This is a genomic window from Pseudomonas sp. GL_103, from assembly GCF_057835175.1.
In genome coordinates this window covers 516,579-574,249 of record NZ_CM174420.1, presented here as the reverse complement: position 1 = coordinate 574,249, position 57,671 = coordinate 516,579, and the positions used below count along the sequence as shown (strand labels likewise).

Below are 57,671 nucleotides of genomic sequence, written 5' to 3'. Positions count from 1 at the left end.
AGAACGCCTGCACCTGGTCGGCACGAAAGCCGTTGCCCTTGAGCCACAGGGCGAGGTTCATCATGTCTTCATCGGTGGTGCCCGGGTGGGCGGCGATGAAGTACGGGATCAGGTACTGCTCCTTGCCCGCTTCCTTGGAGTACTTCTCGAACATGCGCTTGAACTTGTCATAGCTGCCGATGCCCGGTTTCATCATCTGGTTGAGCGGACCTTCCTCAGTGTGTTCCGGGGCGATCTTGAGGTAGCCACCGACGTGGTGGGTCACCAGCTCCTTGACGTACTCCGGCGATTCGACCGCCAGGTCATAGCGCAGACCGGAAGCGATCAGGATTTTCTTCACACCCGGCAACTCACGTGCGCTGCGGTACAGCTGGATCAGCGCCGAGTGGTCGGTGTTCAGGTTCGGGCAGATGCCGGGGAACACGCACGATGGCTTGCGGCATGCGGATTCGATTTCCGGGCTCTTGCAGGCGATGCGGTACATGTTCGCGGTCGGGCCGCCGAGGTCGGAGATCACGCCGGTAAAGCCCGGGACCTTGTCGCGAATCTCTTCGATTTCGCGAATGATCGACTCGTGGGAACGGTTCTGGATGATCCGGCCTTCGTGCTCGGTGATCGAGCAGAAGGTGCAGCCGCCGAAGCAGCCACGCATGATGTTCACCGAGAAGCGGATCATGTCGTAGGCCGGGATCTTCTCCTTGCCGTACGCCGGGTGCGGAATGCGCGCATAAGGCATGCCGAACACGTAGTCCATTTCTTCGGTGGTCATCGGAATCGGTGGCGGGTTGAACCAGACATCGACTTCGCCGTGCTTCTGCACCAGCGCACGGGCGTTACCCGGGTTGGTTTCCAGGTGCAATACGCGGTTGGCGTGAGCGTAGAGCACCGCATCGCCACGGACTTTTTCAACCGATGGCAAGCGGATCACGGTCTTGTCGCGGGTCATGCGCGGGCTGGCCAGAATCTGTACGACCTTGGCTTCCTGCGGATCCTCGACCGGCCCCTTTTCCTGCTCGATGGCACAGGCCTGGGTGTCCTGGGTGTTGACGTACGGGTTGATGATCTTGTCGATCTTGCCCGGACGGTCGATGCGCGTGGAATCGACTTCGTACCAGCCTTGCGGCGTGTCACGACGGATGAACGCGGTGCCGCGCACATCGGTGATGTCTTCGATCTTGTGACCGTAGGACAGACGCTGAGCGACTTCGACAATCGCACGCTCGGCGTTGCCGTAGAGCAGAATGTCGGCGCTGGCGTCGATCAGGATCGAGTTGCGCACACGATCCTGCCAGTAGTCGTAGTGGGCGATGCGGCGCAGGGACGCTTCGATGCCGCCGAGCACGATCGGCACGTGCTTGTAGGCTTCCTTGCAGCGCTGGCTGTAGACCAGGCTGGCGCGGTCCGGACGCTTGCCGGCCAGGCCACCCGGCGTGTACGCGTCGTCGGAACGGATTTTCTTGTCCGCGGTGTAGCGGTTGATCATCGAGTCCATGTTGCCGGCCGCGACACCGAAGAACAGGTTCGGCTCGCCGAGCTTCATGAAATCGTCTTTGGACTGCCAGTTCGGCTGGGCAATGATCCCGACGCGGAAGCCCTGGGACTCCAGCAGCCGGCCGATGATCGCCATGCCGAACGACGGGTGATCGACGTAGGCATCACCGGTGACGATGATGATGTCGCAGGAATCCCAGCCGAGCTGATCCATCTCCTCCCTGCTCATGGGCAGGAACGGCGCTGGCCCGAAACATTCGGCCCAGTACTTGGGATAGTCAAATAACGGCTTGGCTGCTTGCATGTCGATAACCGGTGTTGGCTTTCATTGAATTTCGCGGGCGCGGAATATAGCACAAATTTTGACCAATTCCGACGGCTATGGTCGGAAATTGGTGGAACCCCATTCGCGAGCAGGCTCGCTCCCACAGGGGAACGCATTCCAGAGTGGGAGCGAGCCTGCTCGCGAAGGGGCCGGTTCAGACGATGAAGGAATTACTCGTCATCATCAAAATTGTAGCTACCCGGCGCCAGGTTCTCGAATCGGGTGTACTTACCGATAAAGGCCAGGCGGATAAAGCCGATCGGCCCGTTCCGCTGCTTGCCGATGATGATTTCGGCGATGCCTTTGTGCTCGGTTTCAGGGTGATACACCTCGTCGCGGTAAACGAACATGATCACGTCGGCGTCCTGCTCGATTGCTCCGGATTCCCGCAAGTCGGAGTTCACCGGGCGCTTGTTCGGCCGCTGTTCCAGGGAACGGTTGAGCTGGGACAACGCCACCACCGGGCATTGGAATTCTTTCGCCAGGGCTTTCAGGGACCGGGAGATTTCGGAAATCTCGTTGGTCCGGTTATCGCCACTGGAACCCGGGATCTGCATCAGTTGCAGGTAGTCGATCATGATCAGGCCGACTTCGCCGTGTTCACGCACCAGGCGCCGGGTCCGGGCACGCATTTCCGACGGGCTGATGCCGGCGGTATCGTCGATGAACAGCTTGCGGTCGTTGAGCAGGTTGACCGCCGAGGTCAGGCGCGGCCAGTCGTCGTCTTCAAGCTGACCGGAACGGACCTTGGTCTGGTCGATACGCCCCAGGGAAGACAGCATACGCATGATCAGCGATTCGCCTGGCATCTCCAGCGAGTAAACCAGAACGGCCTTCTCGCTGCGCAACACGGCGTTTTCCACCAGGTTCATCGCAAAGGTGGTTTTACCCATCGATGGACGGCCGGCGACGATGATCAGGTCGGACGGTTGCAGGCCGCTGGTTTTCTCGTCGAGGTCGGTGTAGCCGGTGGACAGGCCAGTGATGGCGTTGTCGGTGTTGAACAAAGTGTCGATACGGTCGATGGCCTTGGTCAGCAGGTCGTTGACGCTCACCGGGCCACCGGTTTTCGGTCGAGCCTCGGCGATCTGGAAGATCTGCCGTTCAGCTTCGTCGAGAATCTCGGCGGCGGTGCGACCTTCCGGATTGAAAGCGCTGTCGGCGATTTCGGTGCTGATGCCGATCAATTGGCGCAACGTCGCCCGCTCGCGAACGATCTGCGCATAGGCCTTGATGTTGGCGACGGACGGGGTGTTTTTCGCCAGTTCGCCGAGGTAACCGAGACCGCCGACTTGCGAAGTCTGACCTTCCTTGTCCAGTTGTTCGGACAGGGTCACGACGTCGATCGGCATGTTCTGATCGGCCAGCTTGGCGATCGCACGGAAAATCAGGCGGTGGTCATGTCGATAGAAATCGCCGTCGGAGACTTGATCGAGCACACGCTCCCAGGCGTTGTTGTCCAGCATCAGACCACCGAGTACAGCCTGTTCGGCTTCGATGGAATGCGGCGGCACTTTCAGCGCGGCGGTTTGCAGATCGTATTGCTCAGGAGCGGAGATATCGTTCATGGCCACTTGATTCTTGGTGATAAAAAGCAGGGGTTTCAGAAAGACAAAGGGCACGACCTGTAAACAGGATCGTGCCCGATGTTACCGGCAAGCACCCGAGGGTGCCAGCCGACAAGTGCTGCTTAAGCTGCTACCACGACAACGCGTACGGTGGCTTCAACTTCGGCGTGCAGGTGCACGGCTACGTCGAATTCGCCTACGTTGCGGATGGTGCCGTTCGGCAGACGAACTTCGCTCTTCTGCACTTCAACGCCGGAGGCGGTCAGTGCGTCAGCGATGTCGTGAGTACCGATCGAACCGAACAGCTTGCCTTCGTCGCCAGCGGTGGCAGTGATAGTCACTTCCAGCTCGGCCAGTTGGGCAGCGCGGCTTTCAGCCGATGCTTTGCGATCTGCTGCAGCTTTTTCCAGCTCAGCGCGACGCTCTTCGAACGCAGCCAGGTTGGCTGGGGTCGCAGCGGTAGCTTTGCCGTAAGGCAGCAGGTAGTTACGACCGTAACCAGCCTTAACGTTCACTTTGTCACCCAGGTTGCCCAGGTTGGTGACTTTTTCCAGAAGGATCAGTTGCATGTGAAAATCCTCTTAACTTTTAACCTTCACCGTTCGCGTTATCGGCATCTTTCGGTGCCGAACGACCGCGAAAATCAATCAGGCTGTCGACGATGGCCAGGACCACCAGCAACGGATAGATCAGTTGCATGAACAGCAACAGCGTCACGTACAACCCCACCAGCCAGAACCTGGCCAGTCGCTTCTGCGCCACCAGCCCGTGAATCAGGGCCAGCCCGGCGAACACCAGCGGTACGCTGCACAACGGCGTCAACATGGCCATCTGTGAACCGAGATTCGGCCCCAGAAGCATGCACGCCAGCAGCAACATCGCCGGCAACAGCGGGATGCGGATGGCGCGAAACTCGCGACCAAAACCGCCCGGGTTGTACAACAACGCCTGCCAGTAGCGCCCGACAAGCAGGCTCAGCAAGCTGACGATTTGCAACAAAGCCGCAATCAGGCCGGTCAGGACCGGTGCAATCAGGGACGCGAAACGCGCTTGTTCGTCTACCGACAACTTCTGGTAGACATCACCGAGTAGCGACGGCATGACTTTGATCAAAGCCTGCGCCAGCATCTCGATCTGGGGAGCAAAAGCTATCCCCAACACCACTGAAAACACCACTCCCATCGCTATGCTGACCAGCAGCACGCGGTTCCAGGACTCGCTTGCGCGCAAAACCAACGCAAGGCTCGCAGACCCCAGCAGCACCAGAAGTGCCCGTGGGTCGTCGGAGTAAAGCCACCAGGCCAATGCCGGCAGCAGTCCCAGAGCAAGAACGCCCAGGGCGTCCCTCAATCCGCGCCGCAGGAGCACAAGGCATCCGGCGGCAGCACCCAACCAATACAACAACGGCATCGCTGCGCATCCAGCCACTACGAGAGTGGCCTGCATACGGCCGCGCATGATGAACTCAGCTATGGCCCGCATGCATTCAATCCTTTGCTACGTGTCGACTGCCCGGTCTCAGCGGCCGTGGCTGTCGGTGTAGGCCAGCAGGGCCAGGAAGCGGGCGCGCTTGATAGCGGTGGCCAGCTGACGCTGATAACGAGCTTTGGTACCGGTGATGCGGCTTGGAACGATTTTGCCGGTCTCGGATACGTAGGCTTTCAGAGTGTTGAGATCTTTGTAATCGATCTCTTTCACGTCTTCAGCGGTGAAGCGGCAGAATTTACGACGACGGAAGAAACGTGCCATGTAATTGGCTCCTTAAAAGGTCCGTGGATTACTCGTCAGCGTTATCGCTGTTGTCGCTGTCATCACTATCAGCGCTTTCAGCGCCTTCGTGCTCAGGACGGTCGCGACGCTCACGGCGCTCACTGCGGTTTTCTTCAGCCTTGAGCATCTCGGACTGGCCGGTAACGGCTTCGTCGCGACGGATGACCAGGTTACGGATCACTGCATCGTTGTAGCGGAAGTTGTCTTCCAGCTCGGCCAGGGCCTTGCCAGTGCACTCAACGTTCAGCATCACGTAGTGAGCCTTGTGAACATTGTTGATTGCGTAGGCCAGTTGACGACGGCCCCAATCTTCCAGACGGTGGATTTTGCCGCCGTCTTCTTCGATCAGCTTGGTGTAACGCTCAACCATGCCGCCGACTTGCTCGCTTTGATCCGGGTGGACCAAAAAGATGATTTCGTAATGACGCATGAATGCTCCTTACGGGTTGTAGCCTGCCGCTCAAAAGCGGTCAGACAAGGAGTGAATGACACTTATGGACTTGCGGACGCTAGACACGTTGGTGCCTGCCATCACAGCAAGGGGCGCAATTGTAGAGAAGGGGCGAGGGAGGCGCAAGGTAATTGGTGATTATTTGAACAATTACCACAACCCTATACCGAACACCTGTAGGAGCTGCCGAAGGCTGCGATCTTTTGACCCTGAAAAATCAAAGTCAAAAGATCGCAGCCTGCGGCAGCTCCTACGGGGGCCTGCGTGGATCAGGATTTCTTGGCAGCAGCCTTGGTCTTGACACTGCGCTGGCGCTGCGCTTCGAACAGGCAAACGCCGGTCGCCACGGAAACGTTGAGACTGCTGACGCTACCGGCCATCGGCAGGTTCACCAGGTAGTCGCAATGCTCGCGGGTCAGGCGACGCATACCCTTGCCTTCGGCACCCATGATCAGGATGGTCGGACCGGTCAGATCCTGGTCATACAGGCTGACCTCGGCTTCACCGGCCGTACCGACAACCCACAAGCCGCGCTGCTGGAGCTTTTCCAGGGTGCGCGCCAGGTTGGTCACGGCAACCAGCGGAATCACCTCCGCCGCGCCGCAGGCGATTTTTCGTACAACCGGAGTCAGGGTCGCCGACTTGTCCTTCGGCACGATCACCGCCAGCGCACCCGCCGCATCGGCAGAACGCAGGCAGGCACCGAGGTTGTGCGGATCGGTCACGCCGTCGAGCACCAGCAACAACGGCGCGCCGTCGGTGCGATCGAGCAGCTCGTCGAGCATCGCCTCGCCCCAGACCTGGCTCGGACTCACGTCCGCGACCACACCCTGGTGCACGCCTTCAACCCAGGCGTCCATTTCGCGGCGCTCGGCCTGGCCAACCTGGACCCGGTTTTCGTTGGCCAGCTCAATCAGCGTCTGGACCCGAGGGTCATTGCGACCTTCGGCCAACCAGATCTGCTTCACGCGTTTCGGGTGGTGACGCAACAACGCTTCTACAGCATGTACGCCGTAGATCTTTTCCAACTGACTCATGGCTTGGCCTTAGGTTTACGCGCCCCGCCACTCTTGGCTGGAGCCGAGCCCGCTTTTGGCGGGCCTTTACGATGTTTGCTCGGTTTGGCTGGCTTGCCGCCGACGGCCTTGTCAGGCGCCGACCGACTGGTCTTTCCCCCAGACGCCGCTTTACCGCCGTTTTTCGCACCGGCCAGCAACGCCTGTTTCATTTCACGGCTTTTGCGCACTTCAGCGTTTTTCGCCGCCGCATCGCTCGGGCGATAGGCTTCTACAGCCTTTTCCTTGGCAGGACGACGACCGGTTTTCGCCGGGGCCGGTTCTGCGACTGTTTTTGTAGAGAGGGCCGCAGGTGCTGCCGCTTCCGTGCCACGTTTTTTGCGGCCGATCGGCGCGCTGATGGTTTTTTCGGCCATCTCGAAGTCGATCTTGCGTTCGTCGAGGTCGACGCGCATGACCCGCACTTCCACGGTATCGCCCAGGCGGAAGCTGCGACCGGTACGTTCACCGGCCAGGCGGTGGTGCACAGGATCGAAGTGGTAGTAATCGCCCGGCAGCGCGGTGACGTGCACCAGGCCTTCGACGTAGATATCGGTCAGCTCGACGAACAGACCAAAACCGGTCACGGCAGTGATCACACCCGGGAACGATTCGCCCACGCGATCCTTCATGAACTCGCACTTGAGCCAGTTCACGACGTCGCGGGTCGCTTCGTCGGCACGGCGCTCGCTCATCGAGCACTGCTCGCCGAGCTGCTCCAGGGCCGCTTCGTCGTACGGATAGATGCGCGCTTTCGGAATGGTCATCGCACCGGCACGGCGAACGTGCGGGGTGTTCTGCTTCGAATGGATCACGCTGCGAATCGCCCGGTGCGTGAGCAAGTCCGGGTAGCGGCGGATCGGCGAAGTGAAGTGGGTGTACGCCTCGTAATTCAGGCCGAAGTGGCCCTGGTTATCGGCGCTGTACACCGCCTGGCTCAACGAACGCAGCATGACGGTCTGGATCAGATGGAAGTCCGGACGATCCTTGATACCGGCCAACAGTGCCTGGTAATCCTTCGGCGACGGACCATCCTTGCCTTTGTGCAGGGACAGGCCGAGCTCGCCGAGGAAGGCGCGCAGTTTTTCCAGACGCTCCGGTGGCGGACCATCGTGGACGCGATACAGCGCCGGGATTTCGTGCTTCTTCAGGAATTCGGCGGTGGCCACGTTGGCCGCCAGCATGCATTCCTCGATCAGCTTGTGCGCATCGTTGCGCACGGTCGGGCGGATTTCGGCGATTTTGCGCTCGGTACCGAAAATGATCCGGGTTTCCTGAGTTTCGAAATCGATCGCGCCACGCACGTGACGTGCAGCCAGCAACACCTTGTACAGCGAGTACAGCTGCTTGAGGTGCGGCACCACGTCGGTGTATTCGCCGCGCAGCTTGCGCGCCTCGGTGGCTTTCGGCGTTTCCAGCATCGCGCTGACCTTGTTGTAGGTCAGGCGGGCATGGGAGTGGATCACCGCTTCGTAGAAGCAGTAGTCGGTCATTTCGCCGGATTTGGAGATGGTCATCTCGCAAACCATGGCCAGACGATCGACTTGTGGATTCAGCGAGCACAAACCGTTGGACAGCTGCTCAGGCAGCATCGGAATTACGCGCTCAGGGAAGTACACCGAGTTGCCGCGAACCTGCGCTTCGGCATCCAGCGCCGAACCGAGCTTCACGTAGCTGGATACGTCGGCAATCGCCACGTACAGCTTCCAGCCGCCCGAGAACAGGCGCAGCTTGCCCGGACGGGCTTCGCAGAAGACCGCATCGTCGAAGTCGCGGGCATCTTCGCCGTCGATGGTGACGAACGGCAGATGGCGCAGGTCGATGCGCTTCTCTTTGTCTTTCTCTTCGACTTCCGGCTTGAGCTTGCCGGCTTCCTTGAGCACGGCGTCAGGCCAGACGTGAGGAATGTCGTAGGTGCGCAGGGCGACATCGATCTCCATGCCCGGCGCCATGTAGTTGCCCACGACTTCAACCACGTCGCCTTGCGGCTGGAAGCGTGGCGTCGGCCAGTGAGTGATCTTCACTTCGACGAACTGACCGATCTGCGCGTTGGCGTTACGACCTGGCGTCACCAGCACTTCCTGCTGGATCTTCGGGTTGTCGGCAACCACGAAACCGATGCCGCCCTCTTCGAAGTAGCGGCCGACGATGGTTTCGTGAGCGCGGGACACCACTTCGACGATCATGCCTTCGCGGCGACCACGACGATCCAGGCCGGAAACCCGGGCCAGGGCACGGTCACCATCGAACACCAGGCGCATCTGTGCCGGGCTCATGAACAGGTCGTCGCTGCCGTCGTCCGGCACCAGGAAGCCGAAGCCGTCGCGGTGACCACTGATGCGACCCAGGATCAGGTCGAGCTTGTCCACCGGCGCATAAGTGCCGCGACGGGTATAGATGAGTTGAGCATCGCGCTCCATGGCGCGCAGGCGGCGGCGCAGGGCTTCGATCTGGTCTTCTGTGGTCAGACCAAACTCTTCGACCAGTTGCTCGCGGTTAGCAGGCGAACCTCGATCAGCAAGGTGCTGAAGGATCAGTTCGCGGCTAGGAATAGGGTTTTCATATTTTTCCGCTTCACGAGCGGCCTCGGGATCGAGGGACTGCCAATCGGCCATTAGAGAGTTTTCACCTTGTCTATATGCGGGTTAGTTTGGCATAGGCGTAATGAAACGGGAAATTTCAGGCTAAGACGACCCATCTAAAGCCCTGTATCGACACCGCAAAGCTGTTTTGAAGACCGCTGGCGAAATTTTCCAGGTTTTTTTGATGTCGGGGGTTTACAGTTAAAAAGACGCTCCGTATAGTGCGCGCCATCGACGACGGACAACGTTGCCGATACTGCCCAGATGGTGAAATTGGTAGACACGCCAGCTTCAGGTGCTGGTGACCGCAAGGTCGTGGAAGTTCGAGTCTTCTTCTGGGCACCAATTTCGAGCTTGAGATTAGTTCAATTTCAAGGCTCACACAAAAACCCGCGAAAGCGGGTTTTTGCATTTTTGACCACTGGTTTATTATTTTTAGAATCAGGGGTTTACAGATCAAAACGCTCTCCGTATAGTGCGCCACATCAACAGCGGCAACGCTGAAGATGAATGCCCAGATGGTGAAATTGGTAGACACGCCAGCTTCAGGTGCTGGTGACCGCAAGGTCGTGGAAGTTCGAGTCTTCTTCTGGGCACCAATTCAAATTCAAGGTTACGACCTTGGATTTCACAGAAACCCGCGAAAGCGGGTTTTTGCGTTTCTGGCATTTGAAAATATTCCGACACCACTCTTTGTGGCGAGCGCTCCTGGCAAACTTCTACCCACCACACAAGGCGCATTTGAGAAACAATATCGTTTATCATTGTTGCAAGATTTTGCAATGCGACAGTGAGGAACCCTGCGAATGATGTTTCGAAATACCCTGCGCCGCGGCTTGACCATTACACTGCTCGGCCTGGCACTCGCCACTCCCCTCACCCAAGCCGCCGATCCGGTTGCCCTGACCCTCTACAACGGCCAGCACAAAGAAGTCGGCGACGCGGTCGCCAAGGCCTTCGAAGCCAAGACCGGGATCCACGTCAATGTGCGCAAAGGCAGCAGCAACCAGCTCGCCAGCCAGATCGTCGAAGAAGGCGATCGCTCCCCCGCCGACGTGATCTACACCGAAGAATCGCCGCCACTGAACAAACTCGGCGAACAAGGCCTGCTGGCCAAGACGGATGACGCCACGCTGGCCGTTCTGCCCAAGGAATACGTCGCCGGCAACGGCACCTGGATTGGCGTGACTGCCCGGGTGCGCGTCGTTGCGTTCAACCCCAAGCTGATCGATGAAAAAGACCTGCCGGCCTCGGTGATGGAATTCTCCGATCCGAAATGGCAAGGCAAGGTCGGCTTCGTACCCACCAGCGGCGCCTTCCAGGAGCAAGCGGTAGCGATCATCAAGCTGCACGGCATGGACGCCGCCGAAGAGTGGCTGACCGGTCTGCGCGCATTCGGCAAGACCTACAGCAACAACATGGTTGCGCTCAAAGCCGTGGAAAATGGTGAAGTAGCCACTGTGCTGGTGAACAACTACTACTGGTTCGCCTTGCAACGGGAAAAGGGCCTGCTCGATTCAAAGCTGCATTACTTCACTGGCGGCGATGTCGGTGGGCTGATCACCGTTTCCAGCGCTGCCGTCCTGAAATCCAGCAAACATCCAAAAGAAGCCCAGCAATTGCTCGCCTACATGGCCAGCGAGGAAGGCCAGCGCGTGATCACCCAGACCACCGCCGAATATCCGCTGCACAAAGGCATGGAGTCTGATCGCGGGCTCAAGCCATTCAGCGAACTGGAAGCACCAAAAGTCACGCCTGCCGACCTCGGCAACGCCGAAGAAGCGCTGGACCTGGAACGTGACGTTGGCCTGAATTGATGGGGGCCTCACTGTCCGCACATCACGCGTACGCGCCACGGCGCAAGCGTCCGTCTATCTGGCTGATACTGCCCGTGTTGCTGTTGGTGGCGCTCAGCCTCCTGCCTCTGCTGTACGTCGGCCTGAAAGCCTGGCAGGCGGGCTGGGCAGAAGCACTGCATTTGCTATGGCGACCTTATGTGTTCGGCTTGCTGCGCAACACACTCGCATTGATGATCGGGGTCACCGTTGTTTGCGGGGTAATCGGCTTGTCGCTGGCCTGGTTGCTCGAGCGCAGCAATCTGCCGGGCCGACGATTGTGGGGCGTAATCCTCTGCCTGCCGTTCGCCGTTCCGGCCTTTGTCAGCAGCTTCACCTGGGTATCCCTCAGCGCTCATTTCGAGGGACTTGGCGGGGCCATCCTGGTGATGAGCCTGTCCAAATACCCGCTGATTTTCCTGCCCGTGGCGGCAACGCTGCGCAACCTTGACCCGTCCCTCGAAGAGTCCGCGCGCACGCTGGGGCAGAATCGTTGGGGCGTGTTTTTCAAGGTCACCCTGCCCCTGCTCTGGCCTTCGCTGCTCGCAGGCTCATTGCTGATTGCCCTGCACATGCTGGTGGAGTTCGGCGCCTTGTCGATCATCGGCCTGCAAACCTTTACCACGGCGATCTATCAGCAGTTCGAACTGGAGTTCAGCAATGCCAACGCGGCGATGCTCTCCGCCGTACTGCTGATGTTGTGCCTGGCGCTGCTGTGGCTGGAGCTGCGCGTGCGCGGCAAGGGTCGACACGTGCGCACCGGCCAGGGTGCGGCGCGACGCGCGGAACAGGTTCAACTGGGCCCCTGGGCCTTGGCGGGACAGCTTTATTGCCTGCTGCTGGCAATCATTGGCAGCGGGATTCCGTTGGGCATGCTCGCCTACTGGCTGGCGGTGGGATCATCGGCAGCCTTTCCCGTGACGGCAATCGGTGAAGCATTGATGTCCTCCCTCGCACTGTCGCTGGGTGGCGCTGCACTGTGCCTGGTGCTGGCGGTGCCGGTTGGCCTGCTGGTCGTGCGCTACAAAGGTCAACTGGCGATCTGGGCCGAGCGCCTGCCGTATCTGCTGCATGCGCTGCCGGGGTTGGTCATTGCCCTGACCCTGGTGTATTTCGCTCTGCACTACGTGCCGATGCTTTACCAGACTTCGGCATTGCTGCTGATCGCCTACGCCCTGCTGTTTCTGCCGCTGGCCCAGGCGCCGATCCGCACCGCCCTGAACAAGGCGGCGCCGCAGCTTGAGGAGGCGGCACGCACATTGGGCGCCTCGTCATTCAGTGCTTTCTGCCGAGTGACACTGCCGATTATTTTCCCGGCGCTGGGGGCGGCTTTTGCCTTGGTGTTCCTGGATGCGATGAAGGAACTGACGGCGACCTTGCTGTTGAGTCCAACCGGGCTGAACACCCTGGCGACGGAAGTCTGGGCGCATACGGCGAATGTGGAGTTTGCGGCGGCGGCGCCTTATGCGGCGCTGTTGATACTGGTGTCGGGGTTGCCGGTCTATTTGCTGACGACCCGGATGTATCTAAGCCGCTGACAAAGCAAAAGATCGCAGCCTTCGGCAGCTCCTACAGAGAAACGCAAAGCCCCCTGTAGGAGCTGCCGAAGGCTGCGATCTTTTGATCTTTTAAGCCCTGAACTGCCCCAGGCTCGCCTTCAACTGCGCCGCCAGACCATCGAGCACCTTGCCGCTCGCCGTGGTCTCCACAACGGCTTGCGCCGCTTTCTCGGCCTGGGCGTGAATGGTCTGGACCCGCCCCCGCACTGCCTGTGCACCCTGAGCCTGATGCGCCGCAGCCTGGGTGGCCAGACCGATCGCCGCATGCACCTGCTCGACCGAAGCCTGCACCGACTGCTGCAACCGCGCGCTGTCACGCAGCACCAGCAAACCCTCACTGGCCTGGCGCCCGGCCTGACCAATCGCCGCCACCGCCTCACGCGCGCCTTGCTGCAACGCGACGATGTGCGCCTGAATATCGCCGGTGGAGCTCTGCGTCTTGCTCGCCAGCGCTCGCACCTCATCGGCCACCACCGCAAACCCGCGCCCGGTCTCGCCGGCACGCGCCGCTTCAATCGCCGCGTTCAGCGCCAGCAGGTTGGTCTGCTCGGCGATCCCGTGAATCACCGTCAGCACCACCTCAATCTGCTCACTTTGTTGTGCCAGGCGCTCGATGACTTGCGCCCCGGTGTCGACCTGACCGGCCAAAGCCTCGATCAGGCTGCCAACTTTCGCCGAGGTCCGGGTGTTTTCGTCAGTAGCCTGACGAATGTCCACCACCTGTTTCAGCGCCGCCTGCATGGCGTGACTTTCCGACTGGGCTTCATCAGCCATTTGCGACAGCGCACGCAGACTCTCCGCCACCTCATCGCGCTGCATGCCAGCCGCCGCATCCGCACCGGCGTTGCGCAAGGTCATGGCACCGATTTCCACGCCGGTACGCTGGGCTACATCGCCCGCCTCGCGCACGATCGGCTGCAACTTATCCACAAAGCGATTGACCGCCGAGGCCATGTCGCCGATTTCATCCTTGCTGTTGATCTGCACACGCTTGGTCAGATCGCCCTCGCCCGCCGCCAGGTCATCCATGGCAACGATCAGCATTTTCAGGCGATTGACCACCCGGCGACCAAGCACCACCGCCAACAACAGCAGGACACCGAAACCCACCACCGCCAGACACACGCCGATGCGCCAGCGCAATGTCGCAGCGGCTTCCTGCACGGTGCTGGTGGTATTGGCCTTCATTTCAGCCGCGGTGGACTGCGCCGACTGCAGGCGCGAGCGCATGGCCGTTGCGCTGTCGGCGGCCGCGCCCTTGAGGCTGTCGCCCACCAGTTGATCGCTGCTGGCGATCAACGCCGAGAAGCGCTTGTCGAGGGCCGCCAGATCAGTCTCCACCGAAGCAGTCGAGACCCCCATCAGGACCTTGCCGATTTCTACGCCGTTAGGGTTGATCGGGGCCTCGATGTAAAACACCGACGGATCGTTCTTCGCCGCATCCAGCACCTTGTCCAGCGCACGCTCGCCCTGGCCTTTTTCCAGCAGCGCCTTGTTGATCGGGTTTTCCCGGTTGAGGTAGCGCGTCAGGTGCTGGCCGGTGGCGTCGTCGTACACCACGAACAGCACATTGGGATTGCGTTGGGCCCGGCGGGCGAATTCGGAAAGTGTCGGAACGTCGTTGTCCCACATGGCGCGAGGCGCGACAGAGGCCAATAGCTGCGCCATGTCGTTGGCGGAGTCCTTCAGATCTTTTTCCAGCGTTGAGCGCAGCTGCGCCTGCTCGTCCTTCAGCCGCGAGGACAAACCGGCCGTCAGGCGTTGACGCGTGCTGGTGGAGAGGCTGTCGAGGCTCGACGTGACTTCACGCCCCGCCTGCTCAAGCTCAGCGGAAAGCTTTTGACTGTCCGCACCCAGGCGCAGGCCCAGATCGGCTTCCAGCGCGGTCACCGTGCTCCGGGTCAGAGCAACAGCCACCAGCACCTGCACCAAAAGGGCGATACCAAGGGTAACGAACACGGGCCGCAACAAACGGCTTTGTAACAACGAGAGAACGGCCGACATCTGAAATCCCTCTGCTTTGGCGCCATTAAATTGATAGCACGCCGGAAGCAATGCTTTTTTTAATGTTCACAGCAAAGGTCATGCCGTCCGACAGGCATAAACGACAAAGGCCCCAATTAAGGGGCCTTTGTGTTTTACATCAACAACTTATCAAGCAAACGGGTGGCGCAGAACGATGGTTTCGTTGCGGTCCGGGCCCGTCGAAATAATGTCGATCGGCGCGCCGATCAGCTCTTCGACGCGCTTGATGTAAGCACGGGCGTTAGCTGGCAGCTCTTCCAGGGTTTTGGCACCCACGGTCGACTCGGTCCAGCCCGGCACTTCTTCGTACACAGGCTGCAGGCCCACGTAGCTGTCAGCATCAGTCGGGGCAACGCCATTACCTTCCGCATCCTTGTAGCCGACGCAGATGTTGATGGTTTCCAGACCGTCGAGTACGTCCAGCTTGGTCAGGCAGATGCCCGAGATGCTGTTCACATCGATAGCGCGACGCAGGATAACAGCGTCGAACCAGCCACAACGACGAGCACGGCCGGTAGTCGCGCCGAACTCGTGACCTTGCTTAGCCAGGTGCGCACCGACTTCGTCGAACAGCTCCGTCGGGAATGGACCCGAACCTACACGAGTGGTGTAAGCCTTGGTGATGCCCAGGATGTAGTCCAGGAACATAGGGCCAACACCCGAACCGGTAGCAACGCCGCCAGCAGTGGTGTTAGAGCTGGTCACGTACGGGTAGGTACCGTGGTCGATGTCCAGCAGGGAGCCTTGGGCGCCTTCGAACATGATGTCTTTGCCAGCGCGACGCAGGTCGTGCAGCTCGGCAGTCACGTCCAGCATCAGCGGCTTGAGCAGCTCAGCGTATTCTTTGCATTCGGCCAGGGTCTTGTCGAATTCGATGGCTGGCTCTTTGTAGTAACCCACCAGCATGAAGTTGTGGTAATCCACCAGTTCACGCAGCTTGTCTTCAAAGCGCGGCATGTTGAGCAGGTCGCCCACACGCAGGCCACGACGTGCAACCTTGTCTTCGTAGGCCGGGCCGATGCCGCGACCGGTGGTGCCGATCTTCAGCTCGCCACGGGCCTTTTCACGGGCCTGGTCCAGCGCAACGTGGAAGGACAGGATCAGCGGGCAGGACGGGCTGATACGCAGGCGCTCGCGCACCGGTACGCCTTTTTCTTCCAGCTTGGTGATCTCGCGCAGCAGGGCGTCAGGTGCAACCACCACGCCGTTGCCGATCAGGCACTGCACGCCTTCGCGCAGCACGCCCGACGGGATCAGGTGCAAGACGGTTTTTTCGCCATCGATCACCAGAGTGTGACCAGCGTTGTGGCCACCCTGGTAGCGCACTACGGCGGCAGCATGTTCGGTCAGCAGATCAACGATCTTGCCTTTGCCCTCATCACCCCATTGGGTGCCCAGGACTACGACATTCTTACCCATAACACTTGTCCTCATTCGCGCAAACTTGGTGCCGGCGGCAGCCGGCGGGAAAACTCAAGAAGCCAGTGGCGAAACTTGCCAAAGCCCGTTCTGCTGAATCAATTGCCGGTCGCAGTCCGCTTCACGGGCGGCGGCCAAAGGTTGTCCAGGCAAGGCCTGAACGACACGCTGACCCTCACTGCGCAACTGGCAAACCTGCTGCCAGAGTGCCGCATCCGTACTGTCAGGCATCCAGATACCGCCAGACGGTAGCTCGATCTCAGCACGCCCCAGGGTCACCAGGGTTTTCAAATCGGTGGAAAAGCCGGTCGCCGGACGGGCGCGACCGAAGTCGGCGCCGATGTCGTCGTAACGACCGCCCTGGGCAATGGACTGGCCAACGCCCGGCACGAACACGGCGAACACCACACCGGTGTGGTAGTGGTAGCCGCGCAGCTCGCCCAGGTCGAAATACAGCGGCAGCTCAGGGAAACGCACGGACAGCCGCTCGGCAATCGCCAGCAAGTCGTCCAGCGCTGCCAGAACAGGGGCAGGCGCCTTGGCCAGGCGCTCGCGGGCCGCAGCCAGCACTTCACGACCGCCACACAGGTCGACCAACGCACGCAGCATGCCCGACAGATCGGCAGGCAAGCCTTCGGTCAAGGTAATGACCTCGTCGATGGCCTTGCGTTGCAAGGCATCGAACAACTGCTGCTCGACTTCACCGGACAAACCGGCGGCGCGGGCCAGGCCACGGTAGATGCCAACATGGCCGAGGTCCATGTGCACATCCGGCACATCGGCCAGTTGCAGCATGGCCAGCATCAGGCTGATGACTTCGACGTCGCTGCTCGGACTGCCGTCGCCGTACAACTCGGCACCCAGTTGAATCGGGCTGCGCGAGGACGACAAGGCGCGAGGCTGGGCGTGCAGGACACTACCGGCATAGCAAAGACGGCTCGGGCCTTCACGACGCAGGGTATGCGCATCGATGCGCGCCACTTGCGGCGTGATGTCGGCACGGAAACCCATCTGACGGCCCGATTGCGGGTCGATGACCTTGAAGGTGCGCAGATCCAGGTCCTGGCCCGCACCGGTCAGCAGGGATTCCAGGTACTCGATATGGGGAGTCACGACAAACTCGTAACCCCAGCTCTGGAACAGATCCAACACCTGACGACGCGCGACTTCAATACGCGCAGCTTCCGGTGGCAGTACTTCTTCGATGCCATCTGGCAGAAGCCAGCGGTCTACCGTTGCCATTACGCCTTCCCCTATCTCCGGGCGACCAGCCTGTCGGCGAGCCTTGAGTGAAGCAGAAAATGATCGGCTTGCGCACAAACCACGCGCATGAGCGACGGAGCGAAAAGCCCTTCTACCGGCTTCGCCAACCACTTTCCTCGAAAAACTGTCGAGCCAATCGGCCCGGCATCTGCTTGAAAACAGCAATCAAACATGCAGACGCAAAAAAGCCGGGAATTTCCCGGCTGCCGCATCATACACACGTTTTCCCAAAGGATCACCCCGCCAGAGGTTTTAGCCGCCCGGCGGGGGATAAATCAGGTCAACGCCGTATCAAGGCTTGGCTTTTTCCAGGTAGTGGAAGAAGTCGCTGCTTGGGTCGAGGACCAAGACGTCGGATTTGTTCGCGAAGCTTTCACGGTAGGCGCGCAGGCTACGGTAGAACGCGTAAAACTCCTGGTCCTGACCGTAGGCCTTGGAGTAGATCGCAGCAGCCTGGGCATCACCGTCACCGCGAACCTCTTCGGATTCACGATAGGCTTCAGCCAGCAGCACGCGGCGTTGACGATCGGCGTCGGCACGGATGCCTTCGGCCAGCTCGTTACCCTTGGCGCGGTGCTCGCGAGCTTCACGCTCACGCTCGGTGCTCATACGTTCGAACACACTGCGGTTCACTTCTTTCGGCAGGTCGATGGTCTTGACCCGAACATCGACCACTTCGATGCCCAGCTCTTTCTCGGCCATCTTGTTCAGCGAAGCCGTGATATCCGCCATCAGCGCATCACGTTCACCCGACACCACTTCGTGCAGGGTGCGCTTACCGAACTGGTCACGCAGGCCCGATTCCAGACGACGGGACAGACGCTCGTCGGCGATCTGCTTGAGGCCGGACGTCGCGGTGTAGTAACGCTCTGCGTCCTTCACGCGCCACTTGGCGTAGGCATCGACCATCACGGCTTTCTTTTCCAGCGTCAGGAAGCGTTGTGTCGGCGCATCCAGCGTCATCAGGCGTGCGTCGAATCTACGCACCTGGTTAACGTAAGGCACTTTCACATGCAGGCCTGGCTGAACATCGGTCTGGACCACGCGACCGAACTGCAGCAACACCGCACGCTCGGTCTGAGCCACGATGTAGAAGCAGTTCCAGGCAGCGATCGCCACGACGACGCCGACAATAAGGGCGATCAGCGATTTATTGCTCATCAGCGACTCTCCCTGGTACGTGCTTGCTGTTGCTGCAGATCACCTGCCGCACGCGCATTCGCTTCATTGCTGGTGGCTGCCGCACTGGTCACCGGAGTGCTGGTGTTGCGACCACTTTCGACCATCTTGTCCAGCGGCAGGTACAACAGGTTGTTCTGGCCGTTCTTGTTGCCGGTCACGAGAACCTTGCTGGTGTTGCTGAAGACTTCCTGCATGGTGTCCAGGTACAGACGCTGGCGGGTGACTTCAGGGGCCTTGCGGTACTCGGCGACCAGCTTGGTGAAGCGATCGGCCTCACCCTTGGCGCGCGAGACGGTTTCGTCACGGTAACCATTGGCATCCTCAAGGATGCGCTGGGCCTGACCACGGGCTTCCGGCACGACGCCGTTGGCATAGGTCTCAGCCTGGTTGCGCGAACGCTGCTCGTCTTCCCGGGCACGGATCACGTCATCGAAGGCTTCCTGCACTTCACGCGGTGCCGCTGCGCTCTGTACGTTGACCTGGGTGACGGTGATACCGGTGCGATAGGTGTCCATGAAGCGTTGCAGACGCTCCTTGATCTCGCTGGCCATCAACTCACGACCTTCGGTCAGTACCTGGTCCATCGCGGTGGAACCCACCACATGGCGCAAGGCGCTGTCGGTCGCGTGCTGCAGGCTGATTTCCGGTTGATCGACGCTCAGCACGAAATCCTGCAGGTTGCTGATCTTGTACTGCACGGTCAGCGGCACTTCGACGATGTTCTCGTCTTCAGTCAGCATCTGGCCCTGCTTGGTGTAGGCACGCTCACGCGTGACGTTCTCCATGTACTTCTTGTCGATCGGCGGGAAGTAGATGTTCAGGCCCGGACCCACGGTTTCGTAGTACTTGCCGAAGCGCAGCACTACAGCTTGCTCCTGCTCGTCGACGACATAGACCGCGCTGTACAGCCAAACGGCGGCCAGCACGACCAGGCCGATGCCGAGCAGGCCGCCAAAGCCGCCACTCTTGCCCGGGCCACCGCCGTCGTCGCCACCACGTTTCTTACCGCCACCGAACAAACCGTTCAGGCTTTCCTGCAGCTTTCGGAAGGCCTCGTCGAGATCCGGTGGCCCCTTGCGGTCGCCGTTGTTACGACGCTTGCCACCCCAAGGATCCTGATTATTCGAGTTGCCACCCGGCTCATTCCAAGCCATAGCGCTCTCCATCTGATAAAGCAAAGACGCACCCACGGCGCGCCGACCAATGCTACAGAATGCCTGTCACCGCGGCACAACCGCTTTCTCAGGCTTTTATTGCAAAGTGTGTTGCTCGATGAATTCCATCGGTTGCAAACCTTCGCGGCTCACCAGCCGATTCAATTCGGCTCGTGGCAAACGAACGGCCAGTAAACTGATGCCTTCGTCGTCGTGTTCTTCTTTCTGTACCGCTCCGAGTTCGAAAAACTGCGCACGCAGTCGAGCAAATCGGTTCGGCAAGCGCAAGGTGCCAACAAACAACTCATCGCCAAGCAGTTCAGCTACAGCCTGCTTGAGCAGGTCCAGACCCGTACCATCTTTCGCCGAAAGCCAGACCCGCTGCGGTTTGCCGTCGGCATCGCGCTGGATCTGCGGTTCCACGCCCTCGAGCAAATCGAGTTTGTTATAGACCTCCAGGATCGGCAAGTCTTGAGCCCCGATCTCTCCGAGCACCACCATGACCTGTTCAATCTGGGCCATGCGCTCGGGTTCATGGGAGTCGATCACGTGCAGCAACAGATCGGAATTGCTCGACTCTTCGAGCGTAGCCCGAAATGCCTCGACCAGCTTGTGCGGCAAGTGGCGAATGAAGCCCACGGTGTCAGCCAGCACGATCGGACCGAGGTCATCGAGCTCGAGCCGGCGCAAGGTCGGGTCGAGGGTGGCGAACAACTGGTCGGCCGCGAAGACGTCGGAATCGGTCACCGAGTTGAACAGCGTCGATTTGCCGGCGTTGGTATAACCCACCAGTGAAACCGTCGGAATGTCAGCCCGTTTGCGCCCGCGGCGCGATTGCTCACGCTGGCTGCGGACCTTTTCCAGGCGCCCCTTGATCTGCCGCAGGCGAACCCGCAACAGGCGCCGGTCGGTTTCCAGCTGGGTTTCACCCGGACCGCGCAGGCCGATACCGCCTTTCTGCCGCTCAAGGTGAGTCCAGCCGCGAACCAGCCGCGTACTCATGTGCTCAAGCTGGGCCAGTTCGACCTGGAGCTTGCCTTCATGGGTGCGGGCGCGTTGAGCGAAGATATCGAGAATCAAACCCGTGCGGTCGATCACGCGACACTCGAAAATACGTTCGAGGTTACGCTCCTGACTGGGCGTGAGGATGTGATTGAAAATCACCAGATCGACCTGTTCGGCCTGGACCAAGTCGCGCAATTCTTCGACCTTGCCGCTGCTGATCAGGGTTTTGGCGGTTGGCCGATGACGCGGCACGTTGAAAAACGCGACGGTCTCGGCGCCAGCCGAAATTGCCAACTCCTGAAACTCCTGCGGATCTTCGCGCGCCTCAGGGTCCTGACCATCCAAGTGAACGAGAATGGCTCGTTCCCCACCACCGTGGCGCTCAAAGAACAAAGGAGACTCCTATCAGGCGTTACCTGGCTCAGCGTCACCAGCTTCGGATTCGGTTGCGCTAGGCAGACGAATTGGACGAACCGGCACCACTGTAGAGATCGCGTGTTTGTAGACCATCTGGCTGACGGTGTTTTTCAGCAGGATAACGAACTGGTCGAAAGACTCGATCGTGCCTTGCAGCTTGATACCGTTGACCAGGTAGATGGACACCCCAACTTTCTCTTTACGTAAAGTATTCAAGTAAGGGTCTTGTAGCGAATGCCCTTTTGACATGTGCCGCACTCCTTTAAGGATTCAATATAAAAAATAGGTAATCAGATGGCTTTGGCCGTCACACCCCCAAGGATAGACGGCAATTGCAAGGACTCAGCTCAATATGGAGATGGTCCCAAGGTATTTCAAGGCGCGCGGCAGATTGTCGCAATCCAGACTGTCCAGCCAATGCAGATCAGTCCAACTGCGCAGCCAGGTGAACTGGCGTTTCGCCAATTGGCGCGTGGCAATGATTCCACGCTCCTGCATCTCGGCTGACGTCAGCTTGCCATCCAGGTAGTCCCAGACTTGGCGGTAGCCTACTGCACGTATAGACGGCATCCCGGCATGCAGGTCACCTCTATTACGCAGGGCTACGACCTCGTCAATGAATCCCTGTTCCAACATTAAAGTGAATCTTTGTTTAATTCGCTCGTGAAGTACCTGGCGATTTGCCGGAGCAATGGCCAAGTTCGCGACAGTATAGGGCAATTGTTGGTGTCCCGAAGCGGCTGCTTCAGTACTTTGCGCACTTTGTTGCAAACGCAGGGCAGTCATGCTCTGACCACTGACACGATAAACTTCCAGCGCTCGACTCAAACGCTGCGGATCGTTCGGATGAATCCGCGCCGCGGAAACCGGGTCAATGACCGCCAACTGGTCGTGCAAGGCTTGCCAGCCAAGGCGTGCAGCCTCTTCTTCGATTTGTGCACGGACCTCGGGATCGGCGGCCGGCATATCTGCCAGGCCTTCAACCAAAGCCTTGTAATAGAGCATTGTGCCGCCCACCAGCAGCGGAATTTTTCCGCGCGCGGTGATATCGGCCATGGCTTCCAGGGCATCACGGCGGAAATCCGCGGCCGAATAGCTCTCGGCCGGATCGAGAATATCGATCAGACGATGCGGATATTGCGCCAGCAGCTCTTTGGAAGGCTTGGCGGTGCCGATGTCCATGCCGCGGTAGACCAGCGCCGAATCGACGCTGATCAACTCGCAAGGCAGGACCTTGGTGAGCTCGATGGCCAGGTCGGTCTTGCCGGCGGCGGTCGGGCCCATCAGGAAAATCGCAGGTGGGAACTGACTCATCAACGACCGCGCAAGAACAGTTTGTCCAGATCGTCCAGGCCCAGTTGGGTCCAGGTCGGTCGGCCATGGTTGCATTGACCGCTGCGCTCGGTGTTTTCCATGTCACGCAGCAGACCGTTCATTTCCGGCAAGGCCAGACGCCGATTCGCACGAACCGCGCCGTGGCAGGCCATGGTCCCGAGCAATTCGTTCAGGTGCGCCTGAATGCGGTCGCTGGTGCCGAACTCCATCAGATCAGCCAGGACGTCGGCGACCAGCCGGTTGGCCTCGGCCTGTTTGAGCAGTGCCGGAATCTGCCGGATCGCCAGGGTTTCCGGGCCCAGGCGTTGCAACTCAAAGCCCAGGCGTTGGAACCAGGCGACATGTTCCTCGGCGCAATCGGCTTCACGCTGACTGACGGCCAGGGACTCCGGCACCAGCAACGGCTGGCCGCTCAGGCCTTCACTGGCCATCGCCACCTTCAGTCGCTCATACATGATCCGCTCGTGGGCGGCATGCATGTCCACCAGCACCAGGCCCTGGGCGTTTTCCGAAAGAATGTAGATGCCCTTGAGTTGTGCCAGCGCATAACCCAGCGGCGGGATGTCGTCCTGCCCCGCCGGCAGCGCGACGGCATTGGCCTCGGGCAGCGGCGCAAAAAACTCGCGATAGGCGGCCTGTGCTTCGGCGACAGGCACACCGGACTGCGGACGCGGCGTGTATTGATACTGATAACCCGCGCCAGCTCCCGAACCCGCCGGCGCATTGAACGACGGCTGAGCCTGGGGCTGTTCCAGCAGCGCATTGGCGGCCAGGCGCATTTCGCCCTGGGGCCCGAATTCACCGGCTTCGAGGCCGGTAGGCCGGACGATGGCCGTGGCAACCGGCGCCGCCAGATGATCGTCGGGGCGTACATCGCCCAAGGCACGGTGCAAGGTGCCGTAGAGGAAATCGTGGACCATGCGCCCTTCACGGAAGCGCACTTCATGCTTGGTCGGGTGCACGTTGACATCGACACCGGTCGGATCGACTTCGAAAAACAGCACGAAGGTCGGGTGCCGACCGTTGAACAGCACGTCGCGATAGGCCTGGCGCACCGCGTGGGCCACCAGTTTGTCGCGCACGGCGCGGCCATTGACGAAGAAATACTGCAAATCAGCCTGACTGCGGTTGAAGGTCGGCAGACCGACCCAGCCCCATAGATGCAGGCCGTTGCGCTCGATTTCGATCGGCAGTGCCTGCTCCAGGAAGCCTGGTCCGCAGATCGCCGCCACGCGCCGGGCACGGGCCGCATCATCATGGGCCTCGTGCAGGCTGAGGATGGTCTTGCCGTTATGGCGCAGGTGGAACGCCACATCGAAGCGCGCCAGGGCCAGGCGTCTGATCACTTCTTGCAGGTGATCGAATTCGGTTTTTTCGGTCTTGAGAAACTTGCGCCGCGCCGGCGTATTGAAGAACAGGTCGCGCACTTCAACCGAAGTGCCCACCGGGTGGGCCGCAGGCTGCACGCGGGGCGCCATGTCACGGCCCTCGGTCTCGACCTGCCAGGCCTGATCGGCGTCGCGGGTGCGGGAGGTCAGGGTCAGGCGCGCGACGGAGCTGATCGATGCCAGCGCCTCGCCGCGAAACCCCAGGCTCATGACCTGTTCGAGGTCTTCCAGGTTGCGGATCTTGCTGGTGGCGTGGCGGGCCAGGGCCAGCGGCAGGTCATCGGCGGAAATGCCGCTGCCATCGTCGCGCACCCGCAGCAATTTGACGCCGCCTTGCTCCACATCGACGTCGATGCGTTTTGCGCCTGAGTCCAGGCTGTTTTCCAGCAGCTCCTTGATCACCGAAGCCGGGCGCTCGACCACCTCACCCGCGGCAATCTGGTTCGCCAGTCGCGGGCTGAGCAGCTCGATTCGAGCGCCACTGTTCACGACCTGATTCATTCTTTGGCCGCCAATTCAGTACCCGGAATCGTCAGGTGCTGACCGATCTTGAGCTCATCGCTCGACAGGCTGTTGGCGCTGCGCAGGGTCGCGGGCGACACCTGATAGCGCACGGCGATCATCGCCAGGGTCTCGCCCGGGTTGACGCGGTGGTCACGCGGCCCCTGCACAATCTTGCCGGAGTCGCGCAGCCAGGCAATGTAAGTGCCCGGTGGCGGGTTCTGCTGGAAGAACTGACGCACGCCGCTGCTGATCGAACGCGCCAGCGCCTGCTGGTGGCTCGACGCGGCAAGCTTCGAGGCTTCGTTGGCGTTGGAGATGAACCCGGTTTCCACCAGGATCGACGGAATATCCGGCGACTTCAGCACCATGAACCCGGCCTGCTCGACCCGTTGTTTGTGCAGCGGTGTCACCCGGCCGATGTTGCTTAGCACCTTCTGGCCAACGTTCAGGCTGGACGTCAGGGATGCCGTCATCGACAAATCGAGCAATACGCCGGCGAGCATGCGGTCCTTGTCGTCGAGGCTTACATTGCCGGCACCACCGATCAGGTCGGAACGGTTTTCGCTGTCGGCCAGCCAACGGGCGGTCTCGGAAGTCGCGCCGCGATCGGACAGGGCAAACACCGAGGCACCGAACGCAGCGGCAGACGGCGCGGCGTCGGCGTGAATCGAGACGAACAGGTCGGCGCCTTTCTTGCGGGCAATTTCGGTACGGCCGCGCAGTGGAATGAAGTAGTCGCCGGTGCGGGTCAATTCGGCGCGGAAACCTTTCATGCCGTTGACCTGGCGCTGGGTTTCGCGGGCAATCTGCAGCACCACGTCTTTCTCGCGCTGGCCTCGGGAGCCGGAAGCCCCCGGGTCTTCGCCACCGTGACCGGCGTCGATCACCACAATGATGTCGCGTTTGCCGGCCGGGGCTGGCGGCAATTTGATTGCAGGTTCCGTCGGCGTGACCGGTACGGCAGGCACCGTGGCGACCGACGGTGTCGGCGCTGGAGGAGGCGCGGCGTCTGCGGCGTTATCGAACAGATCGACCACCAACCGGTTGCCGTACTGGGCGTTCGGCGCCAGGGAGAAGCTTTTCGGTGTCACGGCCTTATTCAGGTCGATGACCACCCGCAGGTCGGTCGGCGTGCGTTGAGCCGAACGCATGGCGGTAATCGGGGTGTTCGAGGTGTTGACGTTGAGCGGCGCACCGAGGGTCGCGCCATTGATGTCGATGACCAGGCGATCCGGGGCCGTCAGGGTAAAGACGCTGTGTTGCACCGGGCCGGTCAGGTCAAACACCAGTCGTGTGTTGTCCGGTGCCCGCCACAGACGAACACTGTTGACCTTCGAATCGGCCACAGCGTCGACGGTCACCGCCAAAAACAACACCCCTACGGCAGCCACCAACGCGCGAAAGCGCATACCTAACCCCATCATCTATTTGGATTCCAATGCCAAAGCGGCACACCAGGCCTCGCCACGCGAGCCCTGGGATAAAATTTTCAGCGAACGCCCGCTGTCTTGCGGGCTAATGGTAATGGTCAGGTCAGGCTTTGGCAAAAAGCCTGCACCTTTATCGGGCCACTCGATCAGACACAGGGCATCGTCTTCGAAGTAGTCGCGGATACCGAGGAACTCTAGCTCTTCCGGATCGACCAGACGGTACAAATCGAAATGGAAGGCGCGAATGTCGCCGATCTCGTAGGGTTCGACCAAGGTGAAGGTCGGGCTTTTGACTGCCCCGACATGCCCAAAGCCGCGGATGATCCCTCGGGACAGCGTGGTTTTGCCCATCCCCAGGTTGCCCTCAAGGAAGATCAGGCCATGGCCTTGGGTGATTCGGGCAATGCGTGCGCCAAAGTCGCTCATGGCCTGCTCATCGGCCAGGTACAGGGTTACTTCAGACACGGTGTTTGCTCCTCCAACAACTGACGAATGGCTGGTATCAGATCACTGGCCGCCAGCCCACGGCCCGATTTTCCTTGTTGTTCGCCGGCATTGGCATGCAGCCAGACCGCCAGGCAGGCCGCGTCGAATGGCTCCATGCCCTGGGCCAGCAATGCGCCGAGCAAACCGGCCAGCACATCACCCAGACCGGCTGTGGCCATGGCCGGGTGCCCCTGATGACACAGCGCCAGTCGCCCATCGGGATGGGCGATCAGGCTGCCGGCACCTTTCAGGACGACGACAGCTGTATATTTTTTACTCAAGGCACGGGCTGCGGCGGGACGGTCGGACTGAACGTCGGCGGTGCTGACCCCAAGCAAACGCGCCGCCTCGCCCGGATGCGGAGTGATCACGCAATCCCTGGGCAGATTGACCTGCCCGCCAGCCAGCAGATTCAAGGCATCGGCATCCCAGACTTGCGGCAACGGCGCATTGGCCGCAGCCGACAGCAGGCTGCGCCCCCACCCTGCCTGGCCCAGACCCGGCCCGACCACCAACACCGATACTTTCTCAAGCAGCCCCATCAGTTGATTGGCCGACGACGTGCCCAGCACCATGGCTTCCGGAATTCGAGAAAGCGCTGGCGAAACATGTTCCGGACGGGTGGACAGCGAAACCATGCCTGCACCGCTGCGCAGAGCACTTTGTGCACTCAGCAAGATTGCCCCACCGTAACCGCGATCACCGCCAATGAGCAGCACATGGCCGAACTTGCCTTTATGGGATGCCGGTGCCCGGGACGCCAGACGCGGCAGGTTAGCGATACTCAAGCGTCGAGCCGTGAATGCAGTGCCGTCCAGCAACTGCGGATCAGCCTGCAAATCGTTGAACACCAGTTCCCCCGTCACATCCGCGGCATCACCGGTGAACAACCCCACCTTCAAGCCAATGAACGTGACCGTCAGGTCTGCATGCACGGCATGACCAAGTATGCGGCCCGTATCCGCGCACAACCCTGACGGAATATCCACCGCCGCAACCGGCAGTCCGCTGGCATTGATCGCAGCGATGGCGCTGACATAGGGATCACGCACGTCACCGCTCAGACCGGTGCCAAGCAAAGCATCCAGCACAATGCCGCGCAATCCGGATTGTGCCGTCCAGGGTTCGATGAGCACGTTTTCGGACACTGCCTCGGCATGGGCCAATGCAGCATCGCCCTGGAAGCGCTGCGGATCCCCCACCGCCAGCACCCGCACCGACCAACCGGCACGCTGGGCCATCACAGCCACCAGGTAGCCGTCCCCGGCGTTGTTGCCATGTCCGGCCAGCACGCTCAGTTCGTTCGCTGTCGGCCATTGCCGCACCAGTGCCCGCCATGTCGCCCGCGCCGCGCGCTGCATCAATTCGAAGCCCGCTGTGCCGGCGGCGATCAGGCTCGCGTCGAGTGCTCGCACCTGGGCGGCGCTGTACAGCACGTCGGGTAATTCATCTTTAGTGTGCGGCATGCGTCTTCGGGCTCCGATGTCTGGCAGAATTATACGCACCTCAGCTCCGGTTTCTCTCGTCTCATGCCCGCTATTACCACAGACCTGCCCGCCCTCGCCCAATCCATCAAGGACTGGGGCCGCGAGCTGGGCTTCCAGCAAGTCGGCATCAGCGGCCTCGACCTGGCCGAGCATGAGCAGCACCTGGAACGCTGGCTCGAAGCCGGTTACCACGGCGAAATGGACTACATGGGCGCCCACGGCAGCAAGCGCTCGCACCCCGAAGAGCTGGTGCCGGGCACTTTGCGCGTGGTGTCCTTGCGCATGGATTACCTGTCCGGCGACACGCAGATGGCAAAAATGCTCGCCCAGCCGGAAAAAGCCTACGTCTCGCGTTATGCCCTGGGTCGCGATTACCACAAGCTGATCCGCAAACGCGTGCAACAACTGGCGGAAAAAATTCAGGCCGCGATCGGCCCGTTTGGGTATCGCGCCTTCGTCGACAGCGCGCCGGTGCTGGAAAAAGCCATTGCCGAACAAGCCGGCCTGGGCTGGATCGGCAAAAACACCCTGGTCCTCAATCGCAAGGCCGGCAGTTATTTCTTCCTCGCCGAACTGTTCGTCGACCTGCCGCTGCCGGTCGACCCGCCCCACGCCACCGAACATTGTGGCCGTTGCAGTGCGTGCCTCGACATCTGCCCGACCAATGCCTTCGTCGGCCCCTATGTGCTGGATGCCCGACGCTGCATTTCCTACCTGACCATCGAACTCAAAGGTGCGATCCCTGAAGACCTGCGGCCACTGATCGGCAATCGGGTGTTCGGCTGTGATGACTGCCAGATCGTCTGCCCGTGGAACCGCTTCGCCCGCCCGTCCGGCGAAAGCGACTTCAAGCCGCGGCACAATCTGGACAATGCCGGGCTGGCGGAACTGTTCATGTGGGATGAAGAGAAGTTTCTCAGCAGTACCGAAGGCTCGCCACTGCGCCGGACCGGTTACGAAAACTGGTTGCGTAACCTGGCGGTGGGCCTGGGGAATGCGCCTTCAACGATTCCGGTGCTGGAAGCGCTGAAGGCGCGACGGGAGTATCCGTCGGAGCTCGTCAGAGAGCATGTTGAGTGGGCGCTGAAGCAGCACGCCGATCGCCTGGATTGAGTCAGCCGACAACCGGGAGTATCAGTGAAACTCAGGTGTGACCACCCACTTGCAATATTTCAACAATGCGATTGGTGTCATCCACCAAAAAGGTCACCCGATCCTTTGCCCCTATCCGTACTTCATATCGGCCCAGCTTTTTCTCAAGCAGCGTGTACTTGGGGTCCCCCATTCTGTTGGATGCCTGTACCGGAGAGAGTCCCTCATTGGCAATGCTGTCTTTGAATACGTCGTATTGGTCCATCGAGCTTTGGCTCAAGTCCGACTTGATATTCTTCGACTTTGGCTCTTTAAGGGTCCACTTCTTGGGGGCGTCATCCGTTTTTTGGCCAGACTTTGCTGCCTTGGCCGCGGCTTTCGCACCTTTGCCTTTTACCACTGATGTCCCCGCCCTCGAACTACTTCCGTTCATTCCTCTCGCCATGGCCCGGCCTGCCTCCTTGGAACCTCCGCTCAAGCCTGGTTTAAAGGCATTCGCCATTTTATTCCCCCACTGAACAGCACTTTTGCCAAGGGCTCCCAACCCGGCGCCTGCCGACAGTACGCCGGTAGTCAGGCTCGCCCAGCCAAGGATTTCTCCGACACCCGATCCCGGCGCCACTTCATCGACGATGATGCCGGCAATTCCCAACGTCGCAGAGGACGCCGCCAACGCCAGGCCGATAACCGCCAGTGGCGTCGCCGCTCCCATCGTCACGACGCTCAGGGCAAAACCGGCAATCGACAGGGCGATCCCCAACAAGGCCTTCCAGAAGTGCCCGGTGGGATCGACCCGATTGATCGGATCGCCACCGCAATAGGCATAGGGGTTCAACCCGCCCGCACCGAACGGGCTCATGCTATCCGGGCTGAGAAAGCGCATCAGCGCAGGGCTGTAAGCCCGATAACCATTGCCCAGCAGATACAACCCCGTCAACGGATCGAGTTGCTCGCCACTGAAACCCAGCACGCTGAACAGCCCGCCCTCCGCCGGACGATGCCCATATGGGCTATAGGCGAAGTCCTGACGTTGCGCGCCCGTCACTTCAGTCAACACATTGCATTGTTGATCAGTACCCAGAAGTCCAGTCCCGGCACCCTGCCCCTGCCGGTTCTGCCCTAATACAACATCAGCGTTGCGCAAACAGGTGCGCTTGTCCTGGCCGCGCACTTCGTTGATCACTCGCCCTTCGCGGTAATAGCGCTGGGTTACCGGGCCGGCCGGTTGCGACAACTCGACCAGACGATCCTGCGCATCGTAGTGATAACCACGCACCACCGCTCCGACGGCGCTGGCCACTTGCGTCAGGCGCCCCAGTGCGTCGTACGTCAGTATGCGGGCCTGTTCATCCTTGATCAGCTTTCCACTGGCGTCGTACCGCAGCACCACCGGCGCCGGGTAATCCTTGTGACTGTGCCGAATACCAACCAATTGAGTGGGATCGCTGGGACTGTAATCGTAGGAAGCGAGGTTTTTACCGCCGGGAAATTCGGTTTCCAGCGTGACGATGTTGTCCATCGCGTCGAACACATAGGTTTGCTTGACGATCTCTTTGCCGTACGGATCTCGGGGCCGGTGCGTACCAAAGCTGCTGTACTGGCTCAAACGCCCGCGTTTGTCATAGCTGAAGCGCTCTTCACGCAAGACCACATCGCCGGTTTTCAAGGACCTTTGCGCCAGCTTGCTGGCCGCAGTGTAACTAGAGGTCAGGGTGTGGGTGTCCGAACCGCTGACCTCGAAGCTGCGCGATATCTCTCGCCCCAGATCGTCGTATGCGAGGTGGGTAACCAGCGAACGGGTACCCGTCGCATCCTGTGCGTTGACCCTCGTCAACTGGCCGAGCGCGTTGTAAGCGAATGCGGCCTTGAGCGCATCGTGCTCAAAAGATTTCGGGCGTCCGAATTCATCGTAAGCGGTTGTGTGTCGGTTCCCGATCACATCGGTACAGGTCAAGGGGCGTCCGCCCAAGGAATAGGTATAGAGTGCCTTCTCCTGCCTCGCACCCAAGGTCGAGATTTCACGTTTGAGGCGTCCGGAAGGGTAATACTCGAAACGGCTCTCCCGTCCCTGCTCGGTACACATCGTCGGTAGACCAAGCTTGGGGTGATAGGTGTAACTGGCCAGTAAACCGGTAGCCTTGCGTTGGGTCACTTGCCCACCGAGGTTGCGCTCATAGCGGTATTCAACCCTCTCACCACCTGGTGCCTGCTCCCAAACCGGTTTGCTGAAACCCGCCTCGAAGCCGACATTGGTCACCCGGCCACCGACGCGGCTCTGGATCAAGCGTCCGAGCCCGTCAAAGGTCTGCCGGCCCAGGCTGCGCCCCGCGATTTTCACCTCAACGGGCAATTGCCCATGGCTCTGGGGCGCATACTCGGTTTCCACCGCATGACCATCCGGCAAAACACTGCGCCGAAGTCGATTGAACACGTCGTACTGGTAGAGCGTTTTGTTGCCTGCCGGATCAGTCTGACTGACGCCCCGCCCGAGCCCGTCATATTCGTGAAGGGTCTTGCCCAGGCTCCCGCCCTTGAGGTCAAACAACTCGATGCTTTCGGGCTTACCGATATCCTTGTAGACCGTGACAGTCTTGCCCATGCCTTCCTGCCAACTCGTTTCACGCAAGGTCACGGGGTCATATTCGACGTGTTCTTCGCGCCCATCGGCATGCAGCGTGGTTTTTACCTGCCCCCAATCATCGAAGACAAAGGCAGTTTTGAGTGCCAGTGGTGCGCCTTGCAACCAATCGGTCGCAGTCTCTTCGACGAGTTGCCCCACTGCGTTGTATTGCGCCGAATAAACCGTACGCAGCGGCCCGTCAGCCTGGTCATCTGCGTCCTGCTCTTCGATGAGAATCGTGCGACCCAGGCCGTCATAGGTGACTCGTTGTTGCTGGCCGTTGACGTCGGTACTGAGGCTCGTCGCGGGGACAGTACTGCCGGCAGCCAATTGATAACGGTTGCTGCGCCTGGCTTCGAACGCCGTACCAGGAGCGACTGTCTCACTCACCATCCGGCCAAGCGCGTCGTACTCGAAGACGACCGTTCCTTCGTCTTCGTTCTGTTCGGACAATTTCGCACCATTGAATATCGAATAGTTCCTGGTGACCGTAGCGCGAGTGCCGTCAAACCCAGTCAATGTGGTTTGCAACGTGCGGCTAGTATCGCTGTGGCTGTACAGGAATTCGGAGTGGGTCGACTTGCCATTGCAGGTGACGGTTTGCCTTTGCAGCAGACCGTGGAGTTGTGGGTCGTCGGGGCGCTCGAAATAAAGCAGGTCGGTTTGTGAGCGCAAGGTTTCGTTGTTCTGGACAAGCTCAAACAATTGCTCCCGAACGGGAACCACGTTTTGTACCGTTGCGCCACTCACCCCTTGTTGCAACTGATAGCGATAGCGAGTGACGGTCGTTGCGGCCGCCGCCATCCCTTCAGCCGGGGACACCGTTCGCTGCTTTTCGAATCGCACGAATCCCAAAGGATCCGCCGGGCAACCCTCGGCGCCCGATGCCGGGTAGAACTCGGAGTCCGTCGTTACACCGTTCGAGTCGACCTGTTTAAGCAGGTTGCCAAAAGCGTCAAACTCGGTGCGCCGCACTTCGTCCCGCGACTGTTTCGTCTCACGATTCGCGTAACGTACTGTCTGGATTTTTGGCAATCGGAACTGTGCCGGTTGTTCCGCGAAATCCTTGCGCGGGTCCAAGTGGTACTCAATCAAGTGTGAGGTCACCATTTTTTTACAGGTCGTCACCTCCGACACCTGCAAATGATACTTATTGTAAGTCCGTACCGTAGAACTATGATTTTTACCATCCAGCATCAAGCACTCGGTCGACGTGTAAGAATAGTCACCCGCGGCTTGATAGAGATTGTCACCCTCCTCTGACCACTTGATGCCATCGGCATTGAAGCCCAGGAAATTCTCATCGGAAAATTCATAGTTCCTGGTTGTGGCTGGCTGGCCATGCCTGGGAAATACGGTATGCGAATTGACGAATGGAATGGATCGAAGAGAGGCCCCTCGCGGGAGGCGATGTCCTACTTCCTGGTAACCGATGAACTCGCGCGCGCCCAACGGTGAATCGACTTGCGTCAGATAACTGCGACCACCAAAAACCTCATATGTCAGGATCCAGGATTCACTGGCAGACAAATCAATGGATACAACCCTGTCATTTATTAGACTCAGGACGAACTTCGTCTCGCATGGAGTATTTGGATATTTAGTAAAAGTGACTTCTCCCGGGGTGCGCGAGACACTCAGCAAAATTCGCTGATCATCACTTACATCCTTGAGTATTGGCTGATCGTTGATAGCGCTGTAGTTAAGCGTGATGCTTGCGCCATTAGGCACCACGATTCGTCTTGGAACGGCGACTTCGCTGGCTCCGTAGACCTCCAACTCTTCACGCAAACCATTTTTATGCACGACGTCATAGCGGTTGGGTGAAGGCCGACTGGCTTTGATGGTTTCAAGCTTCAGTTCATCGAAAGTCAGGCCTGTACCGGACACATTAGCCTTGTAACTTTCACCGCTGGACAGCGCTAACATTTCTGTCGAAGTGTCAAATCGTGTCAGCGCAAGCGACCACCCTATCCCAAAACCGACATCACTGTCATTGAGTGGATTGAAATACAAATAAATAGGCAAGGTGGGACCGTTCAACCCCCCAGACTTGATCTCACCCAATGTTAAATTACATGTGTAAATTCCAGTGCGCGGATCAACTCCACCGGATATGAAATCGTGAAAATTAAAGGCATTTGAATAAATATTTTTTGAATTATTTAAAGTCACTGAAATTCCCTTTCAGAAAAGAAGAAAAACCCAATCAGCAAAACGATTCCGGCGCACTGACTTCTCGAAAAGAAGTCAGACGCGACATGAACACTAACCTCTTTGCAGAATAAACTTCAGATTGAACTCATCAACCTTAATCGACAGATTATGATCATTTCCATACTCATCAATAACGGTAAATGGGAACACGCCTTTGCGGTCCACAAAGGAACCCGCGAGCATTCCCGAGGCGCCTTTAACTACAGAGAGCTCTCCGAAACGATGATGAACATTGATGTCGTACTGACCTCCTGGCATATTGATTCGAACGCTATTCCGGTCAGAAGAGGGAAAGACACCAACAAGGTACTTTATCGCCCAAGCAGCACTTCTTGGCATTACCTGATAAAAATCTATTGGATATATATCAAGCTCATTGTATTTGGCGCTTTCCCAAGAAAGTAACTGCACTTGTCTCGAACCCGGGTAGAGCCCCAAATGATACAAAAACAGATGATCCCTATAAGGTTTTTGTTGTTCAAGCGTCTCTAGATCCCAGCGAAATTGCTCAATTCCATAAGTGACCTTTTTCTCAGCCTGGATAATGATGCTCTTATTTATTTTCTTACCGTCCGGATTCGTCGTATTGTTGCTTCTATAGACCTTCCCTTGCAAAGTCATCTCTACCGCAATCCGGACCTGTGAAACTTCAGAGGAGGAAACCCAAAACACTAGCGGCTCATTTTGTATTGCGGATTGTCGTTCATTTACCGAAGCAGGCTGTAGCCAGCCCGGCATCTCATGGGAATACTTGTTCTCTATAGTGGTATAGTTCCAACCAACCAAAGGCTTGTCGATATAAACATTACTCTCTAATGGTTTTCCGTTGTGATAATGAATCAATCTTGTCGACACCAATTCAGGAAAATAGGGAAGCGTAATAGGATTACCATCCTCATCCTCAGCCGCTACCACGACCCACACACGCACCTGCATCCTGCCATTGGCATATATTTTTTTTGATTCGATACCAGGAACTTCAAACCTGACCTCGAGATTCGTTACTTTATGTATTCGCCCGACCGCCTTTATTTGCGACTCAGACACACCAGAAACAGCCTTATCATTTAACCCGTTAAAATCGCTCATTAGCACATTCCTTGTCATTCATTATTGCAACGCTTGTCTGCAGTAAATATCACAACCGGACACCTAGCCAATCGCTACTTGCCCGGCAGTGCCAGATGAATAACAAGAAAATTAACTTACGACCATCTGCAAGATTAACAGCCTGTTTCAGGCTTTTCGCCAAAGAACTCCAAACATTCAAGCTCTTTTAAATAACCACAAGACTGAAGGCCGCACAAACACTCGCCCCTCATCCTTTCAGAGCATAGTCACACCAACCCGCCCTTAACTTAATATTTCTAAACTCTTACTGATCAATGATTTGTAGGGCATCGATATACAGCACTACCGTAGCGACGCCCGATTCACCGAGCACTGCAAATCAGTCGTCAGCCTCACCACTTTCCACACCACTCTCATCGAATTCAGACTCACTTTCGATATCATTTTCATCAAATTCGTCTTCTAACGGCTCATCTATCTGAATCAACACCCGCCTATCCAGGCTCGCATTATTTTTATAATCAGAAACACGTTGCTTGCTTGCCGGGCTCAGTGGATTGTCAGAAAAATTGTAGTTCGCCTCACGGGTATCGGGCACATCGAGCAATTCCTCGGGCAGTTCGACAATCTCGTTGAATGTCAGGTCAACAAACGTCAGTTTTTCCAGTGCAAATAGCCCATAGGGCACTTCCGTAAGCCCCGTAGATTTCAATTGGAGCCGCTCAAGCCTCTTCAAATGACCGACTTCGGGACTCATACCCAACGGATTGTTGTCCAGATCAAGCTCTTCAAGATTTTCCATATGAGCCAGCCCTTCCGCAGTGGCTTCAGTCAGACGCAGATTGCAGTTTTCAAGCGCAAGACTGACGAGCGATCGCATCTGGAAGGTTTCAACCGGAAAGCTGTCCAGTCGAACGCCCCTTATCGTCAGGAACTCAAGAGCGGGGAAGTTTTTCAGAAAGCTTCCGGCCTTTAGATAGTCGCTGTTGTTGACCAACAAAAATTCGGACACGTGACTGAAATCCGCCGACAACTCAGGCAAATCACCAATGATGTCCAGTTTTGAAAAAAACCTGCGGGTATCGAAGCGGTTCTCCGCTGTCAGCTGCCGACTCCAGCAAGCCTTCACCACCTCAATGAATGAAGCCCTGTTGCGCCTTTGAATGGCAGACGCCTCGGCGGTCAAAACAACATCCGTCAATGGATGACGGGGTGGTATGTCGGCGCCCCAGACATCCAGATCATTGACCAGCGTCAGGTATTCATTTTCCAGACGAGCCAGGGCCGGCAACGGATTGGTACCCAGTCGGGTTTCGCGCAAGGCCTGTAACTCTTCTTCCGCCAAGGTCGGAAAAAGCCTGCGCAGGCGTGGTTCAACGGCACCGGACGCCGTAGGCAGGCTATCGCCTCCCCCCAACAGATACCCGGCGCGACCGACGGCCAGTCCCATGGGTGAGCGCATGCCGGGCTCCAGCGGTGGCTGTCCGAACAACGTCCGCAACTCGGATCGCGGCAACAGGGGTTGGCGCATGACGGCCTGCTCCAGTTCGCCACCCTGGCCGACATGGGGCCGGCCGAGGGCTTCGCGCTGAGCCTGTGGCAGCGCGTGCTGGACAGCGCCATACAGATTGTCGATACCATGGAGTTGCTCGCCACGCTCATCAAAGGCTTCATACTTGCCCTGCTGCCTGACCAGCACCTTGCGTATCGGTGCGTCGCGCCGACCGATGCTGTCAAGCAGAGCGCCGCCAACCTGTGCGTCACGTACCTCAAGGCGCACATCCGCTGACCAACCGTCCAGCGTCTCAAGCGTATGCAGGGCAAGCATGTCGGTATCGGTACTCGATCGCGCCTCCAGGTAGAGCCCCTCATACGCACGATTGAGCCGCACTTCACGCAAATAGAACAGCGCCTCATGCGCCATCCGCCGTGGCATGCCATGCCTGTTTTGCAGATGCAGGCGTTCTGCAGAACTGGCCTCGGCCCACAACTCTTGTGCGATCGCCCGCGGCAATTGTGGGAACACCCGACGCATTTGCCGCGCGGGGGTGTCCGCGCCCGATTCGAACGCCTCGTCAAGAACCCTGAACAATTGTTCGCGGGAGGTTTGTGCCCATTGCGCCATCCGTCCGCGCAGCAACGAGGCACGAGCCGACAGGGAAGGCAGGGAGTCGCCAGGCGCCGGGCTTAATCCCAGGAGTTTTTTCAGCGCCCCCTCATCCAGGGTCGTCACAACGGTTTGAATCACGTTACCGTTACGCAACTGCCCCTCGGACAAAATCACCTGCTGCGTCTTCAGCAGGTGCAATTGCAGCCGCACGTCAGCCTTGGCGTAAAGCGCCGGATCAGTGCTACCCACATGATGACCAAACGCCCTGACTTGCTCATCGAGCCTGAAGCGTCGAATCGTATCGCCCAGCAAGGCCGGCGGGCGTCTTGAGTGGACATGCAGGTGCCGCAACATGGCTTCGTCGACGCCACTGACCGCAAGAATGCGCCGCGCCGTCTCGTCGGAAAATTCCGCCACCGAATGCCCCAGGCGCCGGAACAGTTGCGCACCTTGCCACTCCATTGGGCGCTCGACTTCGTGGGCCCAGGCGCCTTCGCCGTTGTGGGTCAGGCGCGGTCGATAGGCGTTCGGCCGCTCCGGGTGGCGCACGTGGTAGGCGTCGCTGTCAGGGTCGGCAGCGACTTCATAGGTGCGACTTTCAAGCGTGAGGAAAGTCTTGCCAGCGTGATGCTCAAGACCCAGATCGTCCGTAGCACCTCCCGTCGGTAGCGAGACGGATTGCTCATAAGGCGCGAGGTCGGGACGCCACAAACGCGTGCGGCCGTCGTGCAGCATCACCGGTTTGAGCCCTTCGACAAATGCCGATGGCTTGACCGCCAGCACTCTGCCAACCACGGCCGCCGCTGTTCCGAAAGCCGCAAGCTGCGCCAGGTTTTCGGCAATGCCCATCAGGTGATCGGCCGCCTGGGTAACCTGTCCCTCGGCCCAATCGAGAATGCCGGTAAAGGTTTCGTCCAGCAATTGATAGGCGGTGTAGGCCAGCATCAACTCGCCCGCGAAAGGCACGAACGGCATGACCACCAAGGTGGCGACCTGGAGGATGATGGAGGCCACACTCTGCAGACTGTCCCAAAACGCCCAGCGCGACTGGCGGTCTTCGTCCGCCGTGGGCACAGCGATAATGCGTGCGTCGTTGAGGATTTTGTTCAGCGAGCCCTGGTACAACCATTGCCACGGATCACCCTGAACCCGGTGCACGTCAAATCGCAGCAAGGGATTGTCCACTCGCATACGACGCCAGGCAGGTTGCGGGTCACCGGGTTGCGGGGGATGCCACGCCACAACATTCAGAGACTGGTCGAGCGCGGCAAAAAACGCCCCGCGCTGCTCATGATCGATAAACCGGGCAAAAAACCTTTGGTAGGCCGGTGAGCGCAGTTGCTCAATCAATGTCGCCCTGAACGCCAGCGTCGACGGATATTCCTTGATCGGGTGCTGTGGATCATCGGGTATGTACACCAAAATCGGCTCAACCCTGGAAGAACGCTCCAGATCACCCGCCAGAAGCATGATTCCGGTCAGCCGGGCCGTCATGATCTGCAATTGATAACAATGCATGGCCGGGCTGCGCACGCCATCAAGCAGGCGCAACAGCAAGGCTTGCGAGTCCGCGCCGATATCCCCTTTCATCCGCGCCAACAACACAGCCGCTCTGAACGCGTCCTTTTGGCTGGTTTTGACTCTGTATTCCAGGCCGGCCCTGGCTACCGCATCCTTCGGTAATAATATGGCTTCCAATTGCTGTGAGTACTGGCCACCGATATCCAGATCGCGACATATCGAAATAAAAGCTTCAATACCTATCCGCTCGTTAATCGAAAGAATATTGAAGTGGCCACGAGTATCGGGCTCACTGATAAAACAGGAAGCGCTGTCAAAGTAATTCGCAGCCGATTCTTTCGCTTCGAAGTTATGCAGTGCTGCATCAAGCAGGGAAAGGGTTTTAACCTGATACCCCTTCAAAATGCCCTTTGGCAGGTAGAGCCGCAGAAACGTTCGGGAGACATCCAGCTCAATACCGAAACGATCTTTCAACGCCTTCTGGAGCAAAGGCTCGGCAAACCGACGGACATCGGCAAGCGGCTCGAACACTCTATCCAGCCTGGACTGCGACAACCAGGCAGTCTTGATAGACTGGGCCAGGGCGGCGTGCGAGGCATCTGATGCGGTTCTGTACCAATCAGCAACGGCGACAGGTGCTCGTCGCAGCGCCAAGCGTCTGTGAGCTGACGCCTGGATTAGCCAGTCCGGGATTTTTTCTTCGATGAATCGATTACGACTTTTACCGGTGCAACTCTCTGAACATGCGTCAACCATTACAAATAGCCTATAAACTGAAATGAAAATTCAGCTTATAAAAAGTAACAGTTCATAAAGTGCTAAATAATTACCGCACATTTTCTCGAAGTAGTAAGAGTCATAACACTCACTGCTCGTCGTTATAAACAAACTTTGGCATTTCCCAGTGGAAGCGGATCGCCAGCAAGCGCAGCAAAAAACCACCGAACAGGGTGATCAGAATCGATTGTTCACCGGGTAATTGCAGGTAGATACACAGCATGTAACACCATGCCGCCGCAAACGAAACGCTGGCATAGAGCTCACGCCGGAAGATCAGCGGAATATCGTTGCAGAAAATATCCCGCAGAATGCCGCCGAAAACGCCGGTGATCACGCCGCTGACCGATGCCACCAACATGCCATGACCCATTTCCAGGGCAGTGATGCAGCCGATCAGGGTGAACGCCACCAGGCCCATGGCATCGAGCACCAGAAACAGTGAGCGCAAATGCCGCATCCAGCGCGCCGTGAACACCGTGATCATGGCGGCAGCCGTGGTCAGCACCAGGTATTCCGGGTGTTTGACCCAAGTCAGCGGGTAGTGCCCCAGCAGCACATCGCGCACCGACCCGCCACCCAGCGCCGTGACGCAAGCGATCAGCACTACACCGAACCAGTCCATGCCGCGACGGCCGGCAGAGAGGGCGCCAGTCATGGCTTCGGTGGTGATGGCGATCAGGTAGAGCATCAGCAGCATAGTGGCGGTCCTTGCAGAAAGGCGCGCAGTCTACTCACTTCACCCAGGCACCAAAAGAGGGCGCAGCTCACTGTAGGAGCCGGCTTGCCGGCGAAGGCATCCTCAAGGGCCCCTTCGCTGGCAAGCCAGCTCCTAAAGTTCGGGTTTCAGGCTCAGGCCTTGATGAAATGCTTGCGGTAGTGCTGCAACTCGGCGATGGATTCGCGGATGTCGTCCAGCGCCAGGTGCGTGCTGCCCTTCTTGAAGCTGTCACGCACATCCGGTGCCCAGCGCGCAGCCAGTTCTTTGAGCGTGGACACGTCGAGGTTGCGGTAGTGGAAATAGCTTTCCAAAGATTTCATGTGGGTATAAAGGAAGCGACGGTCCTGGCAGATGCTGTTGCCGCAGATCGGCGACTTGCCTTTCGGCACCCACTTTTCCAGGAAGGCGATGGTTTCGGCTTCGGCTTCGGCCATGCTGATGCGGCTGTCGCGAACCCGCTGGGTCAGCCCGGAACCGCCGTGCTGACGGGTGTTCCACTCGTCCATTCCGGCGAGGATTTCGTCGCTGTGGTGAATGGCGATCACCGGGCCTTCGGCCAGTGTGTTCAGGTCACTGTCGGTGACGATAGTGGCCATTTCGATGATGACGTCGGTGTCCGGGTTCAGACCGGTCATTTCCAGGTCGATCCAGATCAGGTTCTGTGGGTTTTGCATGTGTCGGCTCCTAGGCAATGCTGCGCAGTTTAGCCTAGGCCGGTGGCCGGGCGTGCTAAACTCGCGGCCGTTTTACCTAATCGCTGCATTCTTGATACGGAACACCCATGGCCAAACGCCAACTCAATCGTCGTCAAAACTGGCGCATCGAAAAGATTCAGGGCGAACGCGCTGCCCGCGCCGCCAAACGCGAGTCCTCGGCTGTCGAGGCGCTTGAGGGCGGCGATCTGGGCCCGGAACAGCACGGTCTGGTGATCGCGCACTTCGGCGTGCAGGTCGAGGTCGAGGCCCGCGACGGCGAATTGGCCGGCCAGGTATTCCGTTGCCACCTGCGCGCCAACCTGCCGGCGCTGGTGACCGGCGATCAGGTGGTCTGGCGTGCCGGCAACCAGGGCATCGGCGTGATCGTGGCGCAACTGCCGCGCAACACCGAGTTGTGCCGCCCGGATAGTCGTGGCCAGCTCAAGCCGGTTGCAGCCAACGTCGACATGATCGTCATCGTGTTTGCACCGCTGCCCGAACCCCACGCCAACCTGATCGACCGCTATCTGGTGGCGGCCGAGCATGCGGGCATCAAGCCGCTGTTGCTGCTGAACAAATTCGACCTGATCGACGACAACAACGCACCAGCGCTGAATGCCTTGCTCGCGGTTTACCGCACCCTCGGCTATCCGGTGCTGGAAGTGTCGGCGCACCACGGCAACGGCATGGAGCAGCTGCAGAAGCAACTGGACGGACGCATCAGCGTGTTCGTCGGCCAGTCCGGTGTCGGCAAGTCGTCGCTGGTCAACAGCCTGCTTCCGGAAGTCGAAACCCGCGTCGGCCCGCTGTCCGAACTGTCCGGCCAGGGCACCCACACCACCACCACCGCGCGGTTGTTCCACTTCCCCGGCGGCGGTGAGCTGATCGACTCCCCGGGCATCCGCGAATTCGGCCTGGGCCATGTCAGCCGTGCCGATGTCGAAGCCGGCTTCATCGAGTTCAACGACCTGCTCGGCACCTGCCGCTTCCGTGACTGCAAGCATGACCGCGAACCCGGTTGCGCCCTGCTCAAGGCCCTTGAAGACGGCCGCGTGCAGCAGCAACGGATGAACAGCTACCGCTCGATCATCGCCAGCCTGCCGGAAAACGGCTACTAAACAGACGTGCCGACCGCCCTGCCTTCAGCGGGGCGGCCGGCGGCTGGATCTTTCCCCCACTTAAACATCAGACATTTCTGTAAGACGCCCGCACCGGCACTTGTAGGGGATTTCTCTTTAAGTCACATCCCCTTGTAGCCGCCAGCCAATAGCCTAGTTTCAGACCCTCTTCGCACTCCAGCGACACCGAGGGACACCCATGCAAACCTACCACCTGTTCATCAGCCACTCGTGGAACTACCCCGACGCCCACGACAATCTCGTGCGCCTGCTCAACGCCAAGCCCGGTTTCACCTACAAGAACTTTTCGGTGCCACCGGACAACCCGATTGTCGGCGCGAAAACTGATAAACAACTTGAGGAGGCCATCGAAAACAAGATCCGCCCATGTTCGGCGGTATTGATCATGGCCGGGATGTATTCCACCTACAGCAAGTGGATCAACAAGGAAATCGAGATCGCCCAGCGCATGGGCAAGGTGATCATTGCGATCAAGCCGTTCGGTGCCGAGCGCATTTCCACGGTGGTACGTGACGCGGCACATGCCGAGTGTGCGTGGAACACCAACAGCATCATCGATGCGATTCGCCAGCATACGGCGGTGTAACCATGCGCAAGGGACTGTTTATCGGCATCAACGACTACACCCATGTGTCGCGCCTGAGCGGTTGCAGCAATGACGCCATGGCCATGGCCTCGGTGCTCAAGACCGACGCCAATGGCGATCCGAACTTCAAGAACATCGTACTGACCTCCGCCGAGGACTACCTGGGCCGGGAAAAACTCGAAACCCAGATCCGCGAGCTGTTTGCCGGGGACTGCAATGTCGCGCTGCTGTATTTCGCCGGCCACGGCAGCTTCGACACCGACACCGACGAAGGCGTGTTGATCCCGCAGGATTACAAGAGCGCCAAGGACGGGATTCGCCTCAGCGACATTCTCAATTGGGCGAGCAAGGCCACGAAGATCAAAAACAAAGTGATCATTCTCGATTGTTGCCAGAGCGGCTCGGCCGGCGAACTGCGCGCCTTGCGCAGCGAAGGCAGCGTGGTCGGCGAAGGCATGACCATTCTGACTGCCTGCAAAAAGGAAGAGCCGGCGATGGAGGGCGTGCAGCACGGTGTGTTCACCGGATTGCTGCTCCAGGCCCTGCACGGTGGAGCAGCGAACATCCTGGGCAAGATCACCCCCGGCAGCCTCTATTCGTTTGTCGACAACGCCCTCGATGCCTGGGAACAGCGTCCGGTGTTCAAGACCAACGTCTCGCAGTTCATTTCCCTGCGCGAAGTGTCACCGCTGATCCCCAAGGAAATCCTGCGCAAACTCCCCGACTGGTTCGCCGAAGCGGAGTCAGTGTACCCCCTCGCCCCCAGCTTCGAGCCCACCGAACCCGAGTTCAACCCGGAACAGGGCGAGGTCTTCGCCCAACTGCAAAAGTGCAACCGCCACAGCCTGGTCGAACCGGTGGACGCCGAACACATGTACTACGCCGCCATCCACTCCACCGGTTGCCGCCTCACCGCCCTCGGCGCCTATTACCGCGAACTCGCGATCAAGGGACATTTCTGATGCCAGTGTTTATCAGCTACCGCCACATGGACCGCGCCTACGCGATCAACATCAATGCGCGTTTGATGCAGGCCAACATAAAGACCTACCTCGACGTGCTGGATGCAGAATCCCAGACCACCGACGACATCACCGGGGTGATCACCCGCAACATCAGCGAATGCACGCACCTGCTGGCAGTGGTGTCGGAGAAAACCGCGCTGTCCTGGTGGGTGCCGTTCGAAATCGGCGAGGCGACCATCACCAACCGGCGCATCTGCTCGTTCAAGACCGGCCCGACAGAGTTGCCGCTGTACCTCGATAAATGGCCGAAGCTGACCAGCGACCGGGACATCGAGTTCTTTATTGATGCATATCGCAACGAGTCGATGCTCAAGCGCTCGATGTCACTGGATTCGGTGACCGGTAGCGAGTCGGTGCGTAGCGTTAACAAATCCAATGCGGATCGCTTTCACACCGATCTCAAGACGCGGATCATTCGTGGGTTCTGAAACTGCAGTAAAGGCAAAAAAACCGTGATCGTGTCGCGGCTTTTGGTACTCGCCTTGCGGCCTATCGATCATTTTCGTGACACCACGAAAATGATCGGCAGCATTCATTCCAGTCGTGTCGCACACATAAAAAAGCCGCGACTATCGTAATGCTGTTCACTAAAGGACGAACACTGTACCCGTGGCGAGAGAGCTTGCTCCCGCTGGGGCGCGAAGCGGCCCTAAAAATGGGACTGCTGCGCAGTCCAACGGGAGCAAGCTCCCTCGCCACAGGTTGTTTATTGTTCGCTCTATCTCTTAAGTGAGCAGCATTGCACGACTAACGCGGCTTCCTTATTCTCAGCGTGCGATCTTTTCCAGCGTCCACCCCAGCGCATCCAAGGCGTCGCAGCCATCCTGAATCAATATGTGTGCGGCGTTGGCGAAATGCTCCAGGTCATGACCTTCGGCATCTTTCACGCACAGGCAGGTGACGCTGTTGAGCAAATTGCGTGCAGCTTTGATTCGGTGGACGGCAGTTTCAAGAAGATCGGAAGCACGTGCTTCGGTATCGATGTACAGCGTCGGACCGACGCTGAGGTTGCCTTGCAGAAGGTGGTACTTAGCCATAGGTCTAACTCCAATCAATTGGATGAGATTCCCTCTTTGATTCGACCGGCTAAGATCGGTCACTGCGTGAGCGGCAACGGCTGAACTATAGACAGATTCGTGCACGACTGAGAACCTTGGCGCAAAACTTCAGATCGTTCCTACAGCTACCAGGCAGACACAAAGCACTCGGAGACACAGGCACGAAATAGACACAAAAAAGCCGACATCGCTGTCGGCTTTTTTGTCGGTCACTGCTTGGGCGGTTCAGCCGGTTTTGGTGCCGGGTCATCAAACAGGTTCAGACGCTCACGCAGTTCATGAGCCGGCAGAGGCTCCTTGTCCGCCGGCAACGCGTTCGGGTCGACCGGTGCAGCCGGTGCGGCTCCCGGAGCGGCCGAACCTTGCGGTGCATCAGGAGCAGCCTCCGCGCCTTGCGAACCTTCGATCGCACGCTGGGCTTTCTTGGTCAGCACCACGATGTCGATACGGCGGTTCACCGGGTTGAACGGATGTTCGCGATCGAACAAAGCCGACGAGGCATAACCGACCACCCGCGCCACCTGCGCCTCCGGATAGCTGCCCGCCACCAGCGCACGCCGTGCAGCGTTGGCACGGTTGGCCGAAAGCTCCCAGTTGCCGAAATCACCGGTGCCGGTATATGGCTTGGCATCGGTGTGGCCGCTGATACTGATCTTGTTCGGCACCGCCTTGATGGTGTCGGCCATGGCCAGCAGGATGTCTTCGAAATACGGCTTCAAGCGAGCTGAGCCTGAATCGAACATAGGGCGGTTTTCCGCGTCCATGATCTGGATACGCAGGCCGTCCTGAGTGATCTCGAACAGTATCTGGTCCTTGAACTTCTGCATCTGCGGGTTTTCTTCGACCTTGTTCTGCAGTTCCTGCAGCAACAGTTCGAGGCGCTCTTTTTCGACCTGCTCGGCCATGCCTTCGACCTGGTCGGTATCGATGGTGACTTTGTCCGGCTGCGGCTGGGACTTCACCTCGGGGTTGAGGGTGTTTTCCGGCGCCAGGGTCGGCGTGCCGCCCAGATCGATGATGTAGGGCGTGCCGCTTTCGGAAAAGCCGATCGGGTCCTTGAAGTAACCGGCGATGGCAATCTTCTGTTCCGGCGTGGCGGTGGACAGCAGCCACAACACCAGGAAGAACGCCATCATCGCCGTGGCGAAGTCGGCGAAGGCGATTTTCCACGCGCCCCCGTGATGCCCGCCGGCGATGCGCTTGACGCGCTTGATGATTATCGGCTGATTATTTTCCATAACTTAACGACCGCGAACCGCTTGTTCCAGCTCGGCGAAGCTTGGACGGTGCGCCGGGTACAGGACCTTGCGCCCGAACTCCACGGCCAGCGATGGCGGCATGCCGGAAGCCGAAGCCACCAGCGAGGCCTTGATGGCTTCGTAGACGTTCAGCTCTTCCTTGGCATCGTGGGCCAGGGAATGGGCCAGCGGGCCAAAGAAGCCGTAGGCGGCGAGAATACCGAAGAAGGTACCCACCAGTGCCGCACCCACGTGCAGGCCGATGGACTTCTGGTCGCCTTCACCCAGCGAAGCCATGGTCACCACGATCCCCAGTACCGCCGCGACGATACCGAAACCAGGCATGGCGTCGGCAATGCCGTTGACCGCGTGGGATGGGTGCTCCAGGTCTTCCTTGAGGCTGAACAGTTCCATGTCGAACAGGCCTTCCAGCTCGTGAGGAGCCATGTTACCGGAGGACATGATGCGCAGGTAATCGCAGATGAACGCGGTCATGCGCTCGTCCTTCAGCACCGTCGGGTACTTGGCGAAGATCGGGCTCGCGGCGGCATCTTCGATATCGCCTTCGATGGCCATCATGCCTTCGCGGCGACTCTTGTTGAGGATCTCGTAGATCAGGCCCAGCACTTCCAGGTAGAAGGCGTGGTTAAAACGCGAACTGAACATGCTCAGGGATTTCTTGAGCACGTGCATCGTCATGTAACCGGGGTTGGCCTGCAAGAACGCGCCGAGGGCGGCACCGCCGATGATCATGACCTCGAACGGCTGGATCAGGGCGGCAATCTTGCCGTGGGAAAGCACGTATCCGCCGAGCACGCTCGCGAATACGACGATGATGCCGATAATTTTAGCCATAGGTTAGGAGAGCACTTACTGAGTCGGGTTCAAGGTCATATTCGGAAGTTAAAAAATCTCTTCTTCTACTTATCGGCAAAACTGCGCCAGACTATAGCCAGTTCAGGCGAAAAGCTAATTTGACCCCTTGCGGGCATAGGTAATGTTGACGATGATCGCCTCCCACCATGGTTAACGAAACGAACGTCCCAACCCCGAAACCGACCACTCTCGAAGGCTGGGTCAAGCTGCTCGATGGAGTGCGCCTGCCGGTTCCGCAAGCCAGCCACGACCGTGTCTGCAAGGCCATCGGCGACAATCGCAGCTCGCTGCGCGATATCGCCGACCTCATGCAAGGCAGCCCGGCCCTGGCCTTGAGCGTGATTCGCGAAGCCAACCGGCACACCCATGGCGGCATGGCCGAGCCCGCGGAAAACCTTGAGGTTGCGATCAATCGCCTCGGCCTGAAACGCACCGAAGAACTGCTCGCGCGCCTGCCCGCCGAACCCCAGTCCGAGATCCCCAAAGCCCTGCGTCAGTTGCAGATGATCAGCCAGCACGCCACGCAACAGGCCAACGGTTTTTTTGCCAGTCGCCTGGCGCGCCTGTGGCAGGACATCCACTGGGGCAGCCTGCTGTTTCTTTCGCCGCTGTGGCCCCTGGCGCTGACCCATCCGAAACTGCTCGAAGATTGGGAGCTGCGGGTCATCCATAAAGGCGAGTCGGCACGCAAAGTCGAGCAGCAACTGTTTGGCGTACGCCTGCTGGACATCGGCCTGGCGCTGGTGGAGGTCTGGCGCTTGCCGATCTGGGTGCAGCAGGGCTATCGACTGTTGCTCACCGAACAGCGGGAGCTGGTGAAAGTCCTGCGCATCGCCCGCGACAGCGAGCACCCGTTGCGCCAGCAGAACCGCCTCGATGACGATCCGACCCTGCGTCGCTGGCTCAATCAACCGGCCAATACGGTGTTGCTGGCCAACGGGCTGGCGCTGTCGGCGCAGCACGCTTGGGACAGTCCCCACAGTGAGCGCTGGCAGTACCTGACCAGCCTTTACCTGCAAATGCCGATGGACGAACTGCAGCAACAACTGCACCAGCAAGCCGCCAACAGCGCACGCCAACACGCCATGCCCGACCTCTGGCACCCCGCCGAATCGCTGATCTGGCCGTGGGACATGAACCGTGTCCACGCAGGCTTGCTGCCGGCGGCGGCACCCACCGCCGAAGACCTGGCGAAGTGGCGCAAGCAATGCGCCGAACTGCTGGTCGAGCCGAGTCGTTTCACCAACGCCATGCACTTGACCATCGCCGCCCGGGACGCCCTCGTGGCCTGCGGCATGCGTCGGGTGATGATCCTGATGGCCGACCGCACCCACGCCAACCTGCGCGTGCACCAGACGGCCGGCCTGCCGAAGGAAGCGGCCGGGTTGAACTTCGTGGTCAGCCAAAGCAACGTGTTGCAACGCCTGCTCGCGCAGCAGGCACAAGTGCGCCTGACAGCCGCCAACAACGCGCAATTCTCGGCCCTGCTGCCCAACAGCCTGCGCTCACAGTTCAGCGGTGAACACCTGCTGCTGCGTTCGCTGGTCAACAATGGACGGGTGATCATGATCGTCGTGACGGATCAAGGCGGCGGGCCGTTTTCGGAAATTTCCGTACAGGCCTTCGGCAAAACCGCGCAGTGCATCGAGAAAGCCCTGCACAGCTTTAGCCACCGTGGCCAATAAGCTGCGTTACAATCCTCCCTTTTGTGCTCTGGAGACCTCACATGTCTGACTTCTCTGGCTTGCCGCTGGTGATCGAGCCGAGCGACTTGCTCCCTCGCCTCGACGCCCGCGAACTGATTCTGGTGGACTTGACCAGTCCCGCCCGCTACGCCGAAGGGCACATTCCCGGCGCGCGCTTTGTCGATCCGAAACGCACGCAGCTCGGCCAGGCCCCCGCCCCGGGGCTGATGCCCCCGCAGGCAGCACTCGAAGCGCTGTTTGGTGAGCTGGGACACAACCCCGATGCGGTCTACGTGGTGTATGACGACGAAGGCGGCGGTTGGGCCGGGCGCTTCATCTGGCTGCTGGATGTCATCGGCCACAGCAAGTACCACTATGTCGACGGCGGCCTGACGGCCTGGCTGGCGGAAGGCTTGCCCATGTCGATCCAGATCCCGCCACACGTGGGCGGCCCGGTTCCACTGACCTTGCACGACGAACCCACCGCCACCCGCGAATACCTGCAGAGCCGTCTCGGCGCCTCCGACCTGGCAATCTGGGATGCACGCGGGCCGCTGGAGTACTCCGGCGAGAAAGTCCTGGCAGCCAAGGGCGGGCACATTCCCGGCGCGGTCAATTTCGAATGGACCGCGGGCATGGATCGGGCACGCCAGCTGCGCATCCGCACCGACATGCCGCAGATCCTCGAACAACTCGGGATCAGCAAAGACAAAGAAGTGATTACCCACTGCCAGACACACCATCGGTCTGGCTTCACCTATCTGGTGGCCAAGGCTCTCGGTTATCCGCGGGTCAAAGGCTACGCCGGCTCCTGGGGCGAATGGGGTAACCATCCCGATACCCCGGTAGAAATTTAAGATTTTTAAGGACCGTTAATGAACAAGCGTCTGTTTCTCCTCGGCCAGTACCTGCTGCCCCACAACCTGCTCTCGCGACTGGCCGGCTGCATCGCCGAATGCCGCGTGCGCTGGTTCAAGAATGCGTTCACCGTGTGGTTCGCCAAGCGCTATCAGGTGGACATGTCCCAGGCCCTGGTCGAAGACCTGACTGCCTACGAGCACTTCAACGCGTTCTTCACCCGTGCATTGAAAGACGGTGCCCGTCCGCTGGACGAGACCCCGGGCGCGATCCTCAGCCCCGCCGATGGTGCGATCAGCCAGCTCGGCCCGATCGAGCACGGCCGCGTGTTCCAGGCCAAGGGCCACAGCTTCAGCGTGCTGGAATTGTTGGGTGGCGATGCGGCAAACGCTGCGCCGTTCATGGGTGGCGACTTCGCGACCATCTACCTGTCGCCGAAGGACTACCACCGCGTGCACATGCCACTGGCCGGCACCCTGCGCGAGATGGTCTACATCCCGGGTCGTCTGTTCTCGGTCAACCAGACCACCGCTGAAAACGTTCCGGAACTGTTTGCCCGCAATGAGCGCGTGGCGTGCATTTTCGACACCGAGCGCGGGCCAATGGCCGTTGTGCTGGTGGGCGCGATGATCGTGGCGTCGATTGAAACCGTCTGGGCCGGTCTGGTCACGCCGCCGAAACGTGAGCTGAAAACCTTCCGCTACGACGAAGCCGCGCGCGCACCGATCCACCTGGAAAAAGGTGCGGAACTGGGTCGCTTCAAGCTGGGCTCGACCGCCGTCGTGCTGTTCGGGCCGGATCAAGTGAAGTGGGCTGAAGAAATGACCGCCGGTACTGCGGTGCAGATGGGCCAGGGCATGGGCTCACCAAAAGCCTGACCTGTATAGAGATCAAAATGTGGGAGCGAGCTTGCTCGCGATTGCATAGTGTCAGTCGACTTCTTCGTTGACTGATACACCGCAATCGCGAGCAAGCTCGCTCCCACATTTATTTGTGGTGCCTAGAGCTGCCCGTCGCGATCGCGGAAGCCCAGCAGGTACAGCACGCCATCCAGGCCCAGCGTCGAAATCGCCTGCTTGGCCGACTGTTTCACCAGCGGCTTGGCGCGGAACGCCACGCCCAACCCGGCAATCGCCAGCATCGGCAGGTCGTTGGCACCATCGCCGACCGCAATGGTCTGCTCCAGGCGCAAGCCTTCCTTGTGTGCCAGTTCCTTCAGCAAATCCGCCTTGCGCTGCGCATCGACAATCGGCTCGACCGCCACGCCGGTGACTTTGCCGTCGACCACTTCCAGTTCGTTGGCGAACACGTAGTCGATACCCAGCTTGGCCTGCAATTGCTTGGCGAAGTAAGTGAAACCGCCCGACAGAATCGCGGTCTTGTAGCCCAGGCGCTTGAGTTCGGCGAACAGGGTTTCAGCGCCTTCGGTCAGGCGCAGCGAGGCGCCGATGGAGTCCAGCACATTGACGTCCAGCCCTTTGAGCAAGGCCAGACGCTCTTTGAAACTGGCACGGAAATCCAGCTCACCGGCCATCGCCCGTTCGGTGATTTCCGAGACCTTCTCACCCACGCCAGCCGCCTTGGCCAGTTCATCGATCACTTCGGCTTCGATCAGCGTTGAGTCCATATCGAACACCGCCAGGCGACGGTTGCGACGGAACAGCGAATCTTCCTGGAAGGCGATGTCGACGTTCAGTTCCTGGGCGACGCTGAGGAATTCGGCACGCAGCGCCTGCGGATCAGCCGCTTCGCCGCGCACGGAAAACTCGATGCAGCCCTTGCCCTTGTCGGCCGGAGTGTCCAGCGGCATGCGTCCGGACAGGCGATCGATGTGGTCGATATTCAGGCCATATTTGGCGGTGATCGAGCTCACGGCCTGCAACTGCCCGGCTGTCACCTTGCGAGTCAACAGGGTCACGATGTGGCGTTTTTTGCCCTGGTTGCCGACCCACTGCTGGTAATCCACTTCGGACACCGGAGTGAAACGCACCTGTTGATCGAGCTCATAGCCCTTGAACAGGATGTCCTTGAGCACAGACTTGCCTTGCTCGGTGTCGGGAATTTCAACCAGGATGCCGAACGACAAGGTGTCGTGGATCACCGCCTGACCGATGTCGAGAATGTTCACACCACCCTGGGCCAGAACGCCGGTAATGGCCGCAGTCAGACCCGGACGGTCGACTCCCGTGATGTTTATCAGGACGATTTCGCGCAAGGCGCACCCCCGCAGGTGGAAAAAAACCGCATTCTACCCACTTTCAGTGACCATCGGGCACCGTGAGCGCTTTGACGGTCTAGGGCCTGTCGCTATACTGCGCGTCAACTCCACGGACAAAAGAGCCGAGCTCAAGTGAACCGGCCTACGCCAGTAAAAACCGACAACTTCTTCCTGCTGATCTTCCGGGCACTGCGCCACCGCCGTGTACCGATTGCATTGCGCATCGCCAGCCATAACGTGATCCTGGTCGCCCTGGCCCTGGTCATCTATGCCGGTGTGATGGGCTTGCAGTTCAAGCAGGCCATGCACGAGCAGGCGGATGCGCTGGGCGAAAGCCTGACCACGCAGACGGCCACCTCGGCCACCGAGCTGTTGGTGTCCAACGACATCCTCAGCCTCAATGTGCTGCTCAATAACCTGACCAAGAACAAGCTGGTGGCCCACGCCGCCATTTACAGCCCGGACAACCGCATTCTTGCCGAATCCGGCCAGCGCCCCAAGCATGGCCTGCTGGGCGAAGCCGAGGGCATGTACCAGAGCAAGATCACCTTCCAGGACGTGACTGCCGGGCAATTGCGCATCAGCCTGGACATGGACCAGTTCCAGCAGCCGATGACCATCAGCCTGCAAAGCATGGGCATTCTGAGTGCCATCCTGCTGGCCCTGTCCCTGGCCCTGAGCCTGCGCATGGGGCGTTATCTCTCCACGCCGCTGCTGCAATTGCGGGTGTGGCTGCGCAATATCGATGAATACACCCCGGCCACCGACCGCCAGGACGAAATCGGCGACCTGGCGCGCCAGCTGCACGCCAACTTCGCCCCGGAGCCCGCCCCCGTGCCGGAACCAGAGCCGGAATTCGACGACGTCGATGACGAAACCGACCCGGCCTTCGAAGTCCGTAACCTGCGCGACCCGAGTTTCGACGAGAGCCGCCCGGTAGCGGCGCTCAAGCCAGCGCCACGGCAAACCGTCAGCACTGTCGAAGACGACGATGATGAAGACCCGTTCGCCGATCTGCGCGACGAGTCGCTGGACAGCAACCCACAACCGGTGATTCGCAAGGCCACGCCGAGCGTGCCGCAACACAGCGCGGTGCTGGCAGTGCAACTGGGCTCCCAGGAGCAACTGCGACGCCTGCCGCGGGCGCGTCTTGAAGAACTGCTCGAACGCTATCGCGATTGCCTCGATCAGGCCGCTTCGCTGTATCAAGGCGAAGTGGAGACATTGAACGACGGCAGCACGCTGATGCTGTTCCACACCGAAGACAGCGGCGACGATTACCTGACCAATGCCATTTGCTGTGGCGAGCTGCTGCGGGCTCTGGGCCATCAGTTGCAGATCGAAGTCGCGGACAGCGGCATCACCCTGCAATTGCAGCTGGGCCTGACCCTGGGCGACGAACTGTTCGGCCTGAGCCAGATCGACCTGCTGCTGACCGACCCCGCCCAGGACGCCCTGGCCCTGTCGCAACACAGCCGCAACCTGCTGCTGGTGGAGCGCAAGATCAGTGACGACGCCTTGATCCGCCAACGCGCGCGGATCCGTCCGATTGCCAGCCCTGAGGGGGCGTGCTGCGTGGAACGGTTGATGGAGCCATATCCATCGATGCTGGAACGGCAATTGGCGCGGATGCACGAGCGCCGCGCGTAGGAGCTGCCGAAGGCTGCGATCTTTTAGCCTTTAAACCTGGAAGCCCGCAGATGAGTGATCGTCTGCAGGCTTTTTTGTAGCCTGCTCTGGCCTCATCGCGAGCAAGCCCGCTCCCACATTGGTCTCTGTGAATACAATTCTTGCGTACGACCGCGCCCCCTGTGGGAGCGGGCTTGCCCGCGAAGAGGCTGGAACTGACGCCAGATATCTCCAACCTGCAGAAACAACAAAGCCCGCATCAATGCGGGCTTTGTTTCAAATCCATCCAGGCTTAGAAGCGGAACACTTCCATATCCGTACGAATCGGCGCGGCCATCGGGATCTTCGGCTGCTTTTCCTGTTCTACCGCAGGTGCTGCCGCCTTGGCTGCCGGCTTGCGCGGGACTTCGGCGATCGGCGGCTGATTGGCCAGCGGCTTGAGCGCCACCGACAGCTGTTCAGCCAGGCGCTGCAACAACACGCCCTGTGCCTGGACCTGAGCCGCCGTGGTACCGGCATGCTGTTCCTGCAAATGGATGATGCGGTTGTCGCGGACCTGCCCGCGACGGTCGATCAGGCGCCATTGCGCGTCGAGGATCGCCGGCTGTTTTTCACCCGAATCCAGGCGCGTGATGGTCAGCAGCACCTGAACATCCGGGGTGAAGCCCACTGTCGCCGGAGCCAGCACTACGCGCTGGCTGTCCAGGCGGCCTGCGACCTGACGCAGCAGCAGCTGATCGATATCCGACGAAAGGCTGCCAGCCCAACGACCGTCGGTCGAGGCTTGCAGGCTGCCATCCGGCTGACGCTGCAACAGGGTTTCGCGTTGCAGGTAGTCGGCCACGGTGACCGGTCCCAACAATACCGCCATGCCCGCGTTCTGTGCGGGCTGAACCGGACTACCAGCGTCCAGCTGATACAGCGACACCGGTTGGTGAACGCTGCAACCCGCCAGGCCAAGAACGCCGGCGAGCAAAAGAATAAAAGGAAGGCGCAGAGCAGTCATCGTCCCATCCAGGTGATCGCTAAAAGGCTGACCACAGTGAAAATACTCAATAAATGTGAAGAACGCGCGGCAATGCCGGCGCTTGAAAGGCCATATCATCCGTGAATATGCGTTCCGACTCCAGCGCAAAGCGCCGAACTACGGGTTAAATCGTAGATCGGCGCTTCTAAGTCGCCTAATTGAGGTTTTCGACGAGCAGCGCATCGACCCTCTGGAAGCCACGCGGCAACTTGTTGCCACGACGGCCACGTTCACCCTTGTAGTGTTCGAGGTCGTCTGCTTTCAGTGACAAGGTACGTTTACCGGCCTGCAACACCAGTGTTGCACCGTCCGGCAATACGGCGATGTCCGTCACATACTCTTCACGACTGGCCACTCGCTCACCGGGAATCCCGATGATCTTGTTGCCTTTGCCTTTACCTAATTGTGGCAGGTCGCTGATTTTGAAGATCAGCAGGCGACCTTCGGTCGTCACCGACGCCAGCCAGTTCTGCTCACGATCGGCCACAGGGCGCGGCAGCATGACCTTGGCGTTGTTCGGCAGGCTCAGCAGCGCCTTGCCCGCCTTGTTCTTGGCCTGCAGGTCTTCACCCTTGACCACGAAACCGTAGCCAGCGTCGGAGGCGATCACATACAGCGCATCGTCTTCCGGCATCAGCACGCATTCGAAACTCGCCCCTGGCGGCGGCGTCAGGCGACCGGTCAGTGGTTCGCCCTGGCCACGGGCGGACGGCAAGGTGTGGGCGGCCACCGAATAACTGCGGCCGGTGGAGTCGATAAACACGGCAAACTGGTTGGAGCGCCCGGCTGCCAGCGCCTTGAAACCGTCCCCGGCCTTGTAGGAAAGCCCGGTGGCGTCGATCTCGTGGCCTTTGCCGGAGCGAATCCAGCCTTTTTCCGACAGCACCACCGTCACTTTCTCGTTCGGCAGCAGATCGTGCTCGGTCAGGGCCTTGGCTTCGGCGCGCTCGACGATAGGCGACCGGCGGTCATCACCGTAGGTTTCAGCGTCCTTGATCAGTTCGCTGCGCACCAGTTTTTTCAACTTGGCTTCGCTGCTGAGCAGGGCTTGCAGCTTGGCTTGTTCCTTGAGCAGTTCATCCTGCTCGGCACGCAGCTTCATCTCTTCCAGGCGCGCCAACTGACGCAGACGGGTGTCGAGGATGTAGTCGGCCTGGATTTCACTCAGGGCAAAACGCTCGATCAGCGCGGCTTTCGGATGCTCCTCGGTACGGATGATGTGGATCACTTCATCCAGGTTGAGGTAGGCAATCAACAAACCGTCCAACAGGTGCAGGCGACGCTCGACCTTGTCGAGGCGGAATTGCAGGCGACGACGCACGGTCTGCACCCGGAACTCCAGCCATTCGACCAGCAGCGCCCGCAGGTTCTTCAGCTGCGGCTTGCCGTCCAGGCCGATGATGTTGATGTTGACCCGATAGCTCGACTCCAGCTCGGTGCTGGCGAACAGGTGCTGCATCAGCGCATCGTGGTCGAAGTTTTTCCGCGCCCCCGGAATGATCACGATCCGGCACGGGTTTTCGTGGTCGGATTCGTCACGCAGGTCGGCGATTTGCGGGGCCTTGGACGGCTTGGCCTGCATCATCGCGGCGATCTGTTCCAGCACCTTGGCGCCCGAGACCTGATGCGGCAGCGCAGTAACGATGATGTCGCCGTCTTCGATGTGATACACGGCGCGCATGCGCACAGAACCGCGACCGGTTTCGTAGATTTTCAGCAGGTCGGCGCGCGGGGTGATGATTTCCGCTTCGGTCGGGTAGTCCGGGCCCTGGATGTGTTCACAAAGCTGTTCGACCGTGGCCTTGGGCTCATCGAGCAAACGCACGCACGCCGTGGCGACTTCCCGCAGGTTGTGCGGCGGAACGTCGGTGGCCATGCCCACGGCGATACCGGTGGTGCCGTTGAGCAGAATGTTCGGCAGACGGGCCGGCAAGACCAGCGGCTCGTCCAGCGTGCCGTCGAAGTTCGGGCCCCAGTCCGCCGTGCCCTGGCCCAGCTCGCTGAGCAGCACTTCGGAATAACGCGACAGCCGCGCTTCGGTGTAACGCATGGCGGCGAAGGACTTGGGATCATCCGGCGCACCCCAGTTGCCCTGGCCGTCGACCAGCGTGTAGCGATAGCTGAACGGCTGGGCCATCAGCACCATGGCTTCGTAGCAGGCCGAATCGCCGTGGGGGTGGAACTTGCCGAGCACGTCACCGACGGTACGCGCCGATTTCTTGTGCTTGGAATCGGCGTCCAGCCCCAACTCGCTCATCGCATAAATGATGCGGCGCTGTACAGGTTTCAGGCCGTCGCCGATATGCGGCAAGGCACGGTCCATGATCACGTACATGGAGTAGTTGAGGTAGGCATTTTCGGTGAAGTCAGCCAGTGACCGGCGTTCTACACCGTCCAGGCTGAGATCAAGGGAGTCGCTCATGCGGGCCTCATCGGTTCGTTGTCTGGCGCAGCAGCATGGTGCCACCGCGCTGGGTAAATTCAAGTTTGTTCAGTGCGCTCATGCCGAGCAACACCTGATCGCCATGCAGCCCCGGGGCCACCAGTGCGCGTACATCCCGCAGCACGATGTCGCCCAGTTGCAGGCGTTCGATACGGGTGCGATAGCCCTGGCTCAGGCCATTGGCCGTGCTCAGGGTCACGCCGAATCCTTCTTCGAGCTTCAAGCGCTTGGCCAGGCCCGCCGGAATCGACACATCGGTCGCCCCGGTATCGAGCATGAAGTCCACCGACTGGCCGTTGATCAGGCCGCTGGCGACGAAATGCCCCTGAGCGTTGCTCACCAGTTTCACCTCGATGAAACCTTCGCCCTGCTCCGAGCTGACCACCACATTCGGATTTTGCTGACGCGCTTCCCACTGGGCGAAAAATCGCGTGGCCAGAAATAGTGCCGCACACCAGGCCAGCACCATGAACACCCGGCCGATACGCTGCCCCGGGCGTTGTTGTCTCATGGCTTGGCACTCCAGCCACCTTCCGGTGCAGCGAAGCGCCAGACCACCGGGCGGACTTCGCCATCGGCGCGCGCGCCGAAGTTATTGTCGACACCGATCCAGGCGCCATCGGCATCCACGATCAACGCTTCTTCCAGCCCGTAATTCTGTGAATAACGACGGTTTTCCTGCAACAACTCGGCAGCGTACGACCAGCAGCGCTCGACCTTGGCCGTCTGCGCATCCCGGCGGCAGATCTGGAAGGCATTGCGTTCAAGGGTGAACAGCTTGCCGTTGAACAGCGACAGGTCAGAAAAATCCCGCGGGACAGGCTTGGCATGGGGAAACTGCTCGGGCTGCATTTCCATGCCCGCCTCGCTCAGCAGCACGCAACCACCGTCGCAATCCCACAGGGTCTGCTTGCGCTTGATCATCAGCAGTCCGCGGCCTTGACGCTCGGCGGCGAGCCACATCTTATCGCCCGCCGGATTGATCGCCAGCCCTTCGAACAGCGCATTGAATTGCAACAGCAGGCCTCTGGCCCGTGCCTCGCGAACCATCATCGGCGAAATTTTCAGCCAGGTGGCAGGCCCCGCTGGCGGCACTTGCAAGACAGCGGCATGACCTTCGCTGACGATGTAGCGATTGCCGGCGCTGTCGCAGGTGATGCCTTCGAAGTCCAGATCCCCGCCACGCACGAACGAAGCCCCCCAGACGCGAGACTTCAAGCCCCAGGGCAAACCACTGTCAGGCACCGGCGGTACGTCGATGTGCACCGTTTCGGCTTGCCACACAGATTCGCGGGTATCGAGGCGGTAGATCTGGTCATCGTCGCGGTCGGAAA

At 59.5% G+C, this 57,671-nt stretch carries 44 protein-coding genes and 2 tRNA genes (2 of these 46 cut by a window edge); 13 read left to right on the top strand and 33 right to left on the bottom strand.

From position 1 onward, the window contains the following. From AC3IP0_RS02560 to rnr, 8 genes are all read right to left on the bottom strand, one after another. Window positions 1-1,795, bottom strand: the 5' portion of a protein-coding gene (locus tag AC3IP0_RS02560; RefSeq protein WP_489318128.1) for a YgiQ family radical SAM protein. It extends 509 nt beyond the left edge of the window; only the first 1,795 of its 2,304 coding nucleotides appear in the window; the start codon lies at window positions 1,793-1,795; the stop codon falls past the left edge of the window. A 191-nt stretch (window positions 1,796-1,986) separates the two neighbouring features. Continuing rightward, window positions 1,987-3,384 carry a replicative DNA helicase gene (gene dnaB / locus AC3IP0_RS02555; RefSeq protein WP_489318127.1) on the bottom strand — a complete coding sequence of 466 codons (1,398 nt, stop codon included), beginning with the start codon at window positions 3,382-3,384 and terminating at the stop codon, window positions 1,987-1,989. Window positions 3,385-3,506: 122 nt separating this feature from the next. Then, complete coding sequence (gene rplI / locus AC3IP0_RS02550; RefSeq protein ID WP_007973276.1) at window positions 3,507-3,953, bottom strand: 50S ribosomal protein L9; 447 nt, start codon at window positions 3,951-3,953, stop codon at window positions 3,507-3,509. A 19-nt stretch (window positions 3,954-3,972) separates the two neighbouring features. Then, window positions 3,973-4,866: a hypothetical protein gene (locus tag AC3IP0_RS02545; protein ID WP_489318126.1), complete on the bottom strand. Its 894-nt coding sequence runs from the start codon at window positions 4,864-4,866 to the stop codon at window positions 3,973-3,975. A 36-nt stretch (window positions 4,867-4,902) separates the two neighbouring features. Next, entirely contained in the window at window positions 4,903-5,133 is a 231-nt protein-coding gene (gene rpsR / locus AC3IP0_RS02540) for a 30S ribosomal protein S18 (protein WP_002551829.1), read from the bottom strand. 28 nt (window positions 5,134-5,161) lie between these two features. Next, the gene (gene rpsF / locus AC3IP0_RS02535) at window positions 5,162-5,584 is read right to left on the bottom strand and encodes a 30S ribosomal protein S6 (protein WP_008048087.1); all 423 of its coding nucleotides are present in this window, start codon (window positions 5,582-5,584) and stop codon (window positions 5,162-5,164) included. A 290-nt stretch (window positions 5,585-5,874) separates the two neighbouring features. Then, a complete protein-coding gene (rlmB, locus tag AC3IP0_RS02530; protein ID WP_489318125.1) occupies window positions 5,875-6,642 on the bottom strand; it encodes a 23S rRNA (guanosine(2251)-2'-O)-methyltransferase RlmB in 768 nt (255 codons plus the stop codon). Continuing rightward, window positions 6,639-9,275, bottom strand: coding sequence for a ribonuclease R (rnr, locus tag AC3IP0_RS02525; protein WP_489326603.1), 2,637 nt, complete (start codon window positions 9,273-9,275; stop codon window positions 6,639-6,641). The genes rlmB and rnr overlap by 4 nt, the downstream gene beginning before the upstream one ends. Window positions 9,276-9,500: 225 nt before the next feature. Between rnr and AC3IP0_RS02520 the strand changes: the two genes are divergently transcribed. From AC3IP0_RS02520 to AC3IP0_RS02505, 4 genes are all read left to right on the top strand, one after another. Beyond that, window positions 9,501-9,587 (top strand) — tRNA-Leu (locus AC3IP0_RS02520). Between the two features lie 167 nt (window positions 9,588-9,754). After that, window positions 9,755-9,841 (top strand) — tRNA-Leu (locus tag AC3IP0_RS02515). A gap of 207 nt (window positions 9,842-10,048) precedes the next feature. Beyond that, a complete protein-coding gene (locus AC3IP0_RS02510; protein ID WP_489318123.1) occupies window positions 10,049-11,059 on the top strand; it encodes an extracellular solute-binding protein in 1,011 nt (336 codons plus the stop codon). Continuing rightward, window positions 11,059-12,615, top strand: a complete 1,557-nt coding sequence (locus AC3IP0_RS02505) for an ABC transporter permease (RefSeq protein WP_489326602.1) — start codon at window positions 11,059-11,061, stop codon at window positions 12,613-12,615. The genes AC3IP0_RS02510 and AC3IP0_RS02505 overlap by 1 nt, the downstream gene beginning before the upstream one ends. A gap of 90 nt (window positions 12,616-12,705) precedes the next feature. Here AC3IP0_RS02505 and AC3IP0_RS02500 read toward each other — a convergent pair whose 3' ends face one another. From AC3IP0_RS02500 to AC3IP0_RS02445, 12 genes are all read right to left on the bottom strand, one after another. Continuing rightward, complete coding sequence (locus AC3IP0_RS02500; RefSeq protein ID WP_489326600.1) at window positions 12,706-14,640, bottom strand: methyl-accepting chemotaxis protein; 1,935 nt, start codon at window positions 14,638-14,640, stop codon at window positions 12,706-12,708. Between the two features lie 150 nt (window positions 14,641-14,790). Beyond that, complete coding sequence (locus tag AC3IP0_RS02495) at window positions 14,791-16,080, bottom strand: adenylosuccinate synthase (protein ID WP_477753169.1); 1,290 nt, start codon at window positions 16,078-16,080, stop codon at window positions 14,791-14,793. 54 nt (window positions 16,081-16,134) lie between these two features. After that, window positions 16,135-17,322, bottom strand: a complete 1,188-nt coding sequence (locus AC3IP0_RS02490; RefSeq protein WP_007973265.1) for an ATP phosphoribosyltransferase regulatory subunit — start codon at window positions 17,320-17,322, stop codon at window positions 16,135-16,137. Between the two features lie 312 nt (window positions 17,323-17,634). After that, complete coding sequence (gene hflC / locus AC3IP0_RS02485; RefSeq protein WP_489318120.1) at window positions 17,635-18,504, bottom strand: protease modulator HflC; 870 nt, start codon at window positions 18,502-18,504, stop codon at window positions 17,635-17,637. Then, window positions 18,504-19,679, bottom strand: coding sequence for an FtsH protease activity modulator HflK (gene hflK / locus AC3IP0_RS02480; protein WP_489318119.1), 1,176 nt, complete (start codon window positions 19,677-19,679; stop codon window positions 18,504-18,506). Before hflK ends, hflC begins: the two co-directional genes overlap by 1 nt. A gap of 96 nt (window positions 19,680-19,775) precedes the next feature. Next, on the bottom strand, window positions 19,776-21,077 hold the full coding sequence (hflX, locus tag AC3IP0_RS02475) for a ribosome rescue GTPase HflX (RefSeq protein WP_057712241.1): 1,302 nt from the start codon (window positions 21,075-21,077) through the stop codon (window positions 19,776-19,778). A gap of 12 nt (window positions 21,078-21,089) precedes the next feature. After that, window positions 21,090-21,350 (bottom strand): RNA chaperone Hfq, encoded by a 261-nt coding sequence (gene hfq, locus AC3IP0_RS02470; protein ID WP_007902656.1) that lies wholly within the window; start codon window positions 21,348-21,350, stop codon window positions 21,090-21,092. A gap of 93 nt (window positions 21,351-21,443) precedes the next feature. Then, window positions 21,444-22,415, bottom strand: coding sequence for a tRNA (adenosine(37)-N6)-dimethylallyltransferase MiaA (miaA, locus tag AC3IP0_RS02465; protein ID WP_223541727.1), 972 nt, complete (start codon window positions 22,413-22,415; stop codon window positions 21,444-21,446). After that, window positions 22,415-24,325 carry a DNA mismatch repair endonuclease MutL gene (gene mutL, locus AC3IP0_RS02460; RefSeq protein WP_489318118.1) on the bottom strand — a complete coding sequence of 637 codons (1,911 nt, stop codon included), beginning with the start codon at window positions 24,323-24,325 and terminating at the stop codon, window positions 22,415-22,417. Before mutL ends, miaA begins: the two co-directional genes overlap by 1 nt. After that, on the bottom strand, window positions 24,322-25,752 hold the full coding sequence (locus tag AC3IP0_RS02455) for an N-acetylmuramoyl-L-alanine amidase (protein ID WP_489318117.1): 1,431 nt from the start codon (window positions 25,750-25,752) through the stop codon (window positions 24,322-24,324). The genes mutL and AC3IP0_RS02455 overlap by 4 nt, the downstream gene beginning before the upstream one ends. Then, on the bottom strand, window positions 25,753-26,223 hold the full coding sequence (tsaE, locus tag AC3IP0_RS02450) for a tRNA (adenosine(37)-N6)-threonylcarbamoyltransferase complex ATPase subunit type 1 TsaE (RefSeq protein ID WP_150727883.1): 471 nt from the start codon (window positions 26,221-26,223) through the stop codon (window positions 25,753-25,755). Continuing rightward, a complete protein-coding gene (locus AC3IP0_RS02445; RefSeq protein WP_489326598.1) occupies window positions 26,211-27,710 on the bottom strand; it encodes an NAD(P)H-hydrate dehydratase in 1,500 nt (499 codons plus the stop codon). The genes tsaE and AC3IP0_RS02445 overlap by 13 nt, the downstream gene beginning before the upstream one ends. 63 nt (window positions 27,711-27,773) lie before the next feature. On the opposite strand from AC3IP0_RS02445, the gene queG reads away from it, so the two are divergent. Continuing rightward, window positions 27,774-28,844, top strand: a complete 1,071-nt coding sequence (queG, locus tag AC3IP0_RS02440; protein ID WP_489326597.1) for a tRNA epoxyqueuosine(34) reductase QueG — start codon at window positions 27,774-27,776, stop codon at window positions 28,842-28,844. Window positions 28,845-28,875: 31 nt separating this feature from the next. Here the strand turns inward: queG and AC3IP0_RS02435 are convergent, their stop codons facing one another. The 5 genes from AC3IP0_RS02435 to orn all read right to left on the bottom strand — a co-directional run bounded on the left by AC3IP0_RS02435 (window position 28,876) and on the right by orn (window position 40,534). Beyond that, window positions 28,876-33,618, bottom strand: coding sequence for an RHS repeat-associated core domain-containing protein (locus AC3IP0_RS02435; RefSeq protein WP_489326596.1), 4,743 nt, complete (start codon window positions 33,616-33,618; stop codon window positions 28,876-28,878). 93 nt (window positions 33,619-33,711) lie between these two features. Then, window positions 33,712-34,749 (bottom strand): hypothetical protein, encoded by a 1,038-nt coding sequence (locus tag AC3IP0_RS02430; protein WP_489318113.1) that lies wholly within the window; start codon window positions 34,747-34,749, stop codon window positions 33,712-33,714. Window positions 34,750-35,110: 361 nt separating this feature from the next. Next, window positions 35,111-39,118, bottom strand: coding sequence for a dermonecrotic toxin domain-containing protein (locus tag AC3IP0_RS02425; protein WP_489326595.1), 4,008 nt, complete (start codon window positions 39,116-39,118; stop codon window positions 35,111-35,113). Window positions 39,119-39,227: 109 nt separating this feature from the next. Beyond that, a complete protein-coding gene (locus tag AC3IP0_RS02420) occupies window positions 39,228-39,839 on the bottom strand; it encodes a trimeric intracellular cation channel family protein (protein WP_046039809.1) in 612 nt (203 codons plus the stop codon). Between the two features lie 152 nt (window positions 39,840-39,991). Then, window positions 39,992-40,534, bottom strand: a complete 543-nt coding sequence (orn, locus tag AC3IP0_RS02415; protein WP_007983969.1) for an oligoribonuclease — start codon at window positions 40,532-40,534, stop codon at window positions 39,992-39,994. A 107-nt stretch (window positions 40,535-40,641) separates the two neighbouring features. On the opposite strand from orn, the gene rsgA reads away from it, so the two are divergent. From rsgA to AC3IP0_RS02395, 4 genes are all read left to right on the top strand, one after another. After that, entirely contained in the window at window positions 40,642-41,673 is a 1,032-nt protein-coding gene (rsgA, locus tag AC3IP0_RS02410) for a small ribosomal subunit biogenesis GTPase RsgA (protein ID WP_095943175.1), read from the top strand. Window positions 41,674-41,872: 199 nt separating this feature from the next. Further along, window positions 41,873-42,280 carry a TIR domain-containing protein gene (locus AC3IP0_RS02405; protein ID WP_150727888.1) on the top strand — a complete coding sequence of 136 codons (408 nt, stop codon included), beginning with the start codon at window positions 41,873-41,875 and terminating at the stop codon, window positions 42,278-42,280. A gap of 2 nt (window positions 42,281-42,282) precedes the next feature. Next, complete coding sequence (locus tag AC3IP0_RS02400) at window positions 42,283-43,242, top strand: caspase family protein (RefSeq protein ID WP_489326594.1); 960 nt, start codon at window positions 42,283-42,285, stop codon at window positions 43,240-43,242. Then, window positions 43,242-43,733, top strand: coding sequence for a toll/interleukin-1 receptor domain-containing protein (locus AC3IP0_RS02395; protein ID WP_489318110.1), 492 nt, complete (start codon window positions 43,242-43,244; stop codon window positions 43,731-43,733). Before AC3IP0_RS02400 ends, AC3IP0_RS02395 begins: the two co-directional genes overlap by 1 nt. Window positions 43,734-44,072: 339 nt before the next feature. Here the strand turns inward: AC3IP0_RS02395 and AC3IP0_RS02390 are convergent, their stop codons facing one another. The 3 genes from AC3IP0_RS02390 to motA form a co-directional block, all read right to left on the bottom strand. Beyond that, window positions 44,073-44,342 carry a hypothetical protein gene (locus AC3IP0_RS02390; protein ID WP_223461537.1) on the bottom strand — a complete coding sequence of 90 codons (270 nt, stop codon included), beginning with the start codon at window positions 44,340-44,342 and terminating at the stop codon, window positions 44,073-44,075. 230 nt (window positions 44,343-44,572) lie between these two features. After that, window positions 44,573-45,601 (bottom strand): flagellar motor protein MotB, encoded by a 1,029-nt coding sequence (motB, locus tag AC3IP0_RS02385; protein ID WP_489326592.1) that lies wholly within the window; start codon window positions 45,599-45,601, stop codon window positions 44,573-44,575. 3 nt (window positions 45,602-45,604) lie between these two features. Further along, window positions 45,605-46,456, bottom strand: coding sequence for a flagellar motor stator protein MotA (gene motA, locus AC3IP0_RS02380; RefSeq protein ID WP_015093220.1), 852 nt, complete (start codon window positions 46,454-46,456; stop codon window positions 45,605-45,607). Between the two features lie 167 nt (window positions 46,457-46,623). Between motA and AC3IP0_RS02375 the strand changes: the two genes are divergently transcribed. From AC3IP0_RS02375 to asd, 3 genes are read left to right on the top strand one after another with little or no spacing between them, the layout of a single operon-like run. Then, window positions 46,624-48,162: an HDOD domain-containing protein gene (locus AC3IP0_RS02375; RefSeq protein WP_489326590.1), complete on the top strand. Its 1,539-nt coding sequence runs from the start codon at window positions 46,624-46,626 to the stop codon at window positions 48,160-48,162. A 41-nt stretch (window positions 48,163-48,203) separates the two neighbouring features. Further along, window positions 48,204-49,019 (top strand): rhodanese-like domain-containing protein, encoded by an 816-nt coding sequence (locus AC3IP0_RS02370; protein WP_489326589.1) that lies wholly within the window; start codon window positions 48,204-48,206, stop codon window positions 49,017-49,019. Between the two features lie 18 nt (window positions 49,020-49,037). After that, window positions 49,038-49,898, top strand: coding sequence for an archaetidylserine decarboxylase (gene asd / locus AC3IP0_RS02365; RefSeq protein ID WP_489326587.1), 861 nt, complete (start codon window positions 49,038-49,040; stop codon window positions 49,896-49,898). Between the two features lie 122 nt (window positions 49,899-50,020). Here the strand turns inward: asd and serB are convergent, their stop codons facing one another. Continuing rightward, complete coding sequence (gene serB / locus AC3IP0_RS02360; protein ID WP_489326585.1) at window positions 50,021-51,235, bottom strand: phosphoserine phosphatase SerB; 1,215 nt, start codon at window positions 51,233-51,235, stop codon at window positions 50,021-50,023. A 135-nt stretch (window positions 51,236-51,370) separates the two neighbouring features. On the opposite strand from serB, the gene AC3IP0_RS02355 reads away from it, so the two are divergent. After that, complete coding sequence (locus tag AC3IP0_RS02355) at window positions 51,371-52,888, top strand: AhpA/YtjB family protein (protein WP_489318105.1); 1,518 nt, start codon at window positions 51,371-51,373, stop codon at window positions 52,886-52,888. Between the two features lie 271 nt (window positions 52,889-53,159). Here AC3IP0_RS02355 and AC3IP0_RS02350 read toward each other — a convergent pair whose 3' ends face one another. The 4 genes from AC3IP0_RS02350 to AC3IP0_RS02335 all read right to left on the bottom strand — a co-directional run. Beyond that, a complete protein-coding gene (locus tag AC3IP0_RS02350) occupies window positions 53,160-53,873 on the bottom strand; it encodes a PqiC family protein (protein ID WP_489318104.1) in 714 nt (237 codons plus the stop codon). Window positions 53,874-54,048: 175 nt separating this feature from the next. Then, complete coding sequence (gene parC / locus AC3IP0_RS02345) at window positions 54,049-56,316, bottom strand: DNA topoisomerase IV subunit A (protein WP_489318103.1); 2,268 nt, start codon at window positions 56,314-56,316, stop codon at window positions 54,049-54,051. Window positions 56,317-56,323: 7 nt separating this feature from the next. Next, window positions 56,324-56,848, bottom strand: a complete 525-nt coding sequence (locus AC3IP0_RS02340) for a retropepsin-like aspartic protease family protein (RefSeq protein WP_489318102.1) — start codon at window positions 56,846-56,848, stop codon at window positions 56,324-56,326. Next, window positions 56,845-57,671: the 3' portion of an esterase-like activity of phytase family protein gene (locus AC3IP0_RS02335; protein ID WP_489318101.1), read on the bottom strand. Its footprint extends 163 nt past the window's final position; the window shows 827 of its 990 coding nt (coding positions 164-990); the start codon falls outside the window, past its right edge; its stop codon occupies window positions 56,845-56,847. Before AC3IP0_RS02335 ends, AC3IP0_RS02340 begins: the two co-directional genes overlap by 4 nt.

Coding starts and splice junctions, on each gene's coding strand:
- orn (WP_007983969.1), bottom strand. CDS start 40,534: ATGCAAAACCCACAGAACCTGATCTGGATCGACCTGGAAATGACCGGT.
- dnaB (WP_489318127.1), bottom strand. CDS start 3,384: ATGAACGATATCTCCGCTCCTGAGCAATACGATCTGCAAACCGCCGCG.
- AC3IP0_RS02495 (WP_477753169.1), bottom strand. CDS start 16,080: ATGGGTAAGAATGTCGTAGTCCTGGGCACCCAATGGGGTGATGAGGGC.
- hflC (WP_489318120.1), bottom strand. CDS start 18,504: ATGAGCAATAAATCGCTGATCGCCCTTATTGTCGGCGTCGTCGTGGCG.
- motA (WP_015093220.1), bottom strand. CDS start 46,456: ATGGCTAAAATTATCGGCATCATCGTCGTATTCGCGAGCGTGCTCGGC.
- hflK (WP_489318119.1), bottom strand. CDS start 19,679: ATGGCTTGGAATGAGCCGGGTGGCAACTCGAATAATCAGGATCCTTGG.
- queG (WP_489326597.1), top strand. CDS start 27,774: ATGCCCGCTATTACCACAGACCTGCCCGCCCTCGCCCAATCCATCAAG.
- rsgA (WP_095943175.1), top strand. CDS start 40,642: ATGGCCAAACGCCAACTCAATCGTCGTCAAAACTGGCGCATCGAAAAG.
- AC3IP0_RS02395 (WP_489318110.1), top strand. CDS start 43,242: ATGCCAGTGTTTATCAGCTACCGCCACATGGACCGCGCCTACGCGATC.
- AC3IP0_RS02340 (WP_489318102.1), bottom strand. CDS start 56,848: ATGAGACAACAACGCCCGGGGCAGCGTATCGGCCGGGTGTTCATGGTG.
- AC3IP0_RS02455 (WP_489318117.1), bottom strand. CDS start 25,752: ATGATGGGGTTAGGTATGCGCTTTCGCGCGTTGGTGGCTGCCGTAGGG.
- AC3IP0_RS02445 (WP_489326598.1), bottom strand. CDS start 27,710: ATGCCGCACACTAAAGATGAATTACCCGACGTGCTGTACAGCGCCGCC.
- AC3IP0_RS02390 (WP_223461537.1), bottom strand. CDS start 44,342: ATGGCTAAGTACCACCTTCTGCAAGGCAACCTCAGCGTCGGTCCGACG.
- parC (WP_489318103.1), bottom strand. CDS start 56,316: ATGAGCGACTCCCTTGATCTCAGCCTGGACGGTGTAGAACGCCGGTCA.
- AC3IP0_RS02350 (WP_489318104.1), bottom strand. CDS start 53,873: ATGACTGCTCTGCGCCTTCCTTTTATTCTTTTGCTCGCCGGCGTTCTT.
- rpsF (WP_008048087.1), bottom strand. CDS start 5,584: ATGCGTCATTACGAAATCATCTTTTTGGTCCACCCGGATCAAAGCGAG.
- AC3IP0_RS02425 (WP_489326595.1), bottom strand. CDS start 39,118: ATGGTTGACGCATGTTCAGAGAGTTGCACCGGTAAAAGTCGTAATCGA.
- AC3IP0_RS02545 (WP_489318126.1), bottom strand. CDS start 4,866: ATGCGGGCCATAGCTGAGTTCATCATGCGCGGCCGTATGCAGGCCACT.
- mutL (WP_489318118.1), bottom strand. CDS start 24,325: ATGAATCAGGTCGTGAACAGTGGCGCTCGAATCGAGCTGCTCAGCCCG.
- AC3IP0_RS02490 (WP_007973265.1), bottom strand. CDS start 17,322: ATGGCAACGGTAGACCGCTGGCTTCTGCCAGATGGCATCGAAGAAGTA.
- rplI (WP_007973276.1), bottom strand. CDS start 3,953: ATGCAACTGATCCTTCTGGAAAAAGTCACCAACCTGGGCAACCTGGGT.
- AC3IP0_RS02500 (WP_489326600.1), bottom strand. CDS start 14,640: ATGTCGGCCGTTCTCTCGTTGTTACAAAGCCGTTTGTTGCGGCCCGTG.
- AC3IP0_RS02505 (WP_489326602.1), top strand. CDS start 11,059: ATGGGGGCCTCACTGTCCGCACATCACGCGTACGCGCCACGGCGCAAG.
- AC3IP0_RS02400 (WP_489326594.1), top strand. CDS start 42,283: ATGCGCAAGGGACTGTTTATCGGCATCAACGACTACACCCATGTGTCG.
- AC3IP0_RS02370 (WP_489326589.1), top strand. CDS start 48,204: ATGTCTGACTTCTCTGGCTTGCCGCTGGTGATCGAGCCGAGCGACTTG.
- motB (WP_489326592.1), bottom strand. CDS start 45,601: ATGGAAAATAATCAGCCGATAATCATCAAGCGCGTCAAGCGCATCGCC.
- AC3IP0_RS02430 (WP_489318113.1), bottom strand. CDS start 34,749: ATGAGCGATTTTAACGGGTTAAATGATAAGGCTGTTTCTGGTGTGTCT.
- rpsR (WP_002551829.1), bottom strand. CDS start 5,133: ATGGCACGTTTCTTCCGTCGTCGTAAATTCTGCCGCTTCACCGCTGAA.
- miaA (WP_223541727.1), bottom strand. CDS start 22,415: ATGAGTCAGTTCCCACCTGCGATTTTCCTGATGGGCCCGACCGCCGCC.
- AC3IP0_RS02405 (WP_150727888.1), top strand. CDS start 41,873: ATGCAAACCTACCACCTGTTCATCAGCCACTCGTGGAACTACCCCGAC.
- rnr (WP_489326603.1), bottom strand. CDS start 9,275: ATGGCCGATTGGCAGTCCCTCGATCCCGAGGCCGCTCGTGAAGCGGAA.
- asd (WP_489326587.1), top strand. CDS start 49,038: ATGAACAAGCGTCTGTTTCTCCTCGGCCAGTACCTGCTGCCCCACAAC.
- AC3IP0_RS02510 (WP_489318123.1), top strand. CDS start 10,049: ATGATGTTTCGAAATACCCTGCGCCGCGGCTTGACCATTACACTGCTC.
- AC3IP0_RS02375 (WP_489326590.1), top strand. CDS start 46,624: ATGGTTAACGAAACGAACGTCCCAACCCCGAAACCGACCACTCTCGAA.
- AC3IP0_RS02420 (WP_046039809.1), bottom strand. CDS start 39,839: ATGCTGCTGATGCTCTACCTGATCGCCATCACCACCGAAGCCATGACT.
- hfq (WP_007902656.1), bottom strand. CDS start 21,350: ATGTCAAAAGGGCATTCGCTACAAGACCCTTACTTGAATACTTTACGT.
- rlmB (WP_489318125.1), bottom strand. CDS start 6,642: ATGAGTCAGTTGGAAAAGATCTACGGCGTACATGCTGTAGAAGCGTTG.